This window comes from Amycolatopsis sp. FDAARGOS 1241, assembly GCF_016889705.1.
GTDB lineage: Bacteria > Actinomycetota > Actinomycetes > Mycobacteriales > Pseudonocardiaceae > Amycolatopsis.
The window spans coordinates 7,752,168-7,809,838 of the sequence record NZ_CP069526.1; the positions used below are offsets into that span (position 1 = coordinate 7,752,168).

Sequence of the window (57,671 nt, forward strand, 5' to 3'; positions counted from 1 at the left end):
CCTGACACACCTCGAGGGCCTTGAAGCCGTCCGCAAGCGCCCCGGGATGTACATCGGCTCCACCGACAGCCGTGGCATCAACCACCTGTTCTCGGAGATCGTCGACAACTCCACCGACGAGGGCGTGGCGGGCCACGCCACCCGCGTCGTCGTGACCCTCCACGCCGACGGCAGCGTGCAGGTCGACGACGACGGCCGCGGCATCCCCACCGGCATCCACGCCAAATCGGGCCTTTCCGGCGTCGAACTGGTGCTGACCCGGCTGCACGCGGGCGGCAAGTTCGGCGGCTCGGGATACAAGACGTCCGGAGGTCTCCACGGCGTGGGCGCGTCGGCGGTCAACGCGCTGTCGCACCGCTTCGACATCACCGTGAAGCAGAGCGGCAAGGTGCACCAGATGTCGTTCGCGCACGGCGTGCCCGGCGTGTTCGACGGGCCCGGCCCCAAGGCCAAGTTCACCCGCCGCTCCGGCCTCAACCTCGCCGGCAAGATGAAGCGCGGTGAACGCAGCGGCACGTCGATCCGCTACTGGTACGACGCGCGCTACTTCGAGACGGGCGCGGCACTCGACGTCGAAGGCGTGCGTGCGAAGCTGCGCAACACCGCGTTCCTCGTGCCGGGCGTCACGTACGTGCTGCGCACGGCCATCGAGGACACGATCAACGAGGAGACCTTCCACTACCCGCACGGACTCGTGGACATGGTCGATTTCCTCACGCCTTCGGGCGAAAAGCCGGTGTGCGGCACGCTCGTGATCACCGGTGAGGGCACGTACAAGGAGAACGCCGCCGACGCCAACGGCGTGATGCGGTCCAATGTGGAGCGCCACGCCGAGGTGGAGGTCGCGCTGCGCTGGGGCACCGGCTACGAGCGCACCGTGGAGTGCTTCACCAACACCATCCGCAACGTGCACGGCGGCACGCACCGGCGCGGCTTCGACCGCGCCGTCACCCGCGCGCTGCAGGATGCGATCGGCAAGACCCGCGGGCTCCTCAAGCCCAAGGAAGATCCGCCCACGCTCGAAGACGTGCTCGAGGGCATGACCGCCGTGATCCACGTGCGGCTGCCCGAACCGCAGTTCACGTCGCAGACCAAGGACGAGCTGTCCACGGCCGGCATCACCCGCGTGCTCCAAGGCATCGTCGACAAGCACGTGAAGGCGTGGGTCGAGGACCGCAAGACCAAGTCCGAGGCGAAGGTCGTGCTGCAGAAGGTGGTCGACGCCGCGCGCGTGCGGCTGACCCAGAAGCAGCAGAAGGACGCCGCGCGGCGCAAGACGGCTCTCGAAGGCGCGGCGATGCCGCCGAAGCTGGTCGACTGCCGCACCACCGGGGTCTCCCGCAGCGAGCTGTTCCTCGTCGAGGGTGACAGCGCGCTCGGGTCGGCCCGCATGGCGCGCGTGTCGGAGTACCAGGCGCTGCTGCCGCTGCGCGGCAAGATCCTCAACGTGCAGAAGGCGTCGCTCGGCGACACGCTGAAGAACGCCGAGATCGCGTCGATCGTGCAGGTGCTCGGCGCGGGCACCGGGCGCACGTTCGACCTGTCGACGATGCGCTACGGCCGCGTGATCCTGATGGCCGACGCCGACGTCGACGGCTCGCACATCCGCACGCTGCTGATCACCCTGTTCGCGAAGTACATGCGCCCGGTGATCGAGGACGGCCGGCTGTACGCGGCGATGCCACCCCTGCACAAGCTCGTCACGAAGGGCCGCAACCCGGAGACGCACTTCACCTTCACGCAGCGGGAGATGGAGCAGAAGTTCGCCGAGCTGGAGAAGGCGGGCAAGAACATCGTCACCCCGGTGCCGCGGTTCAAGGGCCTCGGCGAGATGGACGCCGACGAGCTGTGGGAAACCACCATGAACCCCGCCACCCGCTCCGTGCGCCGCATCACCATGGACGACGCCGAAGCCGCCGAGGGCGCGCTGGACCTGCTGATGGGCGAAAAGGTCGAGCCCCGGCGGAACTGGCTCGTCGCCTCGTCGGACCGGGTCGACCGCGAAGCCATCGACGTCTGAGTTTTTTCGTAGCTACCAAGGAGTTCTGCCGTGGCACGCCGCAAGGGCACCACCACCAAGGTCGATCCGAGCGCGTTCGACTCCCCCGGTGCGAACGTCTTCGACAACTCGCTGAAGACCGAGATCGAAGACTCCTACTTGGAGTACGCGTACTCGGTCATCCACTCGCGCGCCCTGCCGGACGCGCGCGACGGGCTGAAGCCGGTGCACCGCCGGATCCTCTACTCGATGAACGAGAACGGCTACCGCCCGACTCACGCGTACGTGAAGTCTTCCCGCGTCGTCGGCGACTGCTTCGTGCGTGGCGCACTGGTCTCCACGCCGGCCGGTCTCCGGCCGATCGAGGAGATCGAGATCGGCGACCGCGTGCTCGACAGCCGCGGCACCGCCGTTCCGGTCACCGAGGTTTACGAGAACCCGGCCTCCGACCTCGTCCGGGTCACCTGGTCGAACGGGCACACGATGCTCGTCACGCCCGGCCAGCGGTTCCGCACCGTGGCTGATGATTCGACCCTGACCTGGACGGCCGCGCGCGACCTCACCGGCCTGCGGACGGTCGCCTACGGCAACGCACGCAGGGAACAGCGCCAACCGGGTGGCGATCTCTACGCCTATCTCCTCGGCCTGATCACGGCCGAGGGGTTCGCGGTGGACCGCAACCGCGAGGCCGACGGCCGCGTCCGCCTCCACATGTGCGACGTCGAGCCGCTCGACGCGGTGTACGCGTGGGCGCAGGCCAACGGCGTTGGCGTGACCCGGGGAACGCGTGCCGCGGCGAAGGCGGAATGGCGCGATCAGCACATCCTCACGTTCGCCCGCCACGATGGTCTGCTCGAGGCGGGGAGTCCGCTCAGCGACGGGAAAACCGTCCCGGCAGCCGTTCTGGCCGATCGCTCGGTGTGGGCGCCCTACCTTGCCGGCATCTTCGACGGCGACGGCTACGTCCGCAAGAACCACCGGGAGATCGTCTACGTCAGCACGAGCGAAGAGCTCGTTCGGCAGGTTTACGCGATGCTTGCGGATCTCGGCATCCACGGTCATCATTGGACCAACACTAAGGCTGAGGGGCACAAAACACTGCTCGGCCTGTCGGTCAGCGGATCCGACGCCGCGGCACTGGCCCGGATCCTGATGCCGTGGACCAAAATCGGTTACAAGAAGAGTGCACTGGAAAACCTGGCGGAGATCGCCTACGGCTACGGCGGCAAGCAGGGCAACGACCGGCTGCCCAACAAGGGCGTGATGGCCGAGTTCTCGGCCGCGCACCTCGGCGGCGGCTGGTTCCGCGACACCGAAGGCACCGCATTCCGTGCTTCGCTGCCGGCAGTGAGCGGCGCGAAAGTCCGCTACGGCAAGGATCGCCACGGCACGGCGCTGGCCGACCGCTCGTTCCCCCTTGCCCGCGCCTATCAGGACGGCTGGATCGACAAGCTGCGGCGGATCGGGTCGCCCCTCGCCGACCGGCTCGACGCGCTGAACGGGTTCTCCTTCCTGGAAGTCGTGTCGGTCGAACCGGTCGCGCCCGACGTCACCTACGATATCCAGGTCGGCACTGACGACCACGAGTTCACAGTCGAGGGATTCGCCGTCCACAACTGCATGGGCAAGTACCATCCACACGGCGACGTCGCGATCTACGACGCGATGGTGCGGCTGGCGCAAGACTTTTCGCTGAACGTGCCGTTGATCGACGGACATGGAAATTTTGGCAGCCCAGACGATGGACCGGCTGCTTCGCGCTACACCGAGACTCGGATGTCGCCCGAAGCGATGCTGCTCGTCGGGGAGCTGGGAGAAGACACGGTCGACTTCCGGCCCAATTACGACGGTTCCCTCGAAGAGCCGACGGTACTGCCCGCGGCATACCCGAACCTGCTCGTCAACGGCACCTCCGGCATTGCCGTCGGTATGGCGACCAACATGATCCCGCACAACCTCGGCGAGGTCATCGCGGCGGCGCGGTGGCTGATCACGCACCCCACGGCGACGCTCGACAAGCTGATGGAGTTCGTGCCCGGGCCCGACCTGCCCACCGGCGGCAAGCTGCTCGGCCTGGACGAGGTGCGCCGCGCGTACGAGACGGGCCGTGGCGTTGTGCGGATGCGCGCGAACGTCGAGACCGGGCCGCTGGAGGGCAGCCGCGGGCGGCAGGCGATCACCGTGACCGAGCTGCCCTACGGCGTGGGCCCGGAGAAGGTGATCGAGAAGATCACCGACGAGGTCAACAAGTCGAAGCGGCTCACCGGCATCGCCGACGTCAAGGACCTCACCGACCGCGAGAACGGCACGCGGCTGGTGATCGAGTGCAAGGTGGGCGTCAACCCGCAGGCGCTGCTCGCGGACCTGTACCGGCTGACGCCGCTGGAGCAGTCGTTCGGCATCAACAACCTGGTGCTCGTCGACGGCCAGCCGCAGACGCTCGGGCTCAAGGAGCTGCTGGAAGTCTTCCTGCGGCACCGCTACGACGTGGTCACGCGGCGCACCCGCTACCGGCGCAGGAAGCGTGAAGAGCGGCTGCACCTGGTCGACGGCCTGCTGATCGCGCTGCTGAACATCGACAAGGTCATCAAGCTCATCCGCGAGAGCGAAAACGCGCAGGCCGCGAAGGACGGCTTGATGACGCGCTTCAAGCTTTCGGAGGTCCAGGCGACCTACATCCTGGACACGCCGCTGCGCCGGCTGACCAAGTACGACCGGCTGGAGCTGGAGTCGGAGCAGGAGCGGCTGCGCGAGGAGATCGCGGAGCTGACGAAGATCCTCGACGACGAGTCGGTGCTGAAGAAGCTCGTGTCGAGCGAGCTGGCGAAGATCGCGAAGGACTTCCCGACCGAGCGCCGCACCGCGCTGATCGACGGGGACCTCAAGGAGGTGCTGGCGGCGTCCAAGCCGTCCGGGCCGCTGGAGGTCGCCGACGACCCGTGCCAGGTCATCCTGTCGGCCACCGGTCTCATCGCCCGCACGGCGGCGGAGTCGGAGGAGGCGACGGAGACGCGGCGGCGCAACGGCCGCGTGAAGCACGACGCCGTCGCCTCGGTGGTGCACACCACCGCGCGCGGGCAGGTGCTGCTGGTGACCAGCCGCGGCCGCGCGTTCAAGACCGACGTGCTGCCGTTGCCGGTGCTGCCGGAGCAGGCGGGCACGGTCTCGCTGCGCGGCGGCATGGCGGCGCGCGAGCTGGTGCCGCTGGAGAAGGGTGAGCGCGTGGTCGGCCTCGCCCCGCTCGGCGAGCAGGCGGCCGGGTCGCCGGGCCTGGCGATCGGCACGCGCGCCGGGGTGGTGAAGGTGGTCGCTCCGGAGTGGCCCGTGCGATCCGACGAGTTCGAGATCATCACCCTCAAGGGCGACGACGAGATCATCGGCGCCACCTGGCTGACGGACGGCAACGAGACCTTGGCGTTCGTGTCGTCGGACGCTTCGCTGCTGCGGTACGCCTCGTCGCTGGTGCGGCCGCAGGGCCTGAAGGGCGGCGGCATGGCGGGCATCAACCTGTCCGCGGGGGCGTCGGCGGTGTTCTTCGGCGCCGTCCGCACGGACGACGACGAGCACGGCGAACCTCTGGTCGTCACCGCCACGGGGCAGTCGGTGAAGGTCACGCCGTTCAGCGAGTACCCCGCGAAGGGCCGCGCCACCGGCGGCGTGCGAGCGCACCGCTTCCTCAAGGGCGAGTCCTCCGTCAGCGTCGCCTGGATCGGCCCCCGCCCGGCCGGCGCCGCCCGCAACGGCGACCCCGTCGAACTCCCGGAGGTCGACCTCCGCCGCGACGGCTCGGGCCACGCCCACCCCGGCCCAGACGTCGTGGGTCACACCATCGAACGAGACTGAGCCCGCCCCACACACAACCGGGGCACCTGCCCGACAAGGCAGGTGCCCCTTTTTCTTCGCCCATCGATCGTGCGACGCGCGATATCTCGCCACACACATCTTCAGCCCATGGCCACTATCCACACGGGACCAGGGAACGCAACGGCATGCCACGCCAGCACCCCACTCTCGCCCACCTGGACAACCACCGCCAACAACGCACCCCACCACGCCACCCAGCCCCCGCCCCACGTTCCCGATCCACCACCCAACAACCCGACGGACCCCGGACCCAGCCCCCGCCGTGCACCCCGACCCCCGCCTTCCGCGCGGTCTGGATCACCATGTCAAGGCACGCTTTCCAGCCTTGAGAAGGTGACCCAGACCGTCGTCACGATAAAAATCGGGGTGCCCTCCGCACCACCCCGGGCGCAACGTCGCGCCCCAGCGCGACGAGCCGCCCGCACCGCCGCCAGAAGCACCATCCGAAGCACCCACCCCGAAGCACCCCAGCCGAAAGACCCGGCTCGCACGATCCCCCGGACCGCACGAGAAGGCCGCCCCAGGGCGAACGCCCCGAGGCGGCCTCCCGGGCCGGGTCCGCCGCCGCGTCAAGGCGACCCTGCGCGGGTCACGCGACGTGGAACGACTGCGCCGCGCCGCCGTTGCACGTGGCCTGCACGAGCTGTGTGCTGTCCGCGGTGGACGAACCCGGCACCGTCAGGCACTTACCGCTGTGCCGGGCGACGAAGTGGTAGTACCCGCTTCCCTCCGACACCGGCTGCCACTGCTGGTTGCCGCCGCCGCTGTAGGACCACAGCTGCAGGCCCGCGTTGTCCGCAGTGGACACGTCTGTCACGTCGATGACCTCGGCCGCGTTGCCGCGGTTGTTGATCCGGACGTAGCCGTCGCTCGTCGGCTGGAACTGGAACTGCTGGGCGTTGGTGGCGTTGCAGGTGTACTGCTGGATCACCGTGCCGTTGGCCGTCCCGGCGGCGCGCGCGTCGACGCACTTGCCATTCCCCTCGTTCACCACGGGGTACCACGCGGTGGGCGAGATCCCGCCGGACGGCGGTGGGGTGCCACCGTCACCGGTCGCACCGCCCAGCCAGCGCAGGCCGTCGAGCACGAAGCGGTTCTGGTCGGGGCTCGCGAACGTCGACGACAGCGCCGTGTTCGTGGCGTAGTTCATCTTGTTGTGGCCGAAGTTCGCGTACAGCATCTTGTAGTTCTTGTTCGTCCACATGATCGGGTAGTACCCGCTGTACCAGGTCTGCGACGGGTCGTCGCCCACCGGGAACGTCGACGGGTCGAGTGAGGCGAGAATCGAGATGTTCGGGTTCTGCCGCAGGTCGTTCTGCCACGAGTACCACTCGCTCACCGACGACTGGATCGTCGCCGGCAGGTTCACCGTCGACGGGTGCGTGCGGTTCTCGATCTTGAGCGTCTCCGCGGTCGGGCCCCACGAGTTGGACACGAACCGGCCGGTGCCGAGGAATTCGTTGTGGAACCAGTTCGCATAGGACGGTGACGAGCTGTCGTTGTACGCCGTCACGTGGAACCCGAAGAACGCGCCGCCCGCGTCCATGTACCGCTGGAAACCCTGGAACTGCGCCTGTGACTGCGGCTGGTCGTCGAGGAACATCACGACCTGCGCCTGTGAGGGCGTGAGCGAGGTGAGCTGGTTCCAGTTGGTGGTGGCCGTGAACGTGTAACCGTTGGCCGCCGCCTGCTGCTGGAACCACGGGCGGGCTTCGTTCTCGAAGCTGATGTGCGCGGCGTCGTACGTGCCGCTGTAGAACGCGAGCACCTTGAACGGCGTGGCCGCCGCGGCGGGCTGCGTCAGCGCCGGGGAACCGTAGGCGAGGCCGAGGCACGCGGCGAAGAACGCCAGCGCTTTCCCGACCAGCCCGAACCGGCGTCGTGGGGCGGACATGGCAGATCCTTCCGGGGGTGGGGGGAGGGAGAGGAAGGGTGGATCACCACGAGCCGCGGTGCTGGTACCGCAGCCCGTAGCCGAAGGGGAACAACGCGGGCTTCCCGTCACCGACGTTGATCGGCTGCTGGTCGGCGCTGCGCATCCAGGTGACCGGCAGCTTGCCGGTCGGGTTGTAGTCGCCGAAGAGCACGTCGGCCACGCCCTGGCCTTCGCTGCCCGGCAGCCACGACTCGATCAGTCCGGCCCAGTCCGGCAACTGCTTCGCGATGTCCAGCGGCCGGCCTGACACGAGCACGACCACCGTCGGCACGCCCGCGTCGTGCAGCTTCTGCAACGTCGCGAGGTCCGTGGCGTCCAGCCCCATATCCCCCGGCCGGTCGCCCTTGGTCTCCGCGTACGGCGTCTCCCCCACCACGGCGACGGCCACGTCGTACGACTTGTCGATGCCGCTGCCGTCCTTGCTGAACGTGACGGTCGACGAGTTCTTCACCGTGTTCTCGATGCCCTGCAGGATCGTCGTGCCCGGGATCACCGGCCCGGACGTGCCCTGCCAGCCGACGGTCCAGCCGCCGGCCTGATTGCCGATGTCGTCGGCGCTCTTGCCGGCGACGAAGATCTTGTTGTGCCCCTTGGCCAGCGGCAGCACGTCGTTCGAGTTCTTCAGCAGTACCTGCGATTCCCGCACGGCCTGGCGCGCCAGGTCACGGTGGGCCTTGCTGCCGATGGTCGAGAGGTACCGGCGGTCGGTGAGCGGGTGCTCGAAGAGGCCGAGCTGGAACTTCTTCGTGAGGATGCGGCGGTTCGCGTCGTCGATGCGCGACATCGGCACCTTGCCCTGCTGCACAAGGGTGCGCAGGGTGTCGATGAACTTCTGCCACTCGTACGGCACCATCACCATGTCGATGCCGGCGTTGATCGACGCCTCGACCTCGTCGGGCGTGAAGCCGGTCTGCCCGTCGATCTTGTCGACGCCGTTGTAGTCCGACACGACGATGCCGTCGAAACCGAGTTCCTTCTTGAGGACGTCGGTGATGAGGTAGGAGTTGGCGTGCAGCTTCACGTCGTTCCAGCTCGAGTAGCTCACCATCACCGAGCCGACGCCGCGCTGCACCGCCTCCTTGAACGGCGGCAGGTGGATCTGACGAAGTTCCTGCTCGCTGAGCTGCGTGTTGCCCTCGTTGACGCCGCCGGTCGTGCCGCCGTCGCCCACGTAGTGCTTGGCCGTCGCCAGCACCGACGCGGGCCCGCCGAGTGACCGCCCCTGCAGGCCGGTGATGACCGACGTCATCTCCGTGGCCAGCTGCGGCACCTCGCCGAACGACTCGTACGTGCGCCCCCACCGGTCGTTGCGCGCGACGCACAGGCACGGCGCGAAGTCCCAGTCGATGCCCGTGCCGGACACCTCTTCGGCCGTGGCGCGCCCGATCTTCTCCACGAGCTTCGGATCGCGTGCCGCGCCGAGCCCGATGTTGTGCGGGAACACGGTCGCGCCGTACACGCCGTTGTGGCCGTGCACCGCGTCGACGCCGTAGATGAGCGGGATGCCCAGTGGCGTCGCCAGCGCCGCCTTCTGGAACCCGTCGTACATGTCGGCCCAGGTCTGCGGCGTGTTCGGGGTGGGCTGCGAGCTGCCACCCGACAGCAGCGACCCGAGCCGCGCGTTCGTCACGTCCGCCGGCGACTGCACGCCGAGGCGCTCGGCCTGCATCATCTGCCCGAGCTTGTCGTCGAGGCTCATGCGCTTCAGCAGATCCGCGACGCGCACCGTCACGGGCCTTCGCGGATCCTTGTACGCCGGGCTGTTCCCGGCCAGCGCGGGCGTGTGCGCGCTCACCACGAGCGCCGCGGCCAGCACCCCGAGCGTGATCGAACGAGCGACGCGCATCCGGTTTCTCCTCGTCGAGCCACCAAACTTCACGCCTTGAATTAATACACAGTTCGCGTAAGTGGTCCAGACCTCGCGGACAAACCGGGTACCGGTCACCGGGATCGCGGTGCGACGAAAAGGCCGGGCACGACCTGCCCCGAGCCGCGAGACTCAGGAGGGGTCGTGCCCGGCCGGAGGAACTACCGGATCAGGCGCTCAGCTCTGCGTGCCGTTCAGCACGGCCGACAGCCAGTCGCCGGAGGCCGAGATGGCCTTGCCGTTGACCGCGACGGTCGGGGTGCCGAAGCCGCGCTGCCCGCCCGGGAAGTCCTGGGCCAGGTTGGGGTCGTTCTCCGCCTGCTGGAACGCCGTCTGGATCTGCGCGTCGTAAGTCCCCGCGTTCACGGTCTGCGCGAACTTCGGGTCGGTGATGCCAAGGTCCTGGCCGAGCTTGATCAGCTGCGCCTTGTCGTACCCGCGGCCGCCCTCTTCCGGCTGGTTCTTGAACAGCGAGTCGTGGAACGCGGTGAACTTCTGCGACGCGACGGCCGCCAGTGCCGCGTTGGCCGAGTCGAGCGAGTAGCCCGGCGGATCGGAGCGGTCGTTGAGCAGGGTGACCATGTGGTACCGCACGGTCAGCTGGCCGTTGTTGACCGCCTGCTCGATCTTCGCGCCGTAGGTGTCCTGCAGCTGCTTGCAGTACGGGCAGAGGAAGTCGGCGTAGATGTCGACCGTCTTCGGGGCGCCGGGCTTGCCGACGGAGACGGCCACGCCGTCGAGCTTCTCCACCACACCGGGGCCGAGCGTCGTCGACGTGCTCGCCGCGATGGCCGACCCCTCGGTCGAGTTCTTGTTCGAGTTGATCCACACGACCCCGCCGATGACGACGGCCGCCACCACCACTACCGCCACCACGACGGCGATGATCTTGTTGCGGTCGCTCGCGGCGCCCCGCGCCTGTGCCACGGACTTCGCGGCCTGCGCCTGGCGCTGGCGCTTCCGCGCTGCTTCACCCACGGTCACTCTTTCCCTTCAGCGATGCTCGCCCGGTTCGCGAGCGGCGCGGAGCTCCCGGGCCCCGCGCTCGTGTCGTCTGTCGTGCGCTGCCGGCCCCAGCCGAGCCAGCCGTCGACCGAGAACAGCGTGCGCGGGCGCACCAGCAGCCAGACGGCCAGCAGGGCGAACCCGGTGTCGCGCAAGATCTCCTGCGGGTACGCGGTCTGGCCGGCGGCCACCTGGCCGCCGCCGCCGAAGCAGCCGCAGTCGATGCTCAGCCCGCGCGCCCACGACTGGGCGATGCCGGCCACGAGCACGGCCAGCAGCACCAGCGCCACGGTCGCGACCCAGCGCGTGGCCAGCCCGAACAGCAGCAGCAGGCCGAGCACCAGCTCGACCAGTGGCAGCGCGGTGGCGACCGGCCTAATCAGCTCCTGCGGCAGCACGTCGTAAGCCTTCACGGCGATGAACGTCTGCCCCGGGTCAGCCAGTTTGATGGCACCCGAAATGAGCCACACGGCCGCGAGCCCGAGCCGGGCCAGCGTGCCGATGGTGTCGAGCACGGGTTGGGACAGTCGTCGCACACGCCTAGGCTAGCTGCCGGACCTGAGAACTTCGTGAGTTGTCAACACCCGGGCACAGGAGGGGGACATGCGGGCTCGCGCGGTGTTCGCCGCCCTGTTGCTGCTGGTCACGTGCGTGGCTTGCGGTTCGGGCACGGTCACGCGGTCGGATTCGCTCGTGAAACGCGCGCGTGACGGTGACCACCTCACGATCGGGATCCGCTTCGACGCGCCCGGCCTCTCGCAGCGCACGATCGACGGCCGGTTCACCGGCTTCGACGTCGACGTCGCCGAGTTCGTCGCAAACGAACTGGGCGTGGACGCGGCCCACATCACGTGGCACGAAACCACGCCGGCCACGCGCGAGACGGACCTGTCCTCGGGCAGCGTCGACCTCGTGGTCGCCACGTACTCGATCACCGACAAGCGCAAGCAGCAGGTGTCGTTCGCCGGCCCGTACTTCGTCACCGGCCAGGACCTGCTGGTGCGGCTCACCTCATCGGACATCACCGGCCCGGAGAGCCTCAACGGCCGGCGGCTGTGCTCCGTGACCGGTTCCACGCCCGCCCAGCAGGTGCGCGACAAGTTCGCGCAGGCCGTGCAGCTGGTCGAGTACCCGCGCTACCCCGACTGCGTCACGGCCCTGCTCGCCGGGCAGGTCGACGCCGTGACCACCGACGCGGTGATCCTCGCCGGGTACGTCGCGCAGGATCCCGAGCTGCTGCGCGTGGTCGGGCACCCGTTCTCGACCGAGCGCTACGGCGTCGGCCTGCGCAAGGGTGACACCGAGGGCCGGCACGCCGTGGACGACGCGATCCGCAAGATGGTCTCGAGCGGCGCATGGCTCAGGTCGCTGCAGGCCAACATCGGCCCGTCGGACTACCCGCTGCCGAAACCGCCGGAGATCACCGAGCAGTGATGGCGCTGGAGAACCTGCCCGACCTCCCGGTCCGCGCGGTCCTGCCCGACGTGCTGGCCGCGCTGGCGGACCACGGCACCGCCGTCCTCGTCGCGCCGCCCGGCACCGGCAAGACGACGCTCGTACCGCTCGCGCTGGAGCGGGACGGCGGTCGCGTCGTGGTCGCCGAACCGCGGCGCCTCGCCGCCCGCGCGGCGGCCGCGCGCATGGCCACCCTGCTGGGTGAACGGGTGGGCGAGACCGTCGGCTACTCGGTGCGCGGTGACCGGAAGGTGTCGGCGCGCACCCGGATCGAGGTCGTCACGTCGGGCCTGCTGGTGCGGCGCGTGCAGAACGACCCCGAGCTCACCGGGGTGTCGACCGTGCTGCTCGACGAGTGCCACGAACGCCACCTCGACGCCGACCTGTTGCTGGCGCTGCTGCTGGACGTCCGCGCGGGCTTGCGCGACGACCTGCGGCTGCTCGCGACGTCGGCCACCGTAGCGTCCGGCCGGCTCGCCCAGCTGCTCGGCGCCGCGCCCGTTGTGACCGCGCACGCCCGCACCTACCCCGTCGAGCTCACCTACCGCGCGCCCGCTCGCGGCGCGCGGGTCGAGCAGAGCGTGGCGGCAGCGGTCCGAGTCGCACTGTCCGAAGGAGCCGGTGACGTGCTCGCGTTCCTGCCCGGCGCCGGAGAAATCGCGCGCACGACTTCGTTGCTGGGTTCGCTCGAGGCCGACGTGCTGCCCCTGCACGGCCGGCTCAGCGCCGCCCGCCAGGACGAAGCGCTGCGGCCACGCGACCGGCGGCGCGTGGTGCTGGCGACGGCCGTCGCGGAGTCGAGCCTGACGGTCCCGGGCGTGCGCGCCGTCGTGGACTCCGGGCTCGCGCGGGTGCCGCGTGTCGACCACCGCCGCGGCCTGGCTGGGCTGGCGACCGTGCGGGTGTCCGCGGCCGTGGCCGAGCAGCGCGCCGGCCGTGCGGGCCGCGAGGCGCCGGGCCGCGCGTACCGCTGCTGGCCGGAGCACGAGCAGGCGACGCTGCCCGCCTACCCCGAGCCCGAGATCCGCACGGCCGAGCTTGCGCGGTTCGCCTTGGAACTCGCTTGCTGGTCCACTCCGGACGGCACCGGCCTGGCGTGGTGGGACCCGCCGGGTGAGGGCGCGCTCGCGGCCGCCCGCGCCTTGCTGGTCACGCTCGGTGCGACGGACGCCGACGGCACGGTGACCCCGCGCGGGCGGCGCATGGCCGACCTCGGCCTGCACCCGAGGCTGGCCCGCGCGTTGCTCGACGGATCCGAAGCCGTCGGCGCCCGCGCGGCCGCCGAAGTCGTGGCGCTGCTCGACGCCGGCGCGCAGCTCACCGACGTCGAGGCCGAGCTGCGCCGGTTGCGCGGCGGCACCGACGACGCGGCGCGGCGGTGGAAAACCGAGGTACGCCGGCTCACGGGACTGGTGAAGTCGCCGGCGCAGCACGGAAAACCCGATGCGGCGCTGATCGTCGCGCTGGCCCACCCCGAGCGGCTCGCGCGGCGGCGCAGCGGTACCGCGCCGGTGTACCTCATGGCCGGCGGCACCGCGGCCGAACTGCCCGCGGGCAGCGGGATCGGCGTGACCGAATGGCTCGCGGTCGGCGAAGCGACCCGCGACCCGGGCCGCGCACAGGGCGCGATCCGGCTCGCCGCCGTGGCCGACGAAAAGCTCGCCGTGCGTGCGGCGCCCGCCTTGCTGTCGGAAGTGGACGAGGTCGCGTGGGACGGTGACGTGGTGGCCCGGCACGTGCGCCGGCTCGGCGCGATCGTGCTCGCCGAGCGCCCGTTGCGTGCGCCGGCACCGGAACTCGTCCACGACGCGCTCGTCACCGGCCTGCGCACCGAAGGGCTCGGCCTGCTGCGCTGGACCGACGACGGCCGCCGGCTGCGCGAGCGGCTGGCGTTCCTGCACGGAGTGCTCGGCGAGCCGTGGCCCGCGGTCGACGACGGCACCCTGCTGTCCGAAGTGGACAGCTGGCTCGATCTGTCGCGCGCCCGCCGCCGCGCCGATCTCGCGAACGTGGACGCCGGCGCTGCCCTGCGCGGGCTGCTGCCGTGGCCCGAAGCCGCGCGGCTCGACGAACTGGCCCCCGATCGGCTCGAGGTCCCGTCCGGCTCCCGTTACCGCGTGGACTACACCGGGGACCAGCCCGTGCTCGCGGTGAAACTGCAGGAGACGTTCGGCTGGGGCGCCACGCCGACGGTGGCCGACGGCCGCGTCCCCGTGCTCCTGCACCTGCTCTCCCCCGCAGGCCGGCCCGCCGCCGTGACGGCCGACCTGGAGTCGTTCTGGCGCACCGGCTACGCCGCCGTGCGCGCCGACCTGCGCGGCCGCTACCCGAAGCACCCGTGGCCGGAGGACCCCGCCACCGCGACCCCGACCCGCCACACCACCCGACGGCAGCGTTGACCCCTGTCGAAAGTCGGGGGTCGGCCCGACCGGACGACCGATGTCCGCAGCGGGTGCGCGAACGCAGACTCGGTGCCCAGGGATCCGACCGAGGGAGCGCACATGATCACGCTTCGCGGACTGACGAAGCGCTACTGGGAGAAAACGGTGGTCGACGGCCTCACGTGCGTCGTCGCGCCCGGCAGCGTCACGGGGTTTCTCGGGCCGAACGGCTCGGGCAAGTCCACGACCATGCGCATGACGGTGGGCCTCGACCACCCGAGCGCGGGCGACGTGCTGGTGAACGGCAAACCGTACGCCGAGCTGAAGCACCCGCTGCGGGAAGTGGGGGCGCTGCTCGAAGCCAGGGCGCTGCACCCGGGCCGCAGCGCCGCGCGCCACCTCACCGCGATGGCTCGCAGCAACGGAATTCCGACCGCCCGCGTCGAAGCGGTGCTCGACACCGTCGGGCTCAGCGACGTCGCGGGCAAGCGAGCCGGGCAGTTCTCGCTCGGCATGGGGCAGCGGCTGGGGATCGCGGGCGCGCTGCTCGGCGACCCCGGCGTGCTGATGTTCGACGAGCCGATCAACGGCCTCGACCCCGACGGCGTGCGCTGGGTGCGGCAGCTGATGCGCTCGCTCGCCGAGGAGGGCCGCACGGTGTTCGTGTCAAGCCACCTCATGAGCGAGATGCAGCTGACGGCCGACCACCTCGTGGTGATCGGCAAGGGCAAACTCCTGGCCGACGCGCCGATCGACGAGTTCATCGCCGGCCACTCGCGCAGTTCGGTCGCGGTGCGCGTGCCGGCGCCGCGCGAGCGCGACACGCTCGCGCGGCACCTGCAGGCGCAGGGCGCGTCCGTGCAGCCCGACGGCGACGAGCTGCTCGTGACCGGCGCCGACGTCACGCAGGTCGGGGACCTCGCGCACCAGCTGGGTGTGCGGCTGCACGGCCTCGGCGAGCGCACGGCTTCCCTGGAGCAGGCATATCTGGAACTGACCGCTTCGTCGGTGGAATACGGGGTGACGGCATGACGACCACACAGGTGCGCGCCGGTGGTGGGCTCGCGGGCGCAGCCGCGTCGGAGTGGACGAAGTTCTGGTCGGTGCGGGCGACGTGGTGGTGCCTGTCCGGAGGCTTCCTGCTGATGCTCCTGTACAGCGGGGTTTCCGGGCTGTCGCAACGGTTCGGCGAAATCGACCCGCCGCAGGGGCCGCACTCGATCGTGGTGAACGGCTCGATCTACCTCGTCGAGTTCTGCGTGATCGCAGCGGCGACGCTGTTCGTCACGAGCGAGTACGCGAGCGGCAGCATCCGCTCGACGCTGCAGTGGGTACCGGTGCGCTCCCGCGTGACGCTGGCGAAGGCAGTGATCCTGGTGCCGGTGCTCTTCGCGTACGGCGTGGTGCTGGCACTGGTCGGCATGCTGCTGTCGGCGGCGCTGATGCCGAGCGGGGCCGCGACGACGACGTTCGGCGAAGGGTTCGCCGCGGCGGCGGGCATGGGCGCGTACTTCGCGCTGCTCGGCGTGCTGTGCGCGGGCATCGGCTTCGCGCTGCGCAGCGCGGCCGGGACCATCGTGGTCGTGATGGTGCTGCTGCTGCCGTTGCCGATGCTGCTCTCGGCGTACGTGGCGCCCGAGCTCATGAACTACTTCCCGGCGTTCGCGGGGCTCAACGGGATGGTGCCCGGCGGGGAGGCGAACCCGCTGCTCGGCGGGTACTCGCCGTACTCGCCGCTCGTGGGCGTGCTGATCTGCCTGGTGTGGGCGGCGGCGGGGCTGCTGCTCGGGACTTCGGTGCTGAAGAAGCGCGACGCCTGAAGGTTTCCGGCCTCCCCTTCACCGCGTGAGGGGGAGACCGAGGCCCTTGAGCACGGCCCGGGCCCCGTCGGCGAGCTCCATCCGATCGGGTGGATTTGTCGACCCGGCGCCGGCGAGGGCGTAGAAGATCGAGCCGTCGAGCCAGTTGAGCAACACGCGCGTGTGCCGTTCGGGCTGCGGTGAGCCCGCGGCGGCGAGCAGTTCGACGCAGCGGTCGCGAATGGTGCGGCCGCCCTCGTCGTAAGCCGCGCGCAACTCGGGGCGGCGCGTGGCCTCGAGCGCGAACTCGTAGCGCGCCAGCATCCGGCTGCGGCCGACGGTGATGGCCGCGTGGACCGTCGCGGCGAGGACGTCGGCGAGGTCCTTCGCGCACGCGTCGATGACGGCTTCGTCGAGCTCGACCATCCGCGCCATCGCGAGTTCCAGCAACGCGCGCCGCGTGCGCGCGTAGTACGAGGTCGAACCCGCGGGCAGGCCCGCGGCGCGGTCGACGGCCCGGTGGGTGAGCCCGCGCATGCCCTCGGCGGCGATCACCTCGATCGCGGCGTCACCGAGCACCGAAATCCTGTCCACAATCTCACTCTACAGGTGTAGAGTCCTCTACAGGCGTAGAGGAGGCGGTCATGGAGCAACGGCACGTCGTCGTGATCGGCGGTGGCATCGGAGGACTGAGCGCGGCGGTCGGGCTGCACCGCACCGGCTGGCAAGTGACGGTGTACGAACGCGCTTCGGAGTTCACGGGCATCGGCGCCGGGATCTCGATCTGGCCCAACGCGCAGCGGGCGCTCGCCGAGCTGGGCGTCGAGGCGCCCCTGGCCCCCCAGCGCGACGGCGCGCTGCTCGACCCGCGCGGCCGCGAGCTCGCGCGGTGGGCGATGGACCCGTACGTGCGCCGCTACGGTCTCCCGCTCACCGCGATCCACCGTGCGGACCTGATCGACGCGTTGCGCGCCGCCCTGCCGGAGTCGAGCCTGCACACCGGCGTCGACGTGCTTTCGGCCTCCTCCGACGGACTCGTGCGGCACGCGACCGGCACGATCCGCGCCGACCTGGTCGTCGCGGCCGACGGCGTCCACAGCCCAGTCCGCGCGTCGCTCCACCCGCAGGCGCGCTTGGCCTACAGCCGCGGCACCGCGTTCCGCGGCGTCGCCGAACTGCCCGGGACCCGACTGAGCACCACGTGGGGCCGCGGGACGGAGGTCGGCGTCCTGCCCCTGCACGACGGCCGCGCGTACTGGTGGGTGGCCGAAGCGCGCCCGGAAGGCATCCGTCACGACGACGTGCGCGCCTACCTGCTCGACCGCTACGGCGACTGGCACGCCCCGGTTCCGACGCTGATCTGCGCGACGCCGGAGATCCTGCACCACGACCTGTACCAGCTGGCCGCCCGGCTGCCCTCCTACGTCTCCGGCCGCCTCGTCCTCCTCGGCGACGCCGCGCACGCCATGCCCCCGTACCTCGGCCAGGGCGGCTGCATGGCTCTCGAAGACGCCGTCGTCCTCGCCGCCGCGCTGTCCTCGACGGACGACGTCACCGAAGGCCTGCGCCGCTACGACGCGGAACGCCGCCCGCGCAGCCAGCGCGTCTGGCACGCATCGATCCGCGCCGGATCCGCCGGCCCGCTGCTGCGCAACCCCCTCGGGCGCGCCCTGCGCACCGCGGTGCTCCGGCTGGCCCCCGCGTCCGCGATGTCCCACGCGGAGAGCTGGATCAACGGCTGGACGCCGCCTCGTCTCCCCCGACCAGCCCGGCCTCGTACGCCGTGATCGCGGCCTGCACGCGGTTGCGCGCGCCCAGGCGCGTGAGGATCGTGCTGACGTGGGCCTTGACCGTGCCCTCGACCACGAACATGCGGCTCGCGATGTCCGCATTGGACAGTCCGGCGGCGAGCAGGGTCAGCACCTCGCGTTCGCGGGCCGTCAGGGCGGCGACGCGTTCCCGGGCCGCCGCGCCCCGCGACAGGCGGCTGCCGGACAGGCGGGCGATGACGCGCGAGGCGACCTTCGGCGACAGGAACGCGGCCCCGTCGGCGACGGCGTGGATGCCGGACAGCAGCTCTCGCGGGTCGCCGGCCTTGAGGAGGAAGCCGCTGGCGCCGAGGCCCAGGGCGCGTTCGATGTAGGCGTCCTCGCCGAAGGTCGTCAGCATGATCACGCCCGTGTCGGGCAGCAGTCGGCGGATCTCCTCCGCCGCGGCGAGGCCATCGAGCCCGGGCATGCGGATGTCGAGCAGCGCGACGTCCGGGCGGGTGGCCAGGGCCTGCTCCACGGCCTCGCGGCCGTCGCCGGCTTCGGCGACCACCGAGAGGTTCTTGTCGGAAGCCAGGATCGCCGCGACGCCCGCGCGGATCATCGTCTCGTCGTCGGCCAGCAGCAAGCGGATCACGGTTGTTCGGCCTCGCTGTAGATGTCCTTGGTCACGAGCCGGTCGCCCGCGAAGCACAGCCGGATGGCCGCATACCGCACGTTCCACCAGCTGCTCGACGTCCCGTAGTACTCGCACGCGGTCCCCGCCGGCCGCGGCGGCTCACCGTTCGACGGTTTCGCGAGCCGTTGCTGCGAAGGCAGGAGCGGAGCAATCGCCTGCCGCGTGTCCCCCACCTCGATCTGCTCGTAGACCCCCATCGACACCTCCGAGCCGTACCACTGCAACAGGAACGCCACCCCGCTGCCACCGATGACCACGCCGAACAGCGCCAGCGGGATCACGATGGCCTGCACCAGGCTGCGCCGCACGTCGCGGCGCACCAGTTCCAGCTCGCGCGCCGACTCCGACTGCCCCATCTCGTCGGTGCCGGACTCGTCCTCGGGCACCGGCGCCGCGTCGTGCGGCAGCGTCGCCACGAGCTCGAAGCCGCCCCGCGCGTCGGGCCCGGCCCGCAGCGTCCCGCCGACCAGCCGGACGCGCTCACGTAGCCCGATCAGCCCGCGGCGGCCCGACGTGCCCGGCAACGGGCCCGCGGGCGGCGGCGCGTTGACCACGCGCAGCTCAGTGGCTTTGGGAGAGCTCAGCACCCGCACGGTCACCGCCGCACCGGGCGCGTGCTTGGCGACGTTCGTCAGCGCTTCCTGCAGCACGCGGTACGCCGCCCGCGCGACCATCGGCGGCGCCGCCGCGAGACCGGCCACCTGCGACTCGATCAGCAGCCCCGACGCTCGCGCCCGCCCGATCAGCTCTCCCAGGTCACCCTGCACGGGCTCGACGGGCGCCGCGTCCTCGCGCAGCACGCCGATGATCTCGCGCAGGCGCTCGGTCGCCGTCGCCGCGCTCTCCCTCAGCTCAGAAGCCGCGGCGCGCTGGACGTCGTCCAGGCCACCGGCCACCTCGAGCGCCGCCGCGCGCACGGCGATCAGGCTCAGCTCGTGGCCCAGCGAATCGTGCATGTCGCTGGCGATCCGCGCGCGCTCGCGCAGCCGCGCCTGGTCAGCGACGAGCCGCTGGCGGCTCTCCATCTCCTCCGCCCGCCGCCAGCCGGCCCGGGCCAGCTCCCGCCGCAGCCGGACGTGCCGGCCGAGCAGCCACGGCGCCACCGCCGCGAACGCGAGCACCCCGAGCATCGCCCCCCACGCCCCGAACCCCGCCGACGGCAGCAGCAGCGCCACCGGCAGACCGGCCAGCGCGATGCCCGTGCCCGCGAGCAAAGCCACGCGCACCTGCGTCAGCCGCAGCCCGGTGAGGTACCCCACGATGACCATGAGGAAGACCTCCCACACGGCCACGCGCCCGCCCCAGCCGAACGCCACCACCACGGCCGTGCACATGGTCACGACCAGCGAGACCGCCGGCAGCCTGCGGCTCGCCGCGACCGCGACCGTCACGGCGACGAAGCCGAAGATCAGCTCCCAGTGGTCGGGGTTGTTCGACGCGTCGATCCCCACGACCAGGCACAGGAAGATCCAGAGCAGGACGTCGAGCACCACGCGCCACCTGCGTCTGGCCACCCCCTTCATGCCGCTGACGCTACAAGGGCCCGCGTGGCGGCCACCACTGTCGAAAGTCAAGGCCTGGGGCAAAATGGCTGACCATGGCTGAGCGCACACTCGCCGAGCAGCTCGGCGGCCCGCTGCCCGAGGGCATCGAAGCCCTGCCCGAGGACGCCCGGCGCGACCTCGCCGCCGCCCTGCGCGACGCGCGGCACCGGCAGGCCAAGGCCCTCGCGCGAGCGGGTGAGGAAGGCCTGAAGTACGTGCCCGCGCTGCTGCGCGGCGCCGTCCGCAAAGCGGTGGGCCTGTGAACCCGGAGATCCTCAAGCTCGCGCGCGTGCTCGACGTCGAACCGGCGCGGCTGGCCTACCTGGGCGACGTGGACCCGGCCGACCTGCAGCTGTTCCGCGAACAGGTCACGACCACGCTGTTCGACGCGAACCTCGTGGTGCTCGAACGCATGGCGCTGGCCAGCCGCCTGCTGCCCGCGCCGGTGGTCGCGAAGATCGCCGAGAAGGTGTTCGGCCCGCTGTTGTGCGCGCGGATCGCCGGGCTGGTCGACGTCTCACGCGGGGTCGACGTCGCGAAGCGGCTGCCGCCGAAATTCCTCGCCTCGGTGGCCGCGGAGCTGGACCCGCGGCGCGCGACGTCGATCATCACGCGCATCCCGATCGACACGGTGGTCGCGGTGGCCGGCGAGCTCACGCGGCGGGAGGACTGGATCACGCTCGGCCGGTTCGTCGGGCACCTGCCGGACCCGACTGTGCGGCGCAGCCTCGACGTGCTGGACGATGCCGCGCTGCTGCGGACCGCGTACGTGCTCGACGACAAGAGCCGCATCGACCACGTGCTGGGGCTGCTGCCCGCCGGCCGGCTGCCGCGGCTGATCCGCGCGGCCGGCGCCGACGAGTCGTTGTGGGAGCCGGCGCTCGACGTGCTGGCGCATCTGGGAAAAGCTCGCCGAGAAGCGGTGCTCCCGCTGCTCGACGAGCTTCCTGGCGAACTGCGCTCGCGCGCTCAGGCGACAATCAAGTAGATCCCGTAGCCGACCACCGCCGCGCACACGGCGAAGCACACGATGGAACCCGTCAGCTGCACGACGCCGCTGCCGCCGCGCTCGCGGGCCACCTCGCGGCCCGCGAGGCCGCGGACGCCGTAGGCGAACAGCACCGTCAGCACCACCGCCGCGCCGAGGGCGACGACGAAGACCAGCCCCAGAGAGCCCCAGTCGATGTCCATGTCCCGCTCCCTCAGGCCGCGACCGGAGCCGGCTTCGCGGCTTCGGGCTCGTCGTTGATGTTCGTGGCGGTCACCGGGTTGCGGCGCGAGGTGAGCCAGATGCCCAGCGCCACGAGCACACCGACGCCGCCGACGAGGATCGTGCCCCAGCTGCCGCGCGTCGAGATCGCCGCGGCGACGGCGCCCACGATCGCGGCGGCCGGCAGCGTGAGCACCCACGCGATGACCATCTTGCCCGCGATGCCCCAGCGGACCTCGGCGAGCTTGCGGCCGAGACCGGAACCGATGATGCCGCCCGAGGTGACGTGGGTGGTCGAGAGCGCGAAGCCCAGGTGCGACGACGCGAGGATCACGGCCGCGGAGCTCGTCTCGGCCGCGAAGCCTTGCGGCGTCTGGATTTCGGTGAGCTTCTTGCCCATCGTCTGGATGATGCGCCAGCCGCCGAGGTAGGTGCCGAGCGCGATCGCCAGGCCGCAGGCGATGATGACCCACAGCGGCGGGTTCGAGCCGGGCGCGAGCGTGCCGCCGGCGATGAGCGTGAGGGTGATGACACCCATGGTCTTCTGCGCGTCGTTGGTGCCGTGCGCGAGCGACACGAGGCTGGCCGAGAGGACCTGGCCGGTCTTGAAGCTGCTGCGGACGACGCCGTCCTTCGCCGTCGCAGTGATCCGGTAGGTGAGGAACGTGCCGACGAGCGCCACTAGCCCGGCGACGATCGGCGAAGCGACCGCGGGGATCAGCACCTTCTCGACGACCTTGCCGAAGTGCACGGCGTCCGCGCCCGACGCGATCCACGTCGCGCCGATCAGACCGCCGAACAGCGCGTGCGAAGAACTCGACGGCAGCCCGACGAGCCACGTGACGAGGTTCCAGATGATCGCGCCGACGAGCCCGGCGAAGATCACCACCGGCGTCACCTTCGTGTCATCCACGATGCCACCGGAAATCGTCTTCGCGACCTCGATCGACAGAAAAGCCCCGACGAGGTTCAGCACGGCCGAAATGGCGACGGCGATTCTCGGTTTGAGGGCTCCCGTCGCGATCGAGGTGGCCATCGCGTTGGCCGTGTCGTGGAACCCGTTGGTGAAGTCGAAGGCAAGCGCCGCGACGATCACCACCAGGACGATCAAGGAAAAGTCCATGGGCTTTCTCCAGCTCGGTGGTCGTGCCATTTTGACGCTACCGATCAACCGAGGGAGCGCTGATCTCGTCGCAATGGCCAGTGCTTGAACTCTGAGTGAACGAGGGAACTGATGGGCAGACCCTTTTCCCGCGTTCACCTGGTGATCAGCGAACCGTTGGCACGGGGGCTCATTTCCGATTTGCCCGTTTCGCTTTGTTTAGTGCATTCGCACCGTCACGGTAGGGCCGGCCCCACCCCGAACACGGCGGCTCAGCCCAGTGCCCTTTCCCGCTTTCCCTGCGACGGTGGGGCTTTCCGCAGTGAAAGGGGCCCCGTGATGACCGGTCCGTACCACCCTCGCGGCGCCGGCTCTCCGCCGGAGACCGGCGGGATTCTCAGCTTTGGCGCGGAATCCGGCGCCCCGGAACCGAATTCCGCGACGACCGCGTTCGCGGGCGGCGGAAACCGGCTTGCCGGTCACGCACCCACCTCCGGCGGAAGCCGTCTACCCATCCTCTCGAGAGAAGACAGCGCCATGGAGGCGCCTGGGCCTTCGGACGAAATGGCGGGCGTTGCCGCCTCCGACCCGCAAAGCGACGACGGCGCCGGAAACCCGCGCGCCGGTCACGCGCCCGCCCCCGGCGCGAGTGGCCCTCCCGCCCTCACGAGACAAAGCAGCGCAGACGATGCACTTCGACCTTCGGATAGAACCTCGGGCGTTGCCGCCTCCGGCCCGCAAGGCGACGACAACGGCGCGAATCCGCGGGCCGGACACGCACCCGCAATCGCCGCAAGCGATCCACCCACCGTGACAAGGCGAAGCAGCACAGGCGACACACTTCGACCTTCAGGTGAAACGGCGGACACCGGCCCGCGCGGCGACGGCAACGCCGCGAACCCACACGCCTGGCACCCACGCGCAATCGGCCGAAGCAATCCACCCACCACCACAAGACGAAGCAGCACAGCCGACACACTTCGACCTTCGGTCGAAACGGCCGACACCGGCCCGCGAAGCGACAGCAACGGCGGGAATCCGCGGGCCGGACACGCACTCACCATTGGCGGAAGCGGTCCACCGACCCTCACGAGACGAAGCGCAGGGGATGCACCTCGACCTTCAGGTAAAACAGCGGACACCGGCCCGCGCGGCGACGGCAGCGCCACGAACCCGCGCGCCGGACACCCACCCGCAATCGATCCACCCACCACCACTACACGAAGCAGCACAGGCGACGCACCTCGACCTTCGCGCAAAACAGCCGACACCGGCCCGCGCGGCGACGGCAACGCCACGAACCCACACGCCGGGCACCCACGCGCAATCGGCCGAAGCGATCCACCCACCCCCACAAAACGAAGCAGCACAGCCGACGCACCTCGACCTTCAGATGAAGCGGCGGACGCCGACCAACCAGGCGACGGCGACGGCGGGAATCCGCGGGCCGGTCACGCGCCCGCATCCGGTGCAAGCGATCCGCTGACCCTCACGAGACGAAGCGCAAAGGATGCACTTCGACCTTCAGGTAAAACGGCGGACACCGGCCCGCGCGGCGACGGCAGCGCCACGAACCCGCTTCCCGCCGCCGGTAGTGGCGGGAAGCGGCGTCCGGGTGCGCCGGCGGGCGCCGGTCGGGGCCGTGGTTGGGGGTGGGCTCTGGTCGTCGCGGTGGTGTCCGGGGTGCTGGTGCACTTCGGGTTGGGGTTCGAGCCCGTGGCGGTGCTGGCGTGGGTCGCGCCGTTCCCGGTGTTGGTGGTGGCGCCGAGAGTGGGGGCGGGGGCGGCGGCCACGACCGCGTTCCTCGCGTACTTCGGTGGCAGCGCGGGGAGTTGGAGCTACTTCCTGCACTCGCAGTCGATCCCCTTGCCTGCGGCAGTGGCGATCTTGGTGGGGTCGCCGGTGTTGTTCGCGGCGGCGGTGGCGCTGTTCCGGCGACTCGTGCGCGTCGGGCGGCCTGTGCTCGCCGCCGTGGCGACGCCCGCGCTGTGGACGGCCGCGCTGTACGTCGTCGCGGTGATGAACCCGTTCGGAGTGATGGGAACGTTCGTGACGAGCCAGGGTGACGAGCCTGCCGTCCTGCGCGTGGCGTCCGTGACCGGTGGGTGGGGCGTCGAGTACCTCGTGCTGCTGGCCCCGGCCGCGCTCGCGGCGGCGCTGGCGCCCGGAGTCTGCTTGGCCGCGCGCGCCGGCATCACCGCGGTGACGGCGGCGGCCGTCGCCGGAACCCTCGCCTGGGGCGCGCAGCCGCCGGCCGCCGCGACGGACCACGTGCGCGTCGCCGTCGTCGCGCGCAGCGAGCCGAACTGGGCACCGGACCCGGGCACTCCCGCCGGGCAGCGCGTGCTCCGGTCCTATGTGGACGCGCTTCACGCGCTTCCACCCGACGTCCGCATCGCCGTGCTCCCCGAGGGCGCCTTCGGCACCGACCGAGCGCGGCTGGCGAACCTGACCAGTCCCCTCGCGGAGGTCGCCCGCACCAAGAACCTGCACATCGTCACCGGCGCGATCGTCGAGGACCCGCAGCACACCTACAACACCGCACTCGACGTGCCCCCGGCGGGCCCGGTCGTCGAATACCACAAGTGGCGCAACGGCTCCTCCCCCATCACATCCGGCCACGACCTCCCTTACCTCACCGGGCGGCCGATCGGCCTCGAGGTCTGCATGGACGTCAACGGCCCCTCCCCCACCCTCGACTACGGACGCGCCGGCACAGGCCTGCTCCTCATTCCCGCCTCCGACGAAGACGCCGATGGCTGGCAGCACAGCCGCACCGCCCTGCTCCGCGGCGTCGAGAGCGGCACCGCGGTGGCCTGGAGCGCCGCCCGCGGCGCCCCCACCCTCAGCGACGGCACCGGCCACATCCTCGCCCAGACCCGCACCGGTCGGACCCCGATGGCCACCGCCTTCGCCGACGTCCCCCTCGGCTCCGGCCGCACCCCCTACACCCGCTTCGGCGACTGGTTCGCGTGGCTCTGCGCCCTCATCGCGTTGGCCGGCCTCGCGTCCACGGTCCGCCGCACGCGCCGCCCGGACAGCCGAACGCCGTAGGGCCGTGCCAGGCGCCCGCACCTCCAGCTGGCGGGCCTCCGCACCACACGCCGCGGCACGGCGCCGGCCGACCCCACAACATGCCGGACCAACCGCCCGCGTGGCCACCAACGGACCGCCGCACGGCCCGCCCGGGCGGCCACTCAGCGAACCGCCGCACGGGCCGCCCGCATACCCGCACCAGCCGGCGCCGCACAGCACCGGACCAGCCGACCGCACAGCCACACCGGAGTACCGCGCCGCCCGCCAAGAACACACACCAGCCAGCAGCCCAGAGCAGCGGACCAACCCGCCCGCGCTGCCACGCACCGGACGCCACGCCGCACCGCCACAGACCCACATCGGAGCACCGCGCCAAGGCGCCCGTATACCAGCACCGGCCAGCCACGCCGAGCGCCGAGCAGCCGCACAATGGAGCACGGCGCTGGACGCCCGCAACCCGCGCCGATCAACCACTCACGCGACCACACGCCCGGAGCGCCGCACCGCCCGCCCAGGCCGCGTCGGTCCACTCCTGCTCGAACACCTGTCAGCACCCGGCTGATCCGCGTCAGCGCATCCGCTCACCCCGCCTCCACACCGCGTGCGTGAGCGGCACCCCGGGCCGGTACGCGAGGTGCGTCACCGAAGGCGCCTCCAGCACGTGCACGTCAGCCCGCGCGCCCGGCCGCAGGTAGCCGACGTCGTCGCGCCGCAACGCCCGCGCACCGCCGGCCGTGGCCGACCACACGGCCTCGTCCACGGTCATCCGCATCTGCAGCACCGCTGTCGTCACGCAGAACGCCATCGACGTCGTGTACGAGCTGCCCGGGTTCGCGTTGCTGGCCAACGCGACCGTCGCGCCCGCCTGGAGCAACCGCCGCGCCGGCGCCAGCGCCTGCCGGGTCGACAGATCGCACGCGGGCAACAGGGTCGCCACCGTTCCCGACGCCGCCAGCGCCTCGACGTCCTCGCCACTGAGGTACGTGCAGTGATCCACGCTCGCCGCGCCCAGCTCCACCGCGAGCCGCACGCCGGGTCCCTCGCCCAGCTGGTTGCCGTGCACCCGCAACCCGAGCCCCCGCTCCGCCGCCGCCTTGAGCACCCGCGCCGACTGTGCCTCGTCGAACGCGCCCGTCTCGCAGAACACGTCGGCCCACCGCACATGCGGCGCCACCGCGGCCAGCATCTCGCCGCAGACCAGGTCTACATAGGACTCCGCGTCCGCGCCCGGCGGCACGAGGTGCGCCCCGAGGTAGGTGACCTCGTCGGCCACCTCCGCCGCGATCCGCGCCGAACGAGCCTCGTCCTCGACAGTCAGCCCGTACCCGGTTTTGGTCTCCAGGCACGTCGTCCCCTGCGCGGCCGCCTCCTCGACGTGCCGGCGCAGGTTCGCCGCCAGCTGCTCGTCGGACGCTTCCCGCGTCGCCCCGACCGTGACGGCGATTCCGCCCGCGGTGTAGGGCTTTCCGGCCATGCGCGCTTCGAACTCCGCCGTGCGGTCGCCCGCGAACACGAGGTGCGTGTGGCTGTCCACCCACCCCGGCAGCACGGCCCGCCCCTCGACATCCACCCGCTCGTCCGCGGCCGGCGCCTTCGCGGCCGGCCCGGCCCACGCGACGACGCCGTCGTCGAGCACCAGCGCCGCGTCGGACAGCTTGCCCAGTTCGGCGTCGTTGGTGGTGAGCTCACCGATTCCCGTGATCAGAACTGCCACAGCGCCTCGATCTCCTCGGCCAGTACGGTTTCCGGTCGCTCCACGAGCACGTGACAGCCCTCGCGCACCACGTCCCGGCCCGCGACGACCACGTGCCGCACGTCCGCGGCCCCGGCGGCGAACACCACCCCCGACGGCTCGATCCCCGCCGTGCGCACGGAATCCAGCGCCACTGTCACCAGGTCCGCCCCGGCGCCGACCGCCAGCCGCCCCACCTCCGGCCACCCGACGGACGCGTGGTCCGTGCCCGCCGCGAGCAGCTCCCCGGCCGTGAACCGGCCGCGTTCCTCGCTCGCCAGCCGGTCGTCGAGCTCCAGCGCGCGGGTTTCCTCGAAGGCGTCGACCACGGCGTTGCTGTCGCTGCCGACGCCGAGCCGCACACCCGCGTCGAGCAGCTGCCGCGCGGGCCCGATGCCGTCGCCGAGGTCGCGTTCGGTCGTCGGGCAGAAGCACGCGGCCGCCCGCGCGTCGCCGAGCCACTTGACGTCCTGGTCGGTCAGGTGCGTCGCGTGCACCGCGACCAGCCGTTCACCCAGCACGCCGTGGTGCTGCAGCAGAACAGTCGGCGTGCAGCCGTAGGCCGCCTCGCACTGCTCGTTCTCCGCCCGCTGCTCGGACAGGTGGATGTGCAGCGGCCGCCCGGCCGGCACCGCCGCGTCGACCGTCGGCAGGTCGGCACCCGGCACCGCGCGCACGGAATGGATCGCCCCGCCGACGCGGAACAACTCGTCCTCCGCCAGCGCCGCAACCCGCGTAGCCCACTGCTGCGCCGAACCGTCGGAAAACCGCTGCTGCACCTCGTCCGGCGGCACACCGATGCCGCCCGCGAGGTAACACGTGTCTAGCAACGTCAGTCGAAGGCCGGCTTCGCGCGCGGCCTCGCGCAACGCTTCGCCCATCGCGTTGGGCGAGGCGTACGGCCGTCCGCCCGGCGCGTGGTGCAGGTAGTGGAACTCGCCGACGCTGGTGTAGCCGGCGAGCACCATCTCCGCGTAGACGCCCCGCGCGAGCCGGTAGTAGGCGTCCGGGTCCAGCCGTGCGGCGAGCGAGTACATGCGCTCGCGCCACGTCCAGAACGTGCCACGCTCGTGGTGCGTCCGGCCCCGCAGCGCACGGTGGAACGCGTGCGAATGGCCGTTGGCGAACCCCGGCAGCGTCAGCCCCGCGAGGACGGTACCGGACCGGGGTGACCCCGCCGTGACCGACGTGATCAGCCCATCACGCACCTGCACCAGCACGCCGTCCGCGATCCCGTCGGGCAGCCACGCCCGTTCGCACCAGTACGTGGTCATCCCGCCAGCCGTTCCAGCACCTCGGCCAGCGCCCGCGCGCCGGCCTCCACGTCGCCGGCCTCGGCGAACTCCTCCGGAGAGTGGCTGATGCCCGTGGGATTGCGCACGTACAGCATCCCGGCCGGCACGAACCCGGCCAGGATCGCCGCGTCGTGGCCCGCGCCCGTGGGCAGCTCCGGCACGCCGCCGAGCCATTCCCCCAGGTTGCGCCGAAGGCGCTCGTCGAATACGACGTCGTCGGAGTACGACTCGCGCGCGACGGTCAGCTCACAGCCCTCTGCCTCGGCAGCCGCGCGGGCAGCCTGGGTGATGGCCTCGACCAGCTCAGGCGTGACCGTGCCCGGCACCCGCGCGTCGAGCCACAGGTCCACGGTGGACGCGATGACGTTCGTGCCACCGGGGGTCGGCACCAGCCGGCCGACGGTCGCCCGCGCGTCGGGTCGCGCCTTCGCCAGCCGCCGCACGGCGACCACGGTCTCGGCCGCCGGCAGCATTGGGTCCACGCGGTCGGCGATCAGCGTCGCGCCGGCGTGGTTTCCCTGCCCGGTGAAGGAGAACCGCCACCGTCCGTGGGCGATCACCGTGCTGCCGACCGCCACCGGCGAACCCAGGTCGATCAGCCCTCGGCCCTGCTCCACGTGCAGCTCCAGGAACCGCCCGATGAGCCCCAGCCGGTCGGGCTCCGCGCCGATCCGGTCCACGTCGAGACCGGACTTCGCGGCCGCCTCCCAGAACGTGACCCCGTCCGGGTCGCGCAGCGCCCGCGCCCGGTCCGCGGTGATGGTGCCCGTCAGCAGCCGCGAGCCGAGACACGGCACCCCGAACCGGCCGCCTTCCTCCTCGGCGAACACGACCACCGCGAACGGCTTGGCGGGCCGGAAGCCCTTGGCCTGCAACGCCTCCACGGCCGCCAGAGCGCTCGTCACGCCGAGCGGCCCGTCGAACGCGCCGCCGCCCGGCACCGAGTCGAGGTGGCTGCCGGTCACCACAGCGTCCGGCCCCGGTGCGCCCCACCAGGCCCACATGTTGCCGTTGCGATCGGTCTCCACGGCCAGGCCCAGCCGCTCCGCCCGTTCGACGAACCACGCGCGCAGGTCGTGCTCGGGAGCGTCGAACGCGTGCCGGGAGTAGCCGCCGCGCCTCCCGTCGCGCCCGACGCCGGCGATCTCGTCGAGCAGCCCGGAGGCCGTCACGCGTTGTCCCGCATGGGGATCCGCACGCCGCGCTCGTCGGCGATCTCGGTGGCGTGGTCGTAACCGGCGTCCACGTGCCGGATCACGCCCATGCCCGGATCGTTGGTCAGCACCCGCTCGAGCTTCTGCACGGCCAGCGGCGTGCCGTCGGCGACGGTCACCTGGCCCGCGTGGATCGAGCGGCCCATGCCGACGCCGCCGCCGTGGTGGATCGACACCCAGCTCGCGCCCGACGCGGTGTTGACCAGCGCGTTGAGCAGCGGCCAGTCGGCGATCGCGTCGGAGCCATCGGCCATGCCTTCGGTCTCGCGGTACGGCGACGCGACGCTGCCGGAATCGAGGTGGTCGCGCCCGATGACCACGGGGGCCTTCAGCTCACCGCGGGCCACCATCTCGTTGAACCGCAGGCCCGCGAGGTGGCGTTCGCCGTAGCCGAGCCAGCAGATCCGCGCCGGCAGCCCCTGGAACGCCACGCGCTCGCCGGCCAGCTTGATCCAGCGCGCCAGCGACTCGTTCTCCGGGAACAGCTCGAGCATCGCGCGGTCGGTCGCCGCGATGTCCTCGGGGTCGCCCGAGAGCGCCGCCCAGCGGAACGGGCCGTTGCCCTCACAGAACAGCGGGCGGAGGTAGGCGGGCACGAAGCCCGGGAAGTCGAACGCGCGCTCGCAGCCGCCGAGCTTCGCCTCGCCGCGCAGGGAGTTGCCGTAGTCGAAGACCTCGGCGCCGGCGTCGAGGAAGCCGAGCATGGCGTTGACGTGGTCGGCCATGGCCTCGCGCGCCCGGTCGGTGAACTCGTCGGGTTTCTTGGCCGCGTAGTCGTGCCAGTCGTCCACGCTCACGCCCTTGGGCAGGTAGGACAGCGGGTCGTGCGCCGAGGTCTGGTCGGTCACGATGTCCACCTCGACGCCGCGGCGCAGCAGCTCCGGGAGCACCTCCGCGGCGTTGCCCACCACGGCCACCGACAGCGGCCGCCGCTCCTTCTTCGCGGCGGTGACGCGGCGGATCGCGTCGTCGAGGTCGTCGGCCACTTCGTCGAGGTAACGCGTTTCCACGCGGCGGTGCGCGCGCTGCGGGTCGCACTCGACGACCAGGGCCACCCCGTCGTTCATCGTCACCGCGAGCGGCTGGGCCCCGCCCATGCCACCCAGTCCGGCGGTGACGGTGAGCGTGCCGCGCAAGTTACCCCCGAAGCGCTTCTTGGCCACGGCGGCGAACGTCTCGTAGGTGCCCTGCAGGATGCCCTGCGTGCCGATGTAGATCCACGAACCGGCCGTCATCTGGCCGTACATCGTGAGGCCCTGCTGCTCCAAGCGGCGGAACTCGGGCCAGGTCGCCCAGTCGCCCACGAGGTTCGAGTTCGCGATCAGCACGCGCGGCGCCCACTCGTGCGTGCGGAACACCCCGACCGGCTTGCCCGACTGGACGAGCAGCGTCTCGTCGTTGTCCAAAGTGGTCAGTTCACGCGTGATCGCGTCGAAGCTCGCCCAGTTGCGCGCGGCCTTGCCGGTACCGCCGTAGACGACCAGGTCCTCCGGCCGCTCGGCGACCTCGGGGTCGAGGTTGTTGTGGAACATGCGCAGCGCGGCTTCGGTCTGCCACGACTTCGCGGTCAGCTGCGTGCCGCGCGCGGCGCGGACGGTGCGGGACATTGTCAGACCTCCAGACGGGCGGCGGCCAGGACGGCGCCGGAGCGGACGAGTTCTTCGGCAGCCGCGATCTCGGGCGCCAGGTGACGGTCGGGGCCGGGGCCCGCGACCTTCGTGCGGAGCAGGTCACGCACCGCGCCGGTGACCGGCGAAGGTTCGAGCGGTGCGCGGAAGTCGAGCGCACGGGCGGCGGTGAGCAGCTCGATCGCCAGCACCGTCGTCAGGCCGTCGACGGCCTTGCGCAGCTTCCGGGCCGCAGACCAGCCCATGGAGACGTGGTCCTCCTGCATCGCGCTGCTCGGGATGGAGTCGACCGACGCGGGCACCGCGAGCCGCTTGAGCTCGCTGACCACGGCGGCCTGCGTGTACTGGGCGATCATGTGCCCGGAGTCGACCCCCGGGTCGTGGGCCAGGAACGGCGGCAGGCCGTGGGAACGCGCCTTGTCGAGCATCCGGTCGGTGCGCCGCTCGGCCATGCTGGCGACGTCGGCGACCGGCACTGCGAGGAAGTCCAGTACGTACGCCACGGGTGCGCCGTGGAAGTTGCCGTTGGACTCGACCCGCCCGTCGGCCAGCACCACGGGGTTGTCCACAGCGGACCGCAGCTCGCGGTCGGCGACGAGTTCAGCGTGAGCGAGCGTGTCGCGCGCGGCGCCGTGGACCTGCGGAGCGCATCGCAGCGAGTACGCGTCTTGCACGCGGTTGCAGTCGGGCCCGCGGTGGCTCTCCACGATCTTCGACCCCTGCAGCGCGGCGAACATCCGCGCCGCGCTCGTCGCCTGCCCGGGATGCGGCCGCAGCGCCTGCAGGTCCGCGGCGAACGCCCGGTCGGTGCCCAGCAGCGCTTCGACGCTCATCGCCGCGATGAGGTCGGCGATGTCCAGCAGCCGGTGCAGGTCGGCGGCCGCGAGCAGCAGCATGCCGAGCATGCCGTCGGTGCCGTTGGTGAGCGCCAGGCCTTCCTTCTCGGCCAGCACGACGGGCGTGACGCCGGCCGCCTCCAGTGCCTCGGCGGCGGGTTTGCGTACGCCGTCGTGGTCGACCTCGCCCTCGCCCATCAGCGCGAGCGCGACCGCAGCGAGCGGTGCGAGGTCACCCGAGCAGCCGAGTGATCCGTACTCGTGGACGACGGGAGTGATCCCCGCGTTGAGCAGGGCCGCAAGCGCTTGCGCCGTCTCCGGGCGCACGCCCGTGTACCCGCTGGCGAGCGTCCGCAGGCGCAGCAGCATCAACGCGCGGACGACCTCGGTCTCCACCGCGGGCCCCGCGCCCGCCGCGTGCGAGCGGATCAGGCTGCGTTGCAACGCGGTGCGGCTCTCCACGGGGATGTGCCGCGTGGCGAGCGCGCCGAAGCCCGTGGAGACGCCGTACGTGGGCGAAGTCGCGTGCGCGAGGTCCTCGATGTGCTGGCGAGTAGCGGCGAGGTTCTTCTCGGCCGCCTCGGCGAGCCCGACGGGTGTGTGTCCGCGGACGACGCCGACGACCTCGGCCGCGGTCATCGGCTTCGAGCCCAAGAGCACTGGTTCCGGCATGTCAGCCATTGGACAACGATCAGCGGCCCCGGCGGGAGGCCGAAGTTCGCGGCAGTGTCTGGTATCCAAGACAAGACGAGGTTGAAGGCGTCGGTGCCTGGCACGAGTGTCCCGCTCGTGCACCCTCGGGAGGGAGCCAGGTGAGCAGTTCGGACGTTCCCGCGCTCCGCCACGGCCTCGCCGTGCTGCGGCTGCTCGCGCGCCACGCCGGCCCCGTCTCCGCGGCCACCGTGGCCCGCGACCTGCACCTGCCGCGCTCGACGACCTACCACCTGCTCAACGAGCTCACCGCCGCGGGCTTCGTCGCCCACCTGCCCGCCGAACGGCGCTACGGCCTCGGCATCGCCGCGTTCGAGCTCGGCTCGGCCTACCTGCGGCACGACCCGCTCGAACGGCTGGCCGCCCCGCTCCTGCGCAAGCTCGTGGACCGCGTCGGCCACACCGCCCACCTGGGCGTGCTGCACGGCAACGAATCCCTGTACCTGATCAAGGAACGCCCCGCCCGCCCCGAAACCCTCGTGACGGACGTCGGGGTCCGCCTGCCGGCGCAGCTCACCGCGTCGGGCCGCGCGATCCTGCGCCACCTGCCCGCGGCACACGTCCGCGCGCTGTTCCCGACGGCCGGCTCGTTCGTGCTGCGGACCAGCCGCGGACCCGATTCACTGGCCGCCCTGCGCCGCACGCTGGCGGCGGAACAGCGGCTCGGCTGGTCGGTCGAGGACGGCCACGTGACCGACGGGTTCGCCTCCGTCGCGGCCCCGGTGTTCGACCACGGCGCCCGCCCGATGGCGTCGATCTCCGTGACGCTGCGCCATCTCTGCCCCAACGGCAGCCCCGACGGCAGCGCCGGCGACGGCCCGTGCGGCGAGACGTTCCCGGACTTCGCCGCGGCCGTCGCGGAAGCAGCCGCCGAACTGACCGGCCGCATCGGCGGCAAGACCCCCTGACCGACGAAACCGGCCCGCTCCGCCGCCCTGGTCGAGGACGGCGGAGCGGGCCGGTCGAACGAGCGGCTCAGCGGTGCGTGGAAACCACCATCGCCGAGGTACCGCCCCGGCGGACGGGTTCACCGGCCGCGAGGATCTTGCCGCCGCGCTCGAATTCGAGCCCGGCCGCGACGCCGATCGAACCAACGTTGGTGAAGCTCTGGCCCAGCGCCTGCAGTCCCGCCGTGGTCGGCTGCGCGAGGAACGCCGGCTCCGCGTCACTCGTCTTGGCGTTGCGCTGCGAAGCGCGCGGCGCGGCGATCGCGTCCGGCAGGCCCATCCCGAAGTCGAGCCGGTTGACCAGGACCTGCAGCACCGTCGTGATGATCGTGGCGCCGCCCGGCGAACCGACCGCGAGCACCGGCTTGCCGTCCTTGAGCACGATCGTCGGCGACATGCTCGACCGCGGCCGCTTGCCCGGGGCCGGCAGGTTGGGGTCGGGCGCGGTGCCCTGCGTCGGCGCGAAGTTGAAATCCGTGAGCTCGTTGTTGAGCAGGAAGCCGCGGCCGGACACGGTGATGCCACTACCCGCGAGCTGCTCGATCGTGTTCGTATACGACACGACGTTGCCCTGCTTGTCGCTCACCACGAAGTGGTTGGTGTGCTGCTCGTTGCTGTCCGACGACGCAGCCGTGCCCGTCTCGCACCCACCACCCGTGGAGTACGGGTCACCGGGCGCAACCGGGCTCAACCCCGCTTTGTCCGGGTCGATCTGGCACGCGCGCGTGGCCGCGAACTGCTTCGACAGCAGCTGCTGCTGCGGCACTTTCACGTAGCGGGAGTCGCCGATGTAGCGGTTGCGGTCGGCGAAGGCGAGCCGGCTCGCCTCCAGGTAGTGGTGCAGCGCCTGCACCCGGTCCATCTTGGACAGGTCGAAGTTGCCCAGGATGTTCAGCGATTCCCCCACCGTGATGCCACCGCTGGAGGAGGGCGCCATGCCGTAGACGTCGTAACCGCGGTAGTTCACGTGCGTCGGCGACCCGTCGAGAGCACCGTAGGCCCGCAGGTCCGACAGCTGCATCGGGCCGGGGATCGACTTGATCGGCGCGCCCTGCGCCAATGGCGGGTTCTGCACCGTTTTTACCAGGTCACGGCCGACGGAACCGCCGTAGAGCGCCCCGATGCCCTGGTGGCTGATCTGGCGGTAGGTCTCGGCGAGGTCCGGGTTGCGGAACACCGAACCGACCTTCGGCGCCTCGCCGCCCGGCAGGAACAGCGCGGCGCTGGGCGCGAAGTGCGACAGCTTGTCCTTGAGCGAGGTGGTCTGGTCGGCGAACGTCTGGTTCACCACGAACCCGCGGTCCGCGACCTGCACGGCGGGCCGCAGGTCGTCGGCGAGGCTGAACTTGCCCCACCTCTGCAGCGCGCGCTGCCACGTGGCGACCATGCCGGGCACGCCGACGGACTTGCCGCTCTCGACGGCGGTCTCGAACGCGTACGGCTGCCCGGTGGCGGGATCGATGAACATGTCGGGCTTGTCCGCCGCCGGCGTGGTCTCGCGGCCGTCGATGGTCGAGATCCGCTTGGTCTTCGCGTCGTAGTAGACGAAGTACCCGCCACCGCCGGGCCCGGCGACGTACGGGTCGGTGACCCCGAGTGTGGCGGCGACCGCGACGGCGGCGTCGGCGGCGGTCCCGCCCCGGCGCAGGACGTCGATGCCGGCCTGCGTGGATTCGACGGTGTCCGACACGACCGCCCCGCCGTAGCCCTCGGCGACCGGTTGCTTGTCCGCGGTACCCGGGTGGGCCGAGGCCGCCGGCGCGGCAGCGGCCACCAGCCCCACGGTCAGCCCCGCGGACAGCAGGGCGGTGAGTGTTCGACGTCGGCTCATTGCACTCCCTTTCTCAGACCTGCGACGGTCTTCCGGGACTCCCGGCGAGGGGCAGCGCACGCCGTTCGCTCGCCGATGAGCATGTGACGGGAGGTTTACCACCGGTGAGCTCACACAGGAAGCCGTCTTGAGCCGGATTTAGGGTGGTTGCTCCGGACGCCCGATCAGCCCTGCTCGACCGCGCGCCAGCGCGCACCGATCGTCGCCGCGATCACCGCGCCGATCGACAGCACGACGGCGAAGACCGCCATCGCCGCGGCGAGACCGGCGGAGGCGAGGGTGATGCTGAACAGGATCGGCGGCAGGCCCATGCCGAGGTAGGCGATCACGAAGAACATGGCCAGCACACCGGCGCGCGCGTGCGGTACCGCCACCGAGTGCGTTCGCCCGACGCCGCCCTTGAACAGCGCCCCACAGCCGGCGCCGGCCAGCACGAGTGCGAGCAGGTACAGCCACAGCAGCGGGTGGACCAGTGAAACCACCACGAGGGCCAGCCCGATCGGCGCCACGACCATGCCGGTGACGAGCGTCTGCCCCACGCTGAACGACCACAGCAGCAGCAACCCCAGCGCTGACGCGCCGAACATGAGGAACGGCGCGAACCCGGCCATGAAGTGCGAACCGAGGTGCAGCTCGTCCTGCAGCATCTTCGCGCCCATCGCGCTGAGCAGCCCCAGGATGGCGAAGGAGAAGAACGCGGCGCCCGACGCGGCGCTGAAGCCGAGGTGCCCGCGGTGCACGAGCGAGAACCGGCTCTTCGCACCCGTGCGCCGTTCGAGCGTTTCCGGTGTGACGAGCACGAGTCCGAGGCACAGCAGGAGTGCCAAGCCGAACCCGGCCTGTGTGATCAGCAGCGGATCGGTGCTCCACTGCGCCACGCACCCGGCGACCAGCGGGCCGAGGGCGAGCCCACCGAGCGTCGCCATGGTCGACACCACGGCGGGCAGCGGCGACGACGCGTGGTGCGGCCGGGCGTGGTCGTGGAGGTCGTGCAGGTAGACGGTGGCGGTCGAGGCCATGAGCCCGGTGCTGATGCCGTTGAGGAAGCGGCCCAGCAGCAGGCCCGGCAGCTCCGGCCACAGCGCGAGCGTGACCGACGCGACGATCGCGACGACCAGCGAGGACGCGGTCACGACGCGGCGGCCGAACAGATCGGACAGGTGCCCGAAGCACGCGAACGCGACGCTCGCGCCGATCACCATCATCGCGAAGGCGACCGTGAGCATGGTGGTGCTGAAGCCGTCGTGCGCCGCATACAGCGGCCACAGCGGGGTGGGAGCGGTGCCGAACGCCATGAGGATCGTGAAGGCCACCGCGGCGAACCAGAAACCCGTTCGGTGCGAGACCTCCAGCCGGCCGCGAGGGACCGCTTCCGGGGCGGGGACCACAGTCATTTTGCGAACTCCTTTCTCCTTTCGAGTATTGGCTCGACGGTCAGTCACGTAAAGTGATGGTTTTTGCTATTGGTCAGCATCGTTTGTGATGATGGGGCCCGTGGAACTTCGCCATCTGCAGTACTTCGTGACCGTGGCCGAGGAGCAGAGCTTCACGCGCGCCGCGGCCCGGTTGCACGTGGTCCAGTCCGGGGTGTCCGCGACGGTGCGCGCGCTGGAGAGGGAGCTCGGCTCGGCCCTGTTCGACCGGTCGGGCAAGCGGGTCGTGCTGACCGCCGCCGGGCACGCGCTGCTGCCCGAAGCCCGTGCGGCGCTGGCCGCGGTGCGCGCCGGGGAAAGCGCCGTACGCGCGAGCTGCGGCGGCCTGAGCGGGACGCTCGACGTCGGCGCCATCACCGCCGCGCTGCTGATCGACTTTCCCGCCCTGGTCGGCGCCTTCCACGCGCAGTGGCCGGACGTCGCCATCCGGCTGCGGCTCTCGTCGACCGGTTCGGCGGGCCTCGCGCAGAGCCTGCTGGCCGGTGAACTGGACGTCGCGTTCCTGTCCGTGGTCCGGCGCCTGCCGGCGGGCCTGACGGCGCGTCCGCTCGCGTCATACCCGCTCGTGCTGCTCGTGCCCGACGGCCACCGGCTGGCCGGGCGCAGACAGGTCCGCCTGCACGAACTCGCCGAGGAGCCCTTCGTCGACTTCCCCCTCGGCTCCGGCCTGCGCGACCTCGCCGACACCGTCTTCGCCGGCGCCGGCGTCCGGCGGCGCGTGACGGTGGAATCAGCCGACCTCGCCTCCACGGCTGCCTTCGTGGGTCACGGCCTCGGCCTGGCCCTCGTTCCGGAGTTCGCCGCCCGCGACGCGCCCGGCACGCGGCCCGTGCGGCCCGCCGATCAGGTGCCGGACTGGACGCTCTCCGTGGCCACCTCATCCCGCCGCCCCCCGACCGCGGAGCTGCGCGCCCTACTCGACCTCACCGACACCCACCGCCCCACCCAGCCGACCCCCTGACCAACCGGCACCGACCCACCCCCCTCACCAACCGGCACCGACCTCACCAACGCACCCACCGCGATGGGGGTCCGGGGCCCCTCCCCGGGCGGGGTGTGGGGGCCGCGCCCCCACAAAGAGTCCCGACACAAGAAAACCGGCTCACGCTCCCAGTGAGCATGAGCCGGCCATTCTTGTGGAGGTGCCGGGAATTGAACCCGGGTCCTCTGGCGCCTTGACAGGGCTTCTCCGTGCGCAGTCCACTCTGTCTCTACTCGGCCCCTCCAGTCACGTGAACAAGCTGGAGTGACGGGCCCAGCCGCTGTTTGCTTCCCAACCAGGCCCCGCGGCCGGGACTGGCGGTAAGCCTCCTAGCTGATGCCGGCGACCGGGTCGGAGGCGAACCCGGGCCGACAGACTCGCTCGCTACTCAGGCAGCAAGAGCGAAGTCGCGCTGGCTATTGGCCTTGGCGCTTATTGGTTTGCGATGACGCTTGCGGTGGTCTCTCGCCTGCACCGACACGCTTCCCCTGACTCAACGTCCAAAGTCGAAACCGTTCACCCCCTTGTAGGTGGTACACAACTTGTTCATCATAACGCCCACGGCAACCGGGTTGATTCCCGGCGGGGTGGGGCCGGCCCTACCCCGGAGATGCCCGCGCACCCCATTCTTCCGGGGCGGGGGCCGGAGCGAAGCTGAGCAGGTCAACCGCCCTGCGAAGGAGCCCCGCCATGGTCACCGTGTCCGCTGCGAAGAGGCGCAACCCGCCGTTCGGTGGATCACTCGCGTACTTGCTGCTCAACCTGCCGCTTGGCATCCTCGCCATCACGCTCATCACGGTCCTGTCCTCGGCGGGGCTGGGCACGGCCGTGGTGTGGCTGGGGCTGCCCCTGCTGGGTCTGCTGGTGCTGCTCGCCCGTGGCGGCGGCCGGCTGGAGCGGGCGCGCGTGTTCGCGCTGCTCGACACCTACATCGACAGCCCGTACCTGCCGCTTCCGCCGAGCGGCCAGCGCGCCCGCTGGGTGACCCGGGTCAAGGACGGCGCCACCTGGCGCGACCTCGCCTACTTCGTCCTGCTGTTCCCGGCGGCGCTGGTGGAGTTCGTGCTGGTCGTGACGTTCTGGGCCGTGAGCCTGGCGCTGGTCGCGTTGCCGATCTACTACCGCTTCCTGCCGGAGGGTGCCTGGTTCTTCCCGGGATACGATGTGCGGTGGTTCACCGTTGACACGACGGTGGCCGCGCTGCCGTGGGCGGCGCTGGGGGTGCTGTTCGCCGCTTTGTCCGTGGCGCTGACCAGGGGGCTGGCGGCGGTGCACGGCGGGCTCGCCGTGGCGTTGCTGCGGCCCACCGTCTCCCAGCGCCGGCGCATGGAGCGCTCGTGGCAGGAGATCGACGGGATGAGCGCGGTGACCGGATGACCACGGAGCAGCAGCTGCCGGAGCATCCCCGGCCGAACCCGGCGCGCACGATCGTCTACATGATCACGAGCTTCGTGTTCCGGCTCGTGCAGTTCGTGCTCATCGTGGTCGGCGCGACGGTCGGCGTCGGCACCGTCGTGGTGTGGGTCGGGTTCCCGATCCTGCTCGCCACCACCGGCTTCGTCCGCTGGTCGGGCGACGTCGAACGCCGCTGGACGCGCAAGATGCTGCGGACGCCGCTCACGCCCGTCGAACGCCTGCCGCTGGAGGGCCAGTCGCTGACGCGCCGCTGGCTCACCCGCCTCACCGACCCGACGACGTGGCGGGACCTGGCCTACCTGATGATCGCGTTCCCGCTGGCCGTCGCGGAGCTGCCGGTCGCGATCGCGTCGATCGCGCTGCTGCCGATGGCGATCTGGGTGACACCGTGGCTGGGCTGGCTCCACGGCAACCTCGCGCTCTCGCTGCTGGGCCCGAACCGCACGAAGAAGCTTGAGGCGAAGGCCGAGCACCTGCAGGCGTCGCGAGCACGAGGGGTCGACGCGGCGGAAGCCGAACGCCGCCGCATCGAACGCGACCTGCACGACGGCGCGCAGCAGCGGCTCGTCGCCGTCGCGATGAGCCTGGGCCGCGCGAAGTCGAAGTTCGACAACGACCCCGACGCCGTGCGCGACCTCATCCACGAAGCCCACTCCGACGCTAAGCTCGCCGTCTCCGAGCTGCGCGACCTCGCCCGCGGTATCTACCCCGCCGTGCTCGGCGACCGCGGCCTCGACGCGGCACTGTCGGCGCAGGCGGCGAAGTCGCCGATCCCCGTCGACGTCCGGGTCGACGTCGAGCCGCGCCCGCCGGCCGCGGTCGAGACCACGGCGTACTTCATCGTCGGCGAGACGCTCACCAACATCGCCAAGCACTCCGGCGCCACGGAGGCCGTGGTGAAGGTCTGGCGCAGCGAGACTCACGTGATCGTCGAGATCACCGACAACGGCCACGGCGGCGCCGAGGTGTGCCCGGGCGGCGGGCTCGCCGGCCTGGCCGACCGCGCGGCGACGATCGACGGGGTCATCACCGTGGTGAGTCCGGTCGGCGGCCCGACGGTGATCCGGGCGGACCTGCCGTGCCAGTGGTGACCCGTTCGTGAGTGAATAGCCCCGGAGGACTTCACTCACGAGCCTGGGGGGCCTGATGCGGGTAGTTATCGCCGAAGACGCCGTGCTGCTGCGGGCAGGGGTCACGCGCCTGCTCGCCGACGAGGGCATCGAAACCGCCGCCGCCGTCGACAACGGTGACGACCTGCTCGGCGCGGTCACCGAGCACCGGCCCGACCTCGCGATCGTCGACGTGCGGATGCCGCCGACGTTCACCGACGAGGGTCTGCGCGCTGCGCTCGCCGCGCGCCAGGCCGTCCCCGGCCTGCCCGTGTTGGTTCTTTCGCAGTACGTCGAGGAGAGCTACGCAGTAGAGCTGCTCTCCGGTGGGGCCGGCGGCGTCGGCTACCTGCTCAAGGAGCGCGTCGCCGACGTCGCGGAATTCCTCGACGCCGTGCGCCGTGTCGCGAACGGCGGGACGGCGATCGACCCGGACGTGATCGCGCAGTTGATGGCACGCGGGCGCCGCAACCCGCTCGACTCGCTCACCGCGCGCGAATCGGAAGTGCTCGGCCTGATGGCGCAAGGTCTGTCCAACACGGCGATCGCCAACTCACTCGTGGTTTCGCACGGCGCCGTGGAAAAGCACATCGGCAACATCTTTTCCAAGCTCGGCCTCGAAGCGAGCGCGGAGGAACATCGGCGGGTCCGCGCGGTTCTGACGTACCTGGGCCGCTGACGAGATCACGGTCACCCGTTCTGGCGGCAGCACGCACGCGAGAGCCTCACCTACGATGGACGGATGTCTGGTGAGGAGTACCCGGTGACCGACCGCAGTGTGCGCTTCTTCGGCGGCCCGCTCGACGGCCGGGTACAGGAACTCACCGACCAGGAACCGGTTCCGGGCACGATCGTGCGCCACATCCACTTGCACGGCGGCCCGAAGATCGAGACGTTGTACGAACTCGGCCTGACCGAGCACGGGTGGGAGTACCGCGTGAGCGCGACGACGCACACCGAACCCACGCACTCCGAATCGGAGCCCGACGGCCTGAGGTAGGGACAACCCCCGTACCGGCCGAGGGCTCAACCCGAGGTCGAACTCGGCGGCTCACCCCGCTGTTTCCGCAGGCCGGAGCGGCCAGCCTGGACAGCATGACGACGAGCCAGCTGCGGGTCAGCACAGCGGCCTTGAAACCCGGCCGGGACAAGTTCCTCGACGTGGTCAGGGCGGGCGCGATCCTGGCGGTGATCACGCAGCACTGGGTGATGCCGGTGCTCTCCTACTCCCACGGCACCCTCGCGACCGGCAACGCGCTGGCGACGCCCGGCTGGTGGACGGTGACGTGGCTTTCCCAGGTCATGCCACTCGTGTTCTTCGCCGGCGGCGCGGCGAACCTGATCTCCTTGCGCCGAGCCGAATCGTCGCGGGCGTGGCTCGCGGCGCGCGTGCGGCGCCTGCTGGTGCCGGTGCTTCCGCTGCTCGCCGTCTGGCTCGTGGTGCCGGATCTGTTGCAGGGCTTGGGGATTCCGCCGCAGCCCGGGCAGATCGCGAGCTCGATCGCGGCGCAGCTGCTGTGGTTCCTCTCGGTGTACGTGCTCACGGTGCTGCTCACGCCGGTGATGGTCGCGGCGCACCGCCGCTGGGGCCTGAAGGTGCCGCTGGTGATGGCGGTGGCCGGCGCGCTCGTCGACGTCGCGCGCTTCGCCGACCTCGGGCTGATCGGGTACGTCAACGCGGTGTTCGTGTGGGTCGCGGTGCACCAGCTCGGGTTCGCCTACGTGGAGGGCAAACTGGGCGAGCTGACGCACCGCGGGGCGCTGGCGCTGTCCGCTGCCGGCTTCGGGGTGACGGCGCTGCTGGTCGCGTTCGGCCCTTACCCCGCCAGCATGATCGGCATGCCGGGCGCGCCCGTGTCGAACATGAGCCCGCCGACCGTGCTGCTGCTGTTCCTCGCCGTCGGTCAGCTGGGTCTGCTGCTGGCGTTCCGCCCGCAGCTCACCGCGCTGGCCGCCCGGCCGCACTTCGGCACCGTGCTGAGTTGGCTGGGTGCGCGGTTCATGAGCGTGTACCTGTGGCACATGCCGGCGTTGATCGCGGTCTCCGGCGTGACGGTGCTCGGCCTCGGGTACGTGACGCCCGCGCCCGGTTCGGTGCTGTGGCTCGTGATGGCGCCCGCGTGGTTCGCGCTCTGCGCCGCCGTGCTCCTGGTGCTGCTGCGGCTGTTCGCCCGCTTCGAGCTGCAGCGCGACGACGTGGTGGTCACCGCCCGCACGCCGCAGCTGGTGCTGGCCGGCCTGCTCGCGTCCGGTGGGCTGCTCGGCTTGGCGGCGCACGGGTTCCAGCCGCTGAGCGTCGCCTTCGCCCACGGCCCGATCCCGTGGGTCGCGCTGCTCGCCGCCGGGTTCGCGCTCGCCGGCCGCCAGGTATCCGTGACGCCGCTGCTCGACCGGGCCGTGACGGTGGCCGAGACGGCGCGGGTCAAACGCTGAGGAGCTTCGCGGGGGTGTCGTGCAGCACGGCCCGCAGGAACGGCTCGCCCAGGCGGTCGTCGGTTGCCCAGCCGGCGATCGCCTGCAGCTGCGTGGCGTAGGAGTACGGGATGTTCGGGAAGTCCGTGCCGAGCACCACGCGGTCGGCGAAGTCGGCGAGGCGCGCCGTCCAGTCGGCCGGCAGCGGTGACATCTTCTGCGCGAACGGCACACCGACCATCGTGGTGTCGATGTGCACGCGCGGGAAACGCGCCATCAGTTCGAACGCGCTCGTGAACTCGGGCATCGCGGCGTGGGCCAGCACAGCCGTGAGGTCCGGGTGCCGCTCGAGGACCTCGGCGAACACGTTCAGGCCCGTGAAGTCGCCCCGAAGCGGGCCGTGTCCACAGTGGACGACAACCGGCACGCCCGCGTCGGCCAGCGAACCCCAGACGGGCTTCAGCAGGTCGTCGCGCGGGTCATAGGCGCCGACCTGCACGTGGGCTTTGAAGCACCGCGCACCCGCCCGCAGGGCCTCGTCCACTGAGGACGCCGCGGCCGGCTCGGGGTAGAACGTGCCCGTCGGCACCGCTTCGGGAACCTGCTCGGCGAACTCCAGCACCCACGACGTGAGCCACTCCGCCATGCCCGGTTTGTGCGGGTAGACGAGCGGTGCGAACTTCTTCACACCCAGCTCGCGCAGCGTCCGCACGCGTTCGGCCTCCGGCGTGCGGTAGTGCACGGGCCATTCGGTGCCGTAGTGCTCCTGCGCGCGGTCGAAGTAGGCCCAGACCTTGTCCATGACCGGCTTCGGGAGGAAATGCACGTGGATGTCGACGAGCCCGTCGAGACCGAGGGAGGCGGTCCACCGCGCGACGTCGGCGTCCGAAGCGGGGCCCGGCGTCACTCCGTGAACCGGCCCTTCAGCGCCCGCCCCATCGCGCGGCTGATGTCGCGGTCGGCGTCGCGCTTGGCCAGCGACTGGCGCTTGTCGTAGGCCTTCTTGCCCTTGGCCAGCGCGATCTCGACCTTGACCTTGCCGTCCTTGAAGTACATCGACAGCGGCACGAGCGAGAGACCGCTTTCCTTGGTCTTGCCGATGAGCCGCTCGATCTCCCGCCGGTGCAGCAGCAGCTTCCGAGTGCGCCGCGGCATGTGGTTGGTCCACGTGCCCTGCGTGTACTCCGGGATGTGCACGTTGCGCAGCCACACCTCGCCGTCGTCGACCGTCGCGAACGCGTCGACGAGCGAAGCCTTGCCGGCCCGAAGGCTCTTCACCTCCGTGCCCTGGAGCACGAGTCCTGCTTCGTAGGTGTCCAGGATGGAGTAATCGTGCCGAGCCTTGCGGTTCGACGCGATGACCTTCTGACCACGTTCCTTGGGCATGTGACCACTCTACGTGATTCCCGGGCCGCGAGCAGGTGCTTATCGGCCCGCTAGTGGCGGACGTACAGGCGGAGCGTGACGTAACCCGTGATCGCCGAGATGACCACCGACACCGCCAACAGGATCGGGGCCACCGGGAACAGCAGCTCCAGCGTCGTGATCTGCGGGAAGACCTCACCCGTGAGCACGGAGTCGAGGAAGGAGAGCTTGGCGACCAGCAGGAAGACGATGCCGAGCACCGCACCGACCACGCCGGCGACCACCGCCTCCAGGAGGAACGGTAGCTGGGTGTACCACCGGGTGGCGCCGACGAGCCGCATGATGCCGACCTCCGTGCGCCGGGTGAACGCGGACACCTGGATCGTGTTCGCGATCAGCAGCAGGGCGGCGATGGCCATGATGAGCGCTATCCCGAACGCGATGTTGCGGATGCCGTTGAACACGTTGAACACGCGGTCGAGGAACTTCTTCTGGTCGTCGACCTTGCGCACGCCCGGCTTGCCCGAGTACTCGGCGATGATCGCCGCGCTGCGGTCCGGGTCCTTCAGCTTGACCTGCAGCGACGCCGGCAGCGCTTCCGGGCCGGTGAGCTCGAGCAGCTCGGGCTGGCTCGCGAAGATCTTCTTGAACCGGTCGTAGGCCTGGTCGCGGTTCTCGAACACGACCGACTCGACACCCGGGTTGCTCTGCAGCGACTGGCGCAGGCCGCTGCAGAGCGGCTGCGAGCAGTTCTTGTCGTTGGCGCTGATGTCCTCGACGAGGCTGACCTGCACCTCGACCTCGGCGAGGAAGTTCGCCTTCATCTTGTCGATCGTCCGCACGGCCAGCAGGCCACCGCCGAGCATGGCGAGGGAGACTGCCGTGGTGAGGATCATCGCGATGGTCATCGTGACGTTCCGGCGCAAACCGGTGAGGACCTCGCTGAAGACGAAACTGGCACGCATCGCAGGTACTTGTCCCTTGTTGGGTCGGGGCTGTCGGGGAGGGCGGGCGGCTGGGTCAGCTCGGGTCAGCGACCGATGCCGTACACCCCGCGGGCGTCATCACGGATCACGCGGCCGAGCTGCAGCTCGACGACCCGGCGCCGCATCGAGTCCACGATGGAGTGGTCGTGGGTGGCCATCAGCACGGTGGTGCCGGTGCGGTTGATGCGCTCCAGCAGCAGCATGATGTCCTGGCTGGTGTCCGGGTCCAGGTTCCCGGTCGGCTCGTCGGCCAGCAGCACCAGCGGCCGGTTCACGAACGCGCGCGCGATCGCCACGCGCTGCTGTTCACCACCGGAGAGCTCGTTGGGCAGGCGGTCGGCCTTGCCCTCCAGACCCACGAGCTCGAGCACCTCCGGCACGACCTTCTTGATGGTGTTGCGCGGCTTGCCGATGACCTCGAGCGCGAACGCGACGTTCTCGGCCACGGTCTTGTTGGCCAGCAAGCGGAAGTCCTGGAACACGCAGCCGATCGTCTGGCGCAGGCGGGGGACCCTGCGCCGGGCGAGCTTGGCGACGTCGAAGTTGGACACCATCACGCGGCCCTTGGTGGGCACCTCTTCCCGCAGCAGCAGCCGCAGGAACGTCGACTTCCCGGAACCCGACGGGCCGATGAGGAAGACGAACTCACCCTTGCCGACGTCGACCGACACCCGTTCGAGAGCGGGACGGGTCGAGGTCTTGTAGACCTTGGAAACCTCTTCGAGCCGGATCACGGTTCGGCATACTACCCATGACTCTCGTTAAGCCTGGGTTGCCCGTGCCCTCATGCGACGAGGGACTCCCGTCGTCGCCGAGCGTGGCGTTCGCCGCGCCGGGCGGTAGCGGAAGCCCCTCGTCCGAAGGTTTCGCAGGTCTGTCGAAAGTGGATCAGGCGACCGCGGCCTGCTTGCGCCAGCGGATGCCGGCTTCGAGGAAGTCGTCGATCTCCCCGTCGAGCACGGCGCTCGGGTTGCCGACCTCGTGCTCGGTCCGCAAGTCCTTGACCATCTGGTACGGGTGCAGCACGTAGTTGCGCATCTGGTTGCCCCAGCTGGAGCCGCCGTCCTTGAGCGCGTCCATCTCCGCGCGCTCCTCCTCCTTCTTGCGCTGCAGCAGCCGCGCCTGGAGGACCTTCATCGCCGCCGCCTTGTTCTGCAGCTGCGACTTCTCGTTCTGGCAGGAGACGACGATGTTCGTCGGGATGTGCGTGATGCGCACCGCGGAGTCGGTGGTGTTCACGCTCTGTCCACCGGGGCCCGACGAACGGTAGACATCGACTCGGATGTCCTTCTCCGGGATGTCGACGTGGTCGACCTCCTCGACCTCCGGCAGTACCTCGACGTGGGCGAACGACGTCTGGCGCCGGCTCTGGTTGTCGAACGGCGAGATCCGCACCAGCCGGTGGGTGCCCTGCTCGACCGAGAGGGTGCCGTAGGCGTAGGAGGCGCTCACCTTGAACGTCGCCGACTTGATGCCCGCCTCTTCGGCGTAGGAGATGTCGTAGACGTCGGTGGGGTACCCGTGGCGCTCGGCCCAGCGCAGGTACATGCGCAGCAGCATCTCGGCCCAGTCGGCCGCGTCGACGCCGCCGGCTTCCGCGCGGATGGTGACGACGGCGTTGCGGTCGTCGTACTCACCGGACAGCAGCGTGCGGACCTCGAGCGCGTCGATGTCCTTGCCGAGGCCCGTGAGGTCACCCTCGGCCTCCTGCACGCTGCCGGCGTCACCCTCGGCCTCGGCCAGCTCGTAGAGCACGCCGATGTCGTCGAGGCGCTGGCGCAGCTCCGAGACGCGCCGGAGCTCGCTCTGGCGGTGCGACAGCTGGCTCGTGACCTTCTGCGCCTCCTCCGGGTTGTCCCAGAGGGTGGGGCTGGACGCCTGCTGCTCGAGCTCCGCGACCTGCGCACGCAGCGCATCGAGGTCCATCACCGACTCGATCTGCGTCAGCTTGCCGGACAGGTCCTTGAGGGCCGCATCGAACTCATCACTCACGATGTCCAAGGTTACGGCAAAACCCACGACCGGTTGCGCACCGGTCGTGGGCTGCGGCGGGCGTCAGGCCTGCGGGATCGCGTCGAGCAGCTTCAGCGCGGCCTTGGCCTGCGCCTGCGCGAACTCGGCGACGGCCTTCGCGTACGGGCCGTCGGCACCCTTCGTGGCGGCCTTGGCCTCGTCGAGCTGGCCCTGGTAGGTGCTGCGGGCGGCATCGAGCAGCGTCGAACGCTGCTTCGCCGTCAGCGAACCGGCGTGCACGAGCCGCAGGATGAGCGGGCTGCGCAGGTGGTCGGGGCCGGCCTCGGACGTGAGCCACGTCTTGAAGGCCTTCTTGCCCGCCGCGGTGAGCACGTACTGCTGGCTCGAGCGCGGACCCTGCTTGCCCAGCCGGACGAGGCCCTCCTTGGACAACGCCGGGAGCTCGCGGTAGACCTGGCTGCGGGTGACACTGAAGAAGGCGCCGAAGCGCTCGTCGGCGCCCGCGACCAGCTGCCCACCCGTGGCGGGACCGTCGTGGAGGAGACCGAGCAGAGCGGCGGCTGTTGCATTCAATTCGGACACACCCCTACGTTCCCACTTCTTCGGCGGTATGTCCACAGTGGCCTCGGGATCTGTCCATTGTGGCTAGTGTTATCCCCTCGTTCGGCCCAATCCGGAAGCAGGTCCACTGTGGACCTGGACACGCTCCGCAACCGGACGGGCGCCCGTTCCGGCGCAAAACGACCAGGGCGCCGGAGCGCAACCACCACCTGAGCGAATCGGCAGGTCAGAGCACGAAAAAGCCCGGCTTGCACTGTGTGCAAACCGGGCTTTTCGCAGTAGCGGGGACAGGATTTGAACCTGCGACCTCTGGGTTATGAGCCCAGCGAGCTACCGAGCTGCTCCACCCCGCGTCGTGTGTAAATAGACTAACAGCAGGGGTCCAGGGGTTATTCCGGGACCCCCCGTTAACCCTCAAGCGCACCGTCTACCTGCGACGATGCCGCCTCGGCCCACTGCCGGGCCCCGCCCAGCACCATCGCGAGGCCATCGGAGAACCCGGCTTCGACATCGCGGGAGATCGCGGCACCCTCGTCGTCCGGGCCGTAGCGTTCGTCCCGCTCACCGGGCCGCGGGTACACGGCCTGCTCTTCGATGGTGAACCCGATCACGAAGCTGTAAACGGTGAACGACACGCACGCCGCCAGCGTGCCGTCGAGCCCGGCGTCGATCAGGTCCTGCAGCGGCCGCGGGCCGAGCAGCGCAGGTCGTCGAGGTAGGTACCCGAGAAGACCTTCGCGCCGTCACGGTAGGCCAGCAAGGTACGGCGCCATCCTGACCTGGTGTTCGAGGGCCTGCCACGGGTCGAGCCCGTCGGGTGGCAGGCGGTCGGCCACGGCGTCGGCGAGCATCTGCGTGGCCATCCGGTCGAGCAGCTCCTGCTTGTTCTTCAGGTGCCAGTACAGCACCGGCGCCTTGACGCCGAGGTCGCCGGCGATCAGCCGCAGGGTCAGCCCGTTCAGGCCCACCTCGTTGAGCAGGCGTAACCCCGAGCGCGCGATTTCTTGCCTGGTCAGGGCCATGGCGTCCTCCTGGCTCGACAATTTATCGATGTTAAAGGGACGTGGCGGCAGGTCAACTTAACAACGTTAAGGAGTGGCTGTGAACGAGCCGCACGCCGATGTCGTCGTGGCGGCTGCCGCGGGTCAGCGCCGTGGTGGTGGAACGGCTGCCCGAGCGCATCGGCTGTCGAAGGCGCTGAACCTGCAATCAGGAACCGCGGAGGTGCCCGACCTGCGGATCGCTGTCGAGAGCGGAGGAACGCGCGTTCGCCACCGTCCAGGAGGGACACTTCACGGTCATCCCCGTGAGCTACGCCGCACCCGTACCAGCTCGGCATCCCGCCGGCGCGGGTCGACGACCTGCTCGAGGAGCGGTTCGTCGAGCTGGGCGGCAAGGTACTGCGCGGGCACGAGCTGGTCTCCCTCACCCAGGACGACGAGGGAGTGCGGGCCATGGCCGGAGAGGTGGTCCGTGGCCGCAGCACCGTCCGCAGGCTGCTGGGCGTGCCGTTCGAAGGCGACGACGGCAGCGGCTACGGCGTGGTGGCCGACATCGTCGCGGGCCGCGGGCCGGACGGCGCGGCCGCTGCGTGGACGTCGGTGCGCGGCAGGGTCCGCTCCGCCGCCCGACGGGCTTCTGCGGGCTCATCCCGCTCGACGAGCCACTGCTGTACCGCCTCACCCTCGGCGACCGCGCGCACCGGCCCGCGAACTTCCGCAGCCCCGTCCCCGCCGACGAGGTGCACACGGCTGTCGCCGCCACGTACGGCCCGGTGACGATCAAGGAGATCAGCTGGCTGTCCCGCTTCTCCGACGCAGCCCGCTACCGCACCGGCCGCGCCCTGCTGGCCGGCGACGCGGCCCACATCCACTTCCCCGCCGGCGGCCAGGGCTTGGACCTCGACGTCCAGGACGCGATGAACCTGGGCTGGCAGCTCGCCGCGGCCATTCGCGGGGACACTTCCGTGCTCGACACCTACGAGCCGGAACGGCACACCGTCGGCGCCGGGGTGCTGGAGAACGTCGCCGCCCAGAACGGCCTCATCTCCCGGTCGACGTCGAGCCGCGCGGTGCGCGCCCTCTTCACGACGCCGGCCGACCTGCCCGACGTGTCCCGCCACCTGTCCGGTCTGGTCTGCGGTCTCGCCGTCCGCTACCCGGGCCCCGGCGGCGCCCACCCGTTGACCGGCACGCGCCTGCCCGGCTTCCCCTTACCGGGCGGCTCTCGGGCCAGCACGCTCTTCCACTCGAACCACCACGTCCTCTTCGGCACTCCGACGCTGACCTGCCCCCGGCCCACTGTCCACAGCGGACCTTCCCGCTTTACCCTTCCTGGCGGCCGCCGCCCTGGTCCGCCCGGACGGCTAGTTCTCCTGGCTCACTTCACGATGACGGGCAACGACTCGAACCCTCGCAGCGTCACCGTGTGCGCCCATACCGGCTCCCCCGCCGCCGTCAACCGGGGCACGCGCCGGGCGAGTTCACGCAACACCGTCCGCCCTTCCAGCCGCGCCAACGGCGCGCCGAGGCAGAAGTGCGCACCGTGCCCGAACGACAGGTGCCGCGCTCGGCGGCGAGGTCGAACACCCCGGGGTCCCGGAACGCCCGCGGATCCCGGTTGGCTGCCCCGATCAGCACCACGGTCTGCGTTCCCGCCGTCAGCTCGACACCGCCCACGACGGTGTCGACGAGCGCGGTGCGCAGCGTGAGCTGGATCGGCGAGTCGTACCGCAGGACTTCCTCGACCGCTGCCTCGGCGAGTGACCCGTCGCGGCTCAACACCGCGTACTGCTCGGGTTGCGCAGGAACGCGAGCACCCCGTTCCCGATGAGGTCCGTCGTCGTCTCGTGCCCGGCGATCAGCAACAGCGTCAACGTGACCAGCAGCTCGCCCTCGCTGAGCACGTCCCCCCGGTCGGACACCGCGACCAGCTCGGACAGCAGATCCTCTCCCGGCTTCCAGCGCCGCTGCTCGGCCAGTTCCCGGAAGTAGGCGTTGAACTCGCGCCTCGCCGAGGCCGCTCGCTCCACCGCTTCCGGTGGCAGCAGGAACGCCGGATCCGACGCCCGCGCCATCGCGGCCGACCACGCGCCGAACCGTTCCCGGTCCGCGACCGGGACGCCCAGCAGCTCCGCGATCACCGTCACCGGCAACGCAACCGCCAGCTCTCCCATCAGCTCGGCCTCGCCGGCGTCGAGCGCGCGATCGATCGACTCCCCGACCAACCCCTCGACGCGCGCCTTGAGCCCCTCCACCACGCGCGGCGTGAACGCCTTCGCCACCAGCCGTCGCAACCGCGTGTGGTCCGGCGGGTTCAGGAACGCCAGCGCGCGCACCACCCGCCCCTGTCAATCCACCGGCTGCCCCGGTTCGCCCGCCGCCACCAGTTCCGGCTCCGGGTGACCGAACCCGGCACCCTTCAGGACGGCTTCCGCCTCACTGAACCCCAGTCCACCACAAGGCCCTCAGCGCTCCTGACCACGGGCCCGCGCTCGCGCCGCTCCTCATAAACCCCGCACCGGCCCTCATTGCCCTGCCGCGCCACCAACTCCACCACCGCAACCACGCCACTTCCCCCTTCGCCCCCGCCACCCAGCCCCACACACCACTGTGGAGCCCAAACCGCAGGCTGCCGCACGCAAATCTCACCACCCAACACAACCCACCCCGGGGGTCCAGGGGGCGAATCCCCTCCCGGCGGACGCCGGGGGGTCGACCCCCGAAGAAATGCGGAAGACGCCCCTCACTTGCCCTTCCACAAACCGCAGCCAGAGCCTCCCACCCACCACCGCACGCAGGAGCCACCGGGGGTTCGACCCCCGAAGAAATTCGGAAGAGGGCCCTTGCTTGCGCTTTCCGCAAACCGCAGCCCACCTCTCCCACCCACTACGGCACGCAACGCTCACCAGCCAACGCAACCCACCTTGGGGGGTCCAGGGGGGGCGAAGCCCCTCCTGGCGGGGGCCCGGGGGTTCGACCCCCGAAGAAATTCGGAAGAGGGCCCTTGCTTGCGCTTTCCGCAAACCGCAGCCCACCTCTCCCACCCACTACGGCACGCAACGCTCACCAGCCAACGCAACCCACCTTGGGGGGTCCAGGGGGGGCGAAGCCCCTCCTGGCGGGGGCCCGGGGGTTCGACGCCCGAAGAAAATGCGAAAGAGGGCCTTTGCTTGCGCATTATGCAAGCAAAGGCCCTCTGCACTCTGTAGCGGGGACAGGATTTGAACCTGCGACCTCTGGGTTATGAGCCCAGCGAGCTACCGAGCTGCTCCACCCCGCGTCGGTGACACCTACCTTACGCCCCGGTTTCTCGTGGGTGCAAAGCAGGTGCCCCTTCGCGTAAGCGACGTCACCCGCCGGGCTGTTGGGGTGTTCCGCTGCCGGCCGGTGGGGGGCTCGCCTTGGCCGATTCGTACTCCTTCGCCGCGGCGTCCAGGGCGGCGAGTGCCGCGCCCTGGTCGGCGAAGTTGCCCGACTGCTGGGCGGCTTTGAGCTTCGCCAGCGCGGACTGGATGTCCGTCACTGCCTTGTCGAGTGCCTGGTTGCTGCCGCCCGAGTTGGGCGGGGGTGTGGTTGTCGTGGGGTTGGCGGGTGACGCCGGGGTGGTCGGTTTCGTCGAAGCCGGTGGTGCCCCTTCGACCGGTGTGGTCGCCGCGGCGCCGGTGCCCTTGCCGAACACCTGGTCCAGTGCCTCGTTGAGCGTCGGTGCGTAGCCGACTTGCGAGCCGAACGACACGAGCACGCGGGCCAGCTGCGGGTAGCTCAGCTGGTTGCGCTGTCTGATGTACACGGGTTCGACGTAGAGGAACCCGTCGGCGACCGGCAGCGTGATCATGTTGCCGTAGATCGGGACCACGTTGGGGTTGTTGAGCAGGGTCCGGTCGGAAGCGACCTGCTGGTCGCTCTGGAATCTGTTTTGGACTTGTACCGGCCCGTCCACCTGGTTCGAACCGCTGGCCGGGGGTAGCCGGAGCACTCGGATGGTGCCGTAGTCTTGCGCATCGGACGAGACCGACATCCACGACGCGAGGTACTGCCGTTGCAGACCGGTGAGCCCGCTGGTCAGCTGGAACGTCGGCGTGCCTTCGCCCGCTGCGTCGGCGAGGACGTAGTAGCCGGGTTGGTTCGCGACGTTCGCGGCCGCCGTGGTGGCGCTGCCGTCTTCCGTCGGGTCCTGGGGGACGCTCCAGAAGGCCTGCTGCGCGTAGAACTCCTGGGGGCTGTCCACGTGGTAGCGGGCGAGGAGCTCACGCTGGATCTTGAAGAGGTCCTCGGGGTAGCGGAAGTGCGCCCGCAGGTCGGGTGAGATGTCCGCGCTCGGCTTCACCAGGCCCGGGAACACCTTCTCCCACGCGTTGAGGACGGGTTCCTTGTCGTCGATCGAGTACAGGGTGACCGTGCCGTTGAACGCGTCGACGGTCGCCTTCACCGAGTTGCGGATGTAGTTGATCGAGTTGTTGGCCTGCTTGGTGACTCCGTTGAGCGAGTCGTTGGTGGCCTCGCCGAGCTGCGTCTGCTGCGCGTACGGGTAGTTGTTGAGCGTGGTGTAGCCGTCGACGATCCAGACGATCTTGCCGTCGACGACCGCGGGGTACGGGTCACCGTCGAGCGTCAGCCACGGCGCGACCTTGCTGACGCGGTCGCGGGGGTCGCGGTTGTACATGATCTTCGAACCGTCGCCGATGGCGTCGGAGAACAGGATGTTGCGCTCGCCGTACTCGGCCGCGAACGCGAGCCGGTTGAACCAGTTGCTGAGCGGGACGCCGCCCGAGCCGGTGTAGAGGTAGTTGCGCTGGCTGTCGGTGTCGTACTCGCCGGGCGCCTTGCCCGGTGTGCCGCCGACGATCGCGTAGTCGTTCTCGTTGGCCAGCTCGCCGTAGTAGATGCGCGGCTGGTCGACGCGGATGCCGGGCTTGCCACCGACGGAACCGGCGCCGGTGGGGTTGGTCGTGTCGCTCGTGGTGGCGATCGGGTAGCCGCCGCCGGTGTTCGAGTCGGACACGTCCGTCACGGCGCGGTCGATGGTGTTGGCCGGCGCGGCGACGAACCCGTTGCCGTGGGTGTAGACGAGGTGCTTGTTGATCCAGTTGGTCTGGTTGCCGGTCAGCCCGTCGGTCTTCATCTCCTTGGCGGCCACGATGTAGTCCTGCGTGGTGCCGTTGAGGGTGTAGCGGTCGATGTCGAGCTTCGCCGGGAAGCCGTAGAAGTTCTCGCGGCCGACGCGCTGGGTGAAGGTGTCGCTCAGCACGTTCGGGTCGAGCAGCCGGATGTTGGACACGGTGCCGGTGTCGGCCTTCACCGCGTCGGACGTCGCCGTGTTCTTGCCCGGGTAGTTCTCGTACTTCACGTTCTGCAGCCCGAACGCCGAGCGCGTCGCGTCCATGTTCCGCTGGATCGAGGTGGCTTCCTTGTCGTTCGCGTTCGGCTTCACCGAGAACTGGTCGAGGATCGCGGGCCACGCGACGCCGATCAGCACGCCCGACAGGATCAGCAGCACGAGCGCGATCGCCGGCAGTTGCAGGTTGCGCAGGAACGCGCCGGCGAAGAACGCGACGGCGCAGATCACGCAGATGCACAGCAGGATCAGCTTCGCCGGCAGCACCGCGTTGAGGTCGGTGTACGTGGCGCCGTTGAACAGCGGCATGTCGCGATCGGAGAGCAGCAGGTTGTAGCGGTCGAAGAAGTACTCGACGGCCTTCAGCAGCACGAAGAGGCCAACGGTGATCGCGAGCTGCGCGCGCGCCGGGCCCGACAGCTGGCCGCCGCGGCCGGCGAGGCGGATGCCACCGAAGATGTAGTGGGCGATCAGCGCGCCGAAGAACGAGATGACGACCGTGATGAACAGCCAGCCGAGCAGCCAGTTCACGAACGGCATGTCGAACGCGTAGAAGCCGATGTCGAGCCCGAACTGGGGGTCCTTCTGCCCGAACGACGTGCCGTTGAGGAACAGCTGCACCAGCTGCCAGTCGCCCATCGCCGACGCACCGGAGATGAGGCCGGTGATCAGCGGGATGCCGATGCCGAACAGGCGGATGCGGGCGACGATCATCGAGCGGTAGCGCGACAGCGGGTCGTCGCTGCCCGAGACGGGCACGAACACCGGGCGCGTCCGGTACGCGATGATCAGGCTGACCGCGAGCGTGCCGCCCACGAGGAGCCCGACGGCCACGAAGAGGACTATCCGGGTGAGGATCTCCGTCGTGAACACCTGGCGCGCGTGGACCTCGCCGAACCACAACCAGTCGACGTAGGTGTCGAGGAGCCTGACGCCCAGCAGCAGCGCCAGCACGATCACCGCGGCGACGATGAGGAGGATCCGGCTGCGGCGGGACAGCTTCAGGCTCACGGGCCTAGACGCCACGGCAACGCTCCTGTCTTCGTGAACACGATCGCGGGGACGCGGACGTCCCTTGACGGTTTAACTCTACGGATGGCTTCCCGAGTTCCCGGGACCGCCCAAACCGGACGTCGGACGACGCCGTGCGGGGCGGCCTGCGACGATGTCGCCATGCTTCCGACCGATCCGCCCGCCGCCAACCCCGTCGCCGGCCTGGCCCGGGAAGTCGAAGAGTTCGTCGCCTCCGGCGGCTGGGACCAGCCGCCGCAGCTGTTCGCGCTGGTGCCCACCGCGGCGCTGCTCGACGAGCAGCCCGAGCTGGCCGGCCAGCTCGACCGCGCGAACCCGCTGACGCCCGTGGCGCAGGAGGCGCTGCCCGAGGGAGACCTCGCCGAGTCGCTGGGGCGGATCGCCTGGCCCGAGATCGTGGTGGGCTGCGCGCTCGCGCAGGAGATCATCGTGCTGCCACCCGACGTCGAGGCCGAGCTCGAAGGCGTCGCCGAGGCCGACGCCGAGCGCCTGCGCCGCGCGGCCGCCGACCACCCGCGGCGCACCGAAGCGCGGCTCGTGGCGGCGGTGCTGCGCGAAGGCGATGTGGCGTGCGTGATGCGGTTGCGCGGTGCGCGGCCGGACGAGCCGGGTGACGCCGACGCGCTGGACGAGATCGTCGAGAGCCCGGACCTCGCACCCAACCTGCTCGAAGCGCTGAAGACGACGCTGCTGCCCTGAGCCGCCACGAGCCGGGGGCCTCCGCATGGGGGCCTCCGGATCCGGGCGGGTGCTGGCACGGTGGGTCCTCAGCAGTGCGTGGTGGGCCGGCCGGCCTTGAGGTTCTGGAGCTGGGTCAGCGCATCGTCCAGAGTGGACACCTTGATCAAGTTGAGCCCGTCGGGCACGGCCGATTTCGCTTCGGCGCAGTTGTGCGCGGGCACGAGGAAGTCGGTGGCCCCCGCCTCGCGCGCGCCGACGACCTTGAACGAGATGCCGCCGATCGGGCCGACCTCGCCCGTCTCGCTGATCTCGCCCGTGCCCGCGATGTGGCGGCCGGCGGCGAGGTTGCTGTCGGGCTGCCCGGGCGGGGTGAGGCGGTCGATGATCGCCAGCGTGAACATCAGGCCTGCCGACGGGCCGCCGACGTCCTGCAGGGAGATGTTGACGTCGAACGGCGCCTGCGCGTGGTCGACGGCCGTCAGGCCCATGAAGCCCTGGGTGCGGTCGGAGCGCTGGGCGAGCGTGATCGGGACGGTGCGCTGGGGCTGCCCGTCGGACTGGAAAGTGACCTGCACGGTCTGCCCGGGCTTGGTACCGGTGAGCGCGGCCGCGACGTCGGCGGCCTCCTTCACCGGCTTGCCGTTGACCGTGACGAGTTTGTCGCCGGGCGCGAGCACGTGGTCGGCGGGGCTGCCGGACACGATCTCCTTGGCGACGACCTCCACCGGGTAGCCGAGGCGGCGCAGGGCGGCGACCTGGGCGTTGCTCTGCGAGTCCTGCAGCTGCTGGATGTTCTCCTGCTTGACCTGCTCGTTGGTCTCGCCGGGCCGGTAGTACTCCTCGCGCGGCGCGAGGGCGTAGCGGCCACTGGCCCAGAGGCCGAGCGCGGTGAAGAGGTTGATCCCGTCGTTGAGCGACACGGTCGTCATGCGCAGTTCGCCGTTGGTCTGGAACGTCTGGTGGCCCTTGACCTGGATCACCTCGTTGCCCGCGGCGTCGCGACCGAGCGTGTCGTACGTGGGTCCGGGACTGATGGCCACGTACGGCACCTGGACCAGGAAACCGGCTACGACGAACACCAGGAACAGCGCTCCGCTGACCAGCAGGGTCCAGCCGCGGCGGGTCATCCGCCGCTCTTCGCGGGCCGGTTCCCTCGACGGCTCGGTCCGGCTGTTCGCGGTCGCGGTCTCCTCGTCGGGTTTGGTCACGAGCGACAGCGTACGGTGACCGTGTTCGCTTCCCGGTGAAGGCCATGGTTGACGCGCTGGGAGAGGCCCTACCCGCGTACGGTGGACGTATGAGCAAACCCCCGTTCGGTTTCGGACCGCCCGATCCCGACAGACGAGGCGACAACGACCCGGAGCAGCCGTCCGGCGCCGAGGCGTTCAACCAGCTCGGGCAGATGCTGAGCCAGCTGGGCCAGATGCTCAGCCAGGCGGGCTCCTCCAGCGGGCCGGTGAACTACGACCTGGCGAAACAGATCGCGCTCCAGAACCTCAGCGGTTCGGAGGACGCGAAGATCGGCTTCACCTCGTCCACCGGCG

The 57,671-nt window shown here is 70.7% G+C and carries 48 protein-coding genes, 2 tRNA genes, 1 other RNA gene and 1 pseudogene (2 of these 52 cut by a window edge); 21 read left to right on the plus strand and 31 right to left on the minus strand.

From position 1 onward, the window contains the following. Both I6J71_RS37690 and I6J71_RS37695 read left to right on the plus strand, forming a co-directional pair. Positions 1-2,020, plus strand: the 3' portion of a protein-coding gene (locus tag I6J71_RS37690; RefSeq protein WP_204091221.1) for a type IIA DNA topoisomerase subunit B. The gene continues 32 nt to the left of window position 1, outside the view; the window shows 2,020 of its 2,052 coding nt (coding positions 33-2,052); the start codon falls outside the window, past its left edge; it ends in the stop codon at positions 2,018-2,020. Between the two features lie 30 nt (positions 2,021-2,050). Further along, complete coding sequence (locus I6J71_RS37695; RefSeq protein WP_204091222.1) at positions 2,051-5,842, plus strand: DNA topoisomerase (ATP-hydrolyzing); 3,792 nt, start codon at positions 2,051-2,053, stop codon at positions 5,840-5,842. A gap of 610 nt (positions 5,843-6,452) precedes the next feature. Here the strand turns inward: I6J71_RS37695 and I6J71_RS37700 are convergent. From I6J71_RS37700 to I6J71_RS37715, 4 genes are all read right to left on the minus strand, one after another. Beyond that, complete coding sequence (locus I6J71_RS37700; protein ID WP_204091223.1) at positions 6,453-7,757, minus strand: RICIN domain-containing protein; 1,305 nt, start codon at positions 7,755-7,757, stop codon at positions 6,453-6,455. 43 nt (positions 7,758-7,800) lie between these two features. Continuing rightward, positions 7,801-9,645, minus strand: a complete 1,845-nt coding sequence (locus I6J71_RS37705) for a glycoside hydrolase family 3 protein (protein ID WP_204091224.1) — start codon at positions 9,643-9,645, stop codon at positions 7,801-7,803. 198 nt (positions 9,646-9,843) lie between these two features. Continuing rightward, positions 9,844-10,644: a thioredoxin domain-containing protein gene (locus I6J71_RS37710; protein ID WP_239154146.1), complete on the minus strand. Its 801-nt coding sequence runs from the start codon at positions 10,642-10,644 to the stop codon at positions 9,844-9,846. A 2-nt stretch (positions 10,645-10,646) separates the two neighbouring features. After that, a complete protein-coding gene (locus I6J71_RS37715) occupies positions 10,647-11,186 on the minus strand; it encodes a MauE/DoxX family redox-associated membrane protein (RefSeq protein WP_204097431.1) in 540 nt (179 codons plus the stop codon). Positions 11,187-11,274: 88 nt separating this feature from the next. Between I6J71_RS37715 and I6J71_RS37720 the strand changes: the two genes are divergently transcribed. The 4 genes from I6J71_RS37720 to I6J71_RS37735 all read left to right on the plus strand — a co-directional run bounded on the left by I6J71_RS37720 (position 11,275) and on the right by I6J71_RS37735 (position 16,327). Further along, positions 11,275-12,105, plus strand: coding sequence for a glutamate ABC transporter substrate-binding protein (locus I6J71_RS37720; protein ID WP_204091225.1), 831 nt, complete (start codon positions 11,275-11,277; stop codon positions 12,103-12,105). Continuing rightward, positions 12,105-14,525 (plus strand): ATP-dependent helicase HrpB, encoded by a 2,421-nt coding sequence (gene hrpB / locus I6J71_RS37725; protein ID WP_204091226.1) that lies wholly within the window; start codon positions 12,105-12,107, stop codon positions 14,523-14,525. Before I6J71_RS37720 ends, hrpB begins: the two co-directional genes overlap by 1 nt. Positions 14,526-14,627: 102 nt before the next feature. Next, positions 14,628-15,539 (plus strand): ATP-binding cassette domain-containing protein, encoded by a 912-nt coding sequence (locus I6J71_RS37730; protein WP_204091227.1) that lies wholly within the window; start codon positions 14,628-14,630, stop codon positions 15,537-15,539. Then, complete coding sequence (locus I6J71_RS37735; protein ID WP_204091228.1) at positions 15,536-16,327, plus strand: ABC transporter permease subunit; 792 nt, start codon at positions 15,536-15,538, stop codon at positions 16,325-16,327. Before I6J71_RS37730 ends, I6J71_RS37735 begins: the two co-directional genes overlap by 4 nt. Positions 16,328-16,345: 18 nt before the next feature. Here the strand turns inward: I6J71_RS37735 and I6J71_RS37740 are convergent, their stop codons facing one another. Next, positions 16,346-16,900, minus strand: a complete 555-nt coding sequence (locus I6J71_RS37740; protein ID WP_204091229.1) for a TetR/AcrR family transcriptional regulator — start codon at positions 16,898-16,900, stop codon at positions 16,346-16,348. A gap of 50 nt (positions 16,901-16,950) precedes the next feature. On the opposite strand from I6J71_RS37740, the gene I6J71_RS37745 reads away from it, so the two are divergent. Next, complete coding sequence (locus I6J71_RS37745; protein WP_204091230.1) at positions 16,951-18,093, plus strand: FAD-dependent monooxygenase; 1,143 nt, start codon at positions 16,951-16,953, stop codon at positions 18,091-18,093. Here I6J71_RS37745 and I6J71_RS37750 read toward each other — a convergent pair. Together I6J71_RS37750 and I6J71_RS37755 are read right to left on the minus strand one after the other, a co-directional pair. Then, on the minus strand, positions 18,038-18,712 hold the full coding sequence (locus I6J71_RS37750; protein WP_204091231.1) for a response regulator transcription factor: 675 nt from the start codon (positions 18,710-18,712) through the stop codon (positions 18,038-18,040). The two genes, I6J71_RS37745 and I6J71_RS37750, sit on opposite strands and share 56 nt — an antisense overlap. Continuing rightward, entirely contained in the window at positions 18,709-20,277 is a 1,569-nt protein-coding gene (locus tag I6J71_RS37755; protein ID WP_204091232.1) for a sensor histidine kinase, read from the minus strand. The genes I6J71_RS37750 and I6J71_RS37755 overlap by 4 nt, the downstream gene beginning before the upstream one ends. A gap of 74 nt (positions 20,278-20,351) precedes the next feature. Between I6J71_RS37755 and I6J71_RS37760 the strand changes: the two genes are divergently transcribed. Continuing rightward, positions 20,352-20,561 carry a hypothetical protein gene (locus I6J71_RS37760; protein ID WP_204091233.1) on the plus strand — a complete coding sequence of 70 codons (210 nt, stop codon included), beginning with the start codon at positions 20,352-20,354 and terminating at the stop codon, positions 20,559-20,561. Further along, positions 20,558-21,286 carry a hypothetical protein gene (locus I6J71_RS37765; protein ID WP_204091234.1) on the plus strand — a complete coding sequence of 243 codons (729 nt, stop codon included), beginning with the start codon at positions 20,558-20,560 and terminating at the stop codon, positions 21,284-21,286. Before I6J71_RS37760 ends, I6J71_RS37765 begins: the two co-directional genes overlap by 4 nt. On the opposite strand, the gene I6J71_RS37770 is transcribed toward I6J71_RS37765, so the two are convergent. Both I6J71_RS37770 and I6J71_RS37775 read right to left on the minus strand, forming a co-directional pair. Further along, entirely contained in the window at positions 21,268-21,489 is a 222-nt protein-coding gene (locus I6J71_RS37770; protein ID WP_204091235.1) for a hypothetical protein, read from the minus strand. The two genes, I6J71_RS37765 and I6J71_RS37770, sit on opposite strands and share 19 nt — an antisense overlap. Positions 21,490-21,500: 11 nt before the next feature. Next, entirely contained in the window at positions 21,501-22,631 is a 1,131-nt protein-coding gene (locus I6J71_RS37775; RefSeq protein WP_204091236.1) for an inorganic phosphate transporter, read from the minus strand. 1,087 nt (positions 22,632-23,718) lie between these two features. On the opposite strand from I6J71_RS37775, the gene I6J71_RS37780 reads away from it, so the two are divergent. Both I6J71_RS37780 and I6J71_RS50210 read left to right on the plus strand, forming a co-directional pair. Continuing rightward, entirely contained in the window at positions 23,719-24,096 is a 378-nt protein-coding gene (locus tag I6J71_RS37780; protein ID WP_204097626.1) for a hypothetical protein, read from the plus strand. A gap of 197 nt (positions 24,097-24,293) precedes the next feature. Then, entirely contained in the window at positions 24,294-25,664 is a 1,371-nt protein-coding gene (locus I6J71_RS50210) for an acyltransferase (RefSeq protein ID WP_304503254.1), read from the plus strand. Between the two features lie 550 nt (positions 25,665-26,214). Here I6J71_RS50210 and hutI read toward each other — a convergent pair. Genes hutI through hutH form a run of 5 tightly spaced genes read right to left on the minus strand, consistent with a single transcriptional unit; the run spans position 26,215 to position 33,023 of the window. After that, positions 26,215-27,360: an imidazolonepropionase gene (hutI, locus tag I6J71_RS37790; RefSeq protein ID WP_204091237.1), complete on the minus strand. Its 1,146-nt coding sequence runs from the start codon at positions 27,358-27,360 to the stop codon at positions 26,215-26,217. Then, on the minus strand, positions 27,348-28,652 hold the full coding sequence (locus I6J71_RS37795) for a formimidoylglutamate deiminase (RefSeq protein ID WP_204091238.1): 1,305 nt from the start codon (positions 28,650-28,652) through the stop codon (positions 27,348-27,350). The genes hutI and I6J71_RS37795 overlap by 13 nt, the downstream gene beginning before the upstream one ends. Continuing rightward, positions 28,649-29,845 (minus strand): allantoate amidohydrolase, encoded by a 1,197-nt coding sequence (locus I6J71_RS37800; RefSeq protein ID WP_204091239.1) that lies wholly within the window; start codon positions 29,843-29,845, stop codon positions 28,649-28,651. The genes I6J71_RS37795 and I6J71_RS37800 overlap by 4 nt, the downstream gene beginning before the upstream one ends. Continuing rightward, the gene (gene hutU, locus I6J71_RS37805; protein WP_204091240.1) at positions 29,842-31,494 is read right to left on the minus strand and encodes a urocanate hydratase; all 1,653 of its coding nucleotides are present in this window, start codon (positions 31,492-31,494) and stop codon (positions 29,842-29,844) included. The genes I6J71_RS37800 and hutU overlap by 4 nt, the downstream gene beginning before the upstream one ends. Before the next feature lie 2 nt (positions 31,495-31,496). Further along, positions 31,497-33,023 carry a histidine ammonia-lyase gene (hutH, locus tag I6J71_RS37810; RefSeq protein WP_204091241.1) on the minus strand — a complete coding sequence of 509 codons (1,527 nt, stop codon included), beginning with the start codon at positions 33,021-33,023 and terminating at the stop codon, positions 31,497-31,499. Between the two features lie 140 nt (positions 33,024-33,163). Between hutH and I6J71_RS37815 the strand changes: the two genes are divergently transcribed. Next, positions 33,164-33,970: an IclR family transcriptional regulator gene (locus I6J71_RS37815; RefSeq protein ID WP_204091242.1), complete on the plus strand. Its 807-nt coding sequence runs from the start codon at positions 33,164-33,166 to the stop codon at positions 33,968-33,970. 67 nt (positions 33,971-34,037) lie between these two features. On the opposite strand, the gene ggt is transcribed toward I6J71_RS37815, so the two are convergent. Further along, the gene (ggt, locus tag I6J71_RS37820; protein WP_204091243.1) at positions 34,038-35,840 is read right to left on the minus strand and encodes a gamma-glutamyltransferase; all 1,803 of its coding nucleotides are present in this window, start codon (positions 35,838-35,840) and stop codon (positions 34,038-34,040) included. A gap of 164 nt (positions 35,841-36,004) precedes the next feature. Beyond that, entirely contained in the window at positions 36,005-37,234 is a 1,230-nt protein-coding gene (locus tag I6J71_RS37825) for an MFS transporter (protein WP_204091244.1), read from the minus strand. 100 nt (positions 37,235-37,334) lie between these two features. On the opposite strand from I6J71_RS37825, the gene I6J71_RS37830 reads away from it, so the two are divergent. Then, positions 37,335-38,234 (plus strand): LysR family transcriptional regulator, encoded by a 900-nt coding sequence (locus tag I6J71_RS37830; RefSeq protein WP_204091245.1) that lies wholly within the window; start codon positions 37,335-37,337, stop codon positions 38,232-38,234. 173 nt (positions 38,235-38,407) lie between these two features. On the opposite strand, the gene ssrA is transcribed toward I6J71_RS37830, so the two are convergent. After that, positions 38,408-38,779, minus strand: a transfer-messenger RNA (tmRNA) gene (gene ssrA / locus I6J71_RS37835). Between the two features lie 166 nt (positions 38,780-38,945). On the opposite strand from ssrA, the gene I6J71_RS37840 reads away from it, so the two are divergent. The 5 genes from I6J71_RS37840 to I6J71_RS37860 all read left to right on the plus strand — a co-directional run bounded on the left by I6J71_RS37840 (position 38,946) and on the right by I6J71_RS37860 (position 43,213). Then, positions 38,946-39,632, plus strand: a complete 687-nt coding sequence (locus tag I6J71_RS37840; protein ID WP_204091246.1) for a sensor domain-containing protein — start codon at positions 38,946-38,948, stop codon at positions 39,630-39,632. Continuing rightward, the gene (locus tag I6J71_RS37845; protein ID WP_204091247.1) at positions 39,629-40,762 is read left to right on the plus strand and encodes a sensor histidine kinase; all 1,134 of its coding nucleotides are present in this window, start codon (positions 39,629-39,631) and stop codon (positions 40,760-40,762) included. Before I6J71_RS37840 ends, I6J71_RS37845 begins: the two co-directional genes overlap by 4 nt. Positions 40,763-40,817: 55 nt before the next feature. Next, complete coding sequence (locus tag I6J71_RS37850) at positions 40,818-41,459, plus strand: response regulator transcription factor (protein WP_204091248.1); 642 nt, start codon at positions 40,818-40,820, stop codon at positions 41,457-41,459. Positions 41,460-41,522: 63 nt separating this feature from the next. After that, positions 41,523-41,780 (plus strand): hypothetical protein, encoded by a 258-nt coding sequence (locus I6J71_RS37855; RefSeq protein WP_370542023.1) that lies wholly within the window; start codon positions 41,523-41,525, stop codon positions 41,778-41,780. A gap of 95 nt (positions 41,781-41,875) precedes the next feature. Then, on the plus strand, positions 41,876-43,213 hold the full coding sequence (locus I6J71_RS37860; RefSeq protein WP_204091249.1) for an acyltransferase: 1,338 nt from the start codon (positions 41,876-41,878) through the stop codon (positions 43,211-43,213). Here the strand turns inward: I6J71_RS37860 and I6J71_RS37865 are convergent. The 9 genes from I6J71_RS37865 to I6J71_RS51380 form a co-directional block, all read right to left on the minus strand. Beyond that, complete coding sequence (locus tag I6J71_RS37865; RefSeq protein WP_204091250.1) at positions 43,203-44,099, minus strand: amidohydrolase family protein; 897 nt, start codon at positions 44,097-44,099, stop codon at positions 43,203-43,205. The two genes, I6J71_RS37860 and I6J71_RS37865, sit on opposite strands and share 11 nt — an antisense overlap. Further along, on the minus strand, positions 44,096-44,578 hold the full coding sequence (smpB, locus tag I6J71_RS37870; RefSeq protein ID WP_204091251.1) for an SsrA-binding protein SmpB: 483 nt from the start codon (positions 44,576-44,578) through the stop codon (positions 44,096-44,098). Before smpB ends, I6J71_RS37865 begins: the two co-directional genes overlap by 4 nt. 50 nt (positions 44,579-44,628) lie before the next feature. Then, positions 44,629-45,522, minus strand: coding sequence for a permease-like cell division protein FtsX (gene ftsX / locus I6J71_RS37875; RefSeq protein ID WP_204091252.1), 894 nt, complete (start codon positions 45,520-45,522; stop codon positions 44,629-44,631). Positions 45,523-45,587: 65 nt separating this feature from the next. Then, positions 45,588-46,277 carry a cell division ATP-binding protein FtsE gene (gene ftsE / locus I6J71_RS37880; RefSeq protein ID WP_204091253.1) on the minus strand — a complete coding sequence of 230 codons (690 nt, stop codon included), beginning with the start codon at positions 46,275-46,277 and terminating at the stop codon, positions 45,588-45,590. A gap of 154 nt (positions 46,278-46,431) precedes the next feature. Then, positions 46,432-47,535, minus strand: coding sequence for a peptide chain release factor 2 (prfB, locus tag I6J71_RS37885; RefSeq protein ID WP_204091254.1), 1,104 nt, complete (start codon positions 47,533-47,535; stop codon positions 46,432-46,434). Between the two features lie 63 nt (positions 47,536-47,598). Then, a complete protein-coding gene (locus I6J71_RS37890) occupies positions 47,599-48,099 on the minus strand; it encodes a PadR family transcriptional regulator (RefSeq protein WP_204091255.1) in 501 nt (166 codons plus the stop codon). Positions 48,100-48,357: 258 nt separating this feature from the next. After that, positions 48,358-48,431, minus strand: a tRNA-Met gene (locus tag I6J71_RS37895). A 54-nt stretch (positions 48,432-48,485) separates the two neighbouring features. Beyond that, entirely contained in the window at positions 48,486-48,713 is a 228-nt protein-coding gene (locus I6J71_RS51375; protein WP_370542024.1) for a hypothetical protein, read from the minus strand. Between the two features lie 108 nt (positions 48,714-48,821). Continuing rightward, the gene (locus I6J71_RS51380; RefSeq protein WP_370542025.1) at positions 48,822-49,121 is read right to left on the minus strand and encodes a TetR family transcriptional regulator; all 300 of its coding nucleotides are present in this window, start codon (positions 49,119-49,121) and stop codon (positions 48,822-48,824) included. 548 nt (positions 49,122-49,669) lie between these two features. On the opposite strand from I6J71_RS51380, the pseudogene I6J71_RS51385 reads away from it, so the two are divergent. Continuing rightward, positions 49,670-50,089, plus strand: a pseudogene (locus I6J71_RS51385) (FAD-dependent monooxygenase); the annotation flags it as partial. A gap of 445 nt (positions 50,090-50,534) precedes the next feature. Here the strand turns inward: I6J71_RS51385 and I6J71_RS51390 are convergent. The 4 genes from I6J71_RS51390 to I6J71_RS37920 form a co-directional block, all read right to left on the minus strand. Further along, positions 50,535-50,861, minus strand: a complete 327-nt coding sequence (locus tag I6J71_RS51390) for a cytochrome P450 (protein ID WP_370542026.1) — start codon at positions 50,859-50,861, stop codon at positions 50,535-50,537. Further along, positions 50,855-51,415, minus strand: a complete 561-nt coding sequence (locus I6J71_RS49380; protein ID WP_239155635.1) for a cytochrome P450 — start codon at positions 51,413-51,415, stop codon at positions 50,855-50,857. Before I6J71_RS49380 ends, I6J71_RS51390 begins: the two co-directional genes overlap by 7 nt. Positions 51,416-52,285: 870 nt before the next feature. Beyond that, positions 52,286-52,359, minus strand: a tRNA-Met gene (locus I6J71_RS37915). Between the two features lie 69 nt (positions 52,360-52,428). Continuing rightward, positions 52,429-55,425 carry a UPF0182 family protein gene (locus tag I6J71_RS37920; protein WP_204097434.1) on the minus strand — a complete coding sequence of 999 codons (2,997 nt, stop codon included), beginning with the start codon at positions 55,423-55,425 and terminating at the stop codon, positions 52,429-52,431. Between the two features lie 162 nt (positions 55,426-55,587). Here I6J71_RS37920 and I6J71_RS37925 point away from each other — a divergent pair, with 162 nt between their 5' ends. Then, the gene (locus I6J71_RS37925; protein WP_204091256.1) at positions 55,588-56,145 is read left to right on the plus strand and encodes a PPA1309 family protein; all 558 of its coding nucleotides are present in this window, start codon (positions 55,588-55,590) and stop codon (positions 56,143-56,145) included. 68 nt (positions 56,146-56,213) lie between these two features. On the opposite strand, the gene I6J71_RS37930 is transcribed toward I6J71_RS37925, so the two are convergent. Next, positions 56,214-57,233 (minus strand): PDZ domain-containing protein, encoded by a 1,020-nt coding sequence (locus I6J71_RS37930; protein WP_204097435.1) that lies wholly within the window; start codon positions 57,231-57,233, stop codon positions 56,214-56,216. A 191-nt stretch (positions 57,234-57,424) separates the two neighbouring features. Here I6J71_RS37930 and I6J71_RS37935 point away from each other — a divergent pair, with 191 nt between their 5' ends. Continuing rightward, a protein-coding gene (locus tag I6J71_RS37935) for a zinc-dependent metalloprotease (protein ID WP_204091257.1) crosses the window boundary here: on the plus strand, positions 57,425-57,671 show its 5' portion. Its footprint extends 1,178 nt past the window's final position; only the first 247 of its 1,425 coding nucleotides appear in the window; it begins with the start codon at positions 57,425-57,427; its stop codon lies off the right edge, out of view.

Coding starts and splice junctions, on each gene's coding strand:
- hrpB (WP_204091226.1), top strand. CDS start 12,105: ATGGCGCTGGAGAACCTGCCCGACCTCCCGGTCCGCGCGGTCCTGCCC.
- I6J71_RS37730 (WP_204091227.1), top strand. CDS start 14,628: ATGATCACGCTTCGCGGACTGACGAAGCGCTACTGGGAGAAAACGGTG.
- I6J71_RS37770 (WP_204091235.1), bottom strand. CDS start 21,489: ATGGACATCGACTGGGGCTCTCTGGGGCTGGTCTTCGTCGTCGCCCTC.
- hutH (WP_204091241.1), bottom strand. CDS start 33,023: ATGCCGGAACCAGTGCTCTTGGGCTCGAAGCCGATGACCGCGGCCGAG.
- I6J71_RS37705 (WP_204091224.1), bottom strand. CDS start 9,645: ATGCGCGTCGCTCGTTCGATCACGCTCGGGGTGCTGGCCGCGGCGCTC.
- I6J71_RS37700 (WP_204091223.1), bottom strand. CDS start 7,757: ATGTCCGCCCCACGACGCCGGTTCGGGCTGGTCGGGAAAGCGCTGGCG.
- I6J71_RS37720 (WP_204091225.1), top strand. CDS start 11,275: ATGCGGGCTCGCGCGGTGTTCGCCGCCCTGTTGCTGCTGGTCACGTGC.
- I6J71_RS37845 (WP_204091247.1), top strand. CDS start 39,629: ATGACCACGGAGCAGCAGCTGCCGGAGCATCCCCGGCCGAACCCGGCG.
- I6J71_RS37745 (WP_204091230.1), top strand. CDS start 16,951: ATGGAGCAACGGCACGTCGTCGTGATCGGCGGTGGCATCGGAGGACTG.
- I6J71_RS37795 (WP_204091238.1), bottom strand. CDS start 28,652: ATGACCACGTACTGGTGCGAACGGGCGTGGCTGCCCGACGGGATCGCG.
- I6J71_RS37855 (WP_370542023.1), top strand. CDS start 41,523: ATGTCTGGTGAGGAGTACCCGGTGACCGACCGCAGTGTGCGCTTCTTC.
- I6J71_RS37860 (WP_204091249.1), top strand. CDS start 41,876: ATGACGACGAGCCAGCTGCGGGTCAGCACAGCGGCCTTGAAACCCGGC.
- I6J71_RS37760 (WP_204091233.1), top strand. CDS start 20,352: ATGGCTGAGCGCACACTCGCCGAGCAGCTCGGCGGCCCGCTGCCCGAG.
- I6J71_RS37735 (WP_204091228.1), top strand. CDS start 15,536: ATGACGACCACACAGGTGCGCGCCGGTGGTGGGCTCGCGGGCGCAGCC.
- I6J71_RS37840 (WP_204091246.1), top strand. CDS start 38,946: ATGGTCACCGTGTCCGCTGCGAAGAGGCGCAACCCGCCGTTCGGTGGA.
- ggt (WP_204091243.1), bottom strand. CDS start 35,840: ATGAGCCGACGTCGAACACTCACCGCCCTGCTGTCCGCGGGGCTGACC.
- I6J71_RS37755 (WP_204091232.1), bottom strand. CDS start 20,277: ATGAAGGGGGTGGCCAGACGCAGGTGGCGCGTGGTGCTCGACGTCCTG.
- I6J71_RS37775 (WP_204091236.1), bottom strand. CDS start 22,631: ATGGACTTTTCCTTGATCGTCCTGGTGGTGATCGTCGCGGCGCTTGCC.
- I6J71_RS37780 (WP_204097626.1), top strand. CDS start 23,719: ATGCACCTCGACCTTCAGGTAAAACAGCGGACACCGGCCCGCGCGGCG.
- hutU (WP_204091240.1), bottom strand. CDS start 31,494: ATGTCCCGCACCGTCCGCGCCGCGCGCGGCACGCAGCTGACCGCGAAG.
- smpB (WP_204091251.1), bottom strand. CDS start 44,578: ATGCCCAAGGAACGTGGTCAGAAGGTCATCGCGTCGAACCGCAAGGCT.
- ftsX (WP_204091252.1), bottom strand. CDS start 45,522: ATGCGTGCCAGTTTCGTCTTCAGCGAGGTCCTCACCGGTTTGCGCCGG.
- I6J71_RS37825 (WP_204091244.1), bottom strand. CDS start 37,234: ATGACTGTGGTCCCCGCCCCGGAAGCGGTCCCTCGCGGCCGGCTGGAG.
- I6J71_RS37850 (WP_204091248.1), top strand. CDS start 40,818: ATGCGGGTAGTTATCGCCGAAGACGCCGTGCTGCTGCGGGCAGGGGTC.
- I6J71_RS37925 (WP_204091256.1), top strand. CDS start 55,588: ATGCTTCCGACCGATCCGCCCGCCGCCAACCCCGTCGCCGGCCTGGCC.